Raw genomic sequence first — 56,627 nt, forward strand, 5'->3', positions numbered from 1 at the left:
GACCAGTTCGACGCCTATGTGATGACACTCAAGGAGCAGGAAACATGAGCTATCCCTTCAAGCCAGATCCCAGGCTGGACCTCGTGCTGGAGCGCGTGCTCGACGCGCCGCACCAACTGTTGTGGCGCGCCATGACGACGCCGGAGCATGTCAGGCAATGGTTCACACCAAAACCATGGGTGATCACCGACTGCGAGATCGACCTCAGGCCAGGCGGGTTGTTCCGGACACGCATGCAGTCGCGCGACGGTAACGAGGTCAGCGACCGCCATTGCTGCTATCTGGAAATCGTGCCGAACGAGCGGCTGGTGTGGACGGATGCGCTGCTGCCGGGCTATCGGCCGTCAGGCGAGCCGTTCATCACTGCTGTGATTTCGCTGCAGCCGGATGGCCGGGGCACGCGCTACACCGCCACCGCCATCCACCGCGACGAGGCGACCCGCGACAACCATGAAGAGATGGGTTTCTTCGACGGCTGGGGCACGGTAGCCGATCAGCTTGCGCAATATGTGAAGACGATTTGAGCTTCCTGGGTGGCGGCCAGGGCATCGCTGGCCGCCATGTTGATCTCCGCCTTCGCGGCGAAGAGCGCGGACTCCGGAAAGCCAGCTGTGTTTCCGACCTCAGTAGTAAAATCGCTCTTCGGCGATCTTGCCGTTCTTGACCGTGTACAGGCCAACCTCATCCATGGTGACACGCTCGCCGGTGGCCTTGGGCGTTACGTCAAACGTGAAGCGCACCGCGAACTGGTCGCCGTTGACATAGGGTCCTTCGACCGAGCCGCCATGCACTTCGTGGTTCTCTTGCCACCACTGGCTCTTTTGCTTGAGGGCCTCCTTGCCGCGGCTGACGGCCATCGGCCCCTCCATGGCTTCGTAGCTGACGATAGCGTCGGCATTGTATTTTTCGGCAGCGCCGTCGCTGTTGCCTTGTTTAAGAAGCTCGGTGAAGTCCTTGGCGATTTCCGTGATGGTCATTTGTGTTCCTCCTGTTTGGACGCATTGCAAGTAGGGAACAGCCCGCTGACATGCCATCAGCTGACGGGTCGATAGCTGACATGACCCTGTCAGGATAAGCGCCTGACCAGCCTATCGCGGACCGACTTCGGTTGCAGAGGCACGCCAATTCCGCGATGCTGGGTGCATGTGTAACCTCTACAACATCACCACGACACAAGAGGCGGTCCGCCAATGGACGCGCGCACTGCGCGATATCAGCGGCAACCTTGAACCATCCGTCGACATCTATCCCAATCAGCCCGGCCCCGTCGTCCGCAACACGGCAGACGGGAAGCGTGAGCTGGCCAGACTGCTTTGGGGGTTGCCAACGCCACCTGAGCGCATGAAGGGAAAGGCCGACTACGGCACGACCAACGTTCGCAATCCACAATATTCGCACTGGCAACAGTTTGTCGGGGTCGAGCATAGATGCGTCGTGCCGGTCACCAGTTTTGCCGAACCCAGCCCGACACCGAGTGACAAGGACCCAGAAACCGGCATCCAACGCAACTACTGGTTTGCCCGTGACGATAGCCGACCGCTGTTCTTCTTCGCCGGATTCTGGACCCGTTGGCAGGGTATTCGAAAGGTCAAGGACGGACCCGGCGACTTCGAGTTATTCGCCTTCATGACAACCAAGCCAAACGCCCTGATCGCGCCGATCCATGAGAAGGCTATGCCAGTAATCCTGACCACGTGGGAGGAGACCGAGGCCTGGCTTACAGCACCTTGGGCAGAAGCACGGCATTTGCAGCGAACGGCACCAGACAACGCGTTGGTGATCGTTGAGAAGCCAGCCACACAAATCAAGTTTCCGCAGCAGGCACCGGCGCAAGGATCTCTGTTCTAGGCTAAGGGATAGCCGCGTTCCTCATTCCTCGTCTCGCCATATTACACGGCGAACCATGCGGATTTCGACAAGGCGTCTCACACGAATTTTCAAGCGCTCCGCAGCACTCGGCAAAATTATGTCGGCATCAAGTTCGCGAAGCTTGCAGCGCTCGCACCGCATATGCCGTTCGACATCCCAAAAGGGAATGTCACCGACAAGCTTCGCGAGATCGCCAGGCAGATAATGCCGGGTGATGTTGCAGTGCCGGCATCGGACACGAATGAGTTGCCCGACTTCGTGCGCGAGGCATAGGGTTTGCACATTTCGGCGCGGTCGGGTGCTCAATTCCGGCATCAACTAATTTAGGAATGTCTTCCTACATTAGTCAATTCCTACTTAGTTTCCTTGGTCGTTCGTCCACATGTCGATCAGGCCAACCCCACGGCCGTGCGGGCGACCTTGCGCAGTTGAATGAGGCTAGCTGGGCAGCATGGGGCAGTTGGCGCCACGGCGCAGGCTGACGTGCGCCACGTCGCCGGCGCTGAATTGAAACCCCTCGGCCTGGCGGGGCGCGTCGATGACAACGGGCATGCCTTGCCCCAGTTCGGCATGCAGGCGCAACGTGCGGCCATGGAAGACGATGCTGTTGACCCGCGCCGGCGCCGTGCCGGGCGCAGCCTCGGCCGCCGCCAGCAAATCCTCCGGGCGCACGCCGATGGTGCGGACCTCGCCTTCGCCGGGCCACTGGCCGGTTTCGGAAATGGCCTCCAGCGGCAAGGTGCCGGCGGTGAAACGCAGGCGGTGGCCATCCCGGCCGACAAAACGTGATTGCAGGAGATTCATGGTGCCGATGAAGCTCGCCACGAACTTCGTGGCCGGCCGGTCATAGAGGGTCGCCGGCGGCGCGATCTGCTCGATGCGGCCGTTGTTCATGACGACGATACGATCGGAGATCGACAGCGCCTCGGTCTGGTCGTGAGTGACCATGACGAAGGTGGTGCCAAGCCGCGATTGCAGCCGCTTCAATTCGACCTGCATCTGTTCGCGCAGATGCGCGTCGAGCGCCGACAGCGGCTCGTCGAGCAAGAGCACGCGCGGCTCGCAGACAATGGCGCGGGCAAGCGCGACGCGCTGGCGCTGGCCGCCCGACAGTTCCAGGACGCGAGCGCGAAGCTTGTCGGCGAGACCGACCATCTCCAGGGCTTCGCCGACGCGCTTTGCCTGCTCGGCACTGGTGAGTTTTCGCAGGGACAAGCCGAAGCCGACATTTTCGGCGACGTTCATGTGCGGAAACAGCGCGTAGTCCTGAAACACGGTGTTGACCGGCCGCTCGAACGGCCGAAGGGCCGTGATGTCATGACCGTCGAGCAAGACCTCGCCGCTCGACGGGCTTTCGAAGCCGGCAATCACACGCAGGCTGGTGGTCTTGCCACAGCCGGACGGCCCGAGGAGCGTGATGAATTCGCCGCTGACAATGTCGAGATCGACGGTATCGAGTCCGACGATGCCACCTGGAAAAACCTTGGAAACCGCCTGCAGCCGGACGAGTGGATCAGGCGCCATCGCGAACCTCGGACGGCTTCGTGGTGTTGACCCAGAGGATCTGGCACTGCTCCGCGCCGGGATTGCGGAAGGCGTGCAAAAGCGTACTCTTGAAGGCAAAACTGTCGCCGGTCTTCAGCCCGTATTTTGTCGAATCCACCACCAGTTCGACCTCGCCCGAAAGCACGAAGCCGAATTCATGGCCGGCATGGGCGTAGGCTTCCGCCGTGCCGCCACCGGCTTCCACCGTCACCAGCATGCCGGTCAGCGTCGCGCCGGGCGGCGACAGCAGCGCCTTGGCGATGCCTTCGGATTTCACCGGGATCTGACGCCTTTTGTCGGCGCGCACGCAATAGAGATCATTGACCGCATCGTTGCCGTCGGCGATCAGCGCCGACGGCTCGATGTCGAGCGCCGCGGCGAGCGGCCAGATCACCTTGACGCGCAGCGAGGACATGCCGCGCTCGATCTGGCTCAGCGCGCCGATCGACATGCCGGCTTTTGCCGAGAGATCGGCCAATGACAGGCGGCGCTCGAGCCTGAGCGCCCGCACGCGCCGGCCGACGCGAACGTCGGCATCGTCCTTCGGTTTTTCGGCGGCCTCGTCAAGCATGTCCATGTGCAAGTCCTCGTTTGCTTCTTCCTTCTCCCCTTGTGGGAGAAGGTGGATCGGCGCGTAGCGCCGAGACGGTTGAGGGGTGAGTGACAGATCGCCGCCGGCGCCAAGCTGGAGCACCCCTCATCCGTCGCCTTCGGCGACACCTTCTCCCACAAGGGGAGAAGGGAAGGCCGTAGCTTACCCGCCAGCCTTCACCTTCTCGAACATCTTCGCCATATCGTCGTTCTGTTTCATCGGCCCGGTGAAGATCGTGCTCTTCAGCATCACCTCGGGGTCGGACGGCAGTTGCAGCTTCTCCAATTCGTCCTTCGGCACGCCGGCGAAAGCGGTGCCGAGCGAGCTGCCATAGCCGTAGGACTGGATCAGGAATTTGCCGGAGTCAGCGTCGAGCCGGCTGTTGATGAAGTCATAGGCGAGATCGACGTTCTTGGCGTCCTTCAGCATGACGAAACCGCAGGCCCAGGTCAGCATACCCTCCTTCGGCTTCATGAACTCGACCGGCACGCCTTGCTTCTTGAGCGACGTGGCCGATGCATTCCAGGTCATGGCGGCGACCAACTGGCCACTGGCCAGGGCCTGCTCGACCGAGGTCATGTCGGTGGTGTAGCTCGACAGCAGCGGGCGCTGTTCGCGCAGCTTTGCCGCGACCTTGTCCATCTGCTCCGGTGTCATGTCGAAGGGGTTCACGCCTGCCAGAAGAGCCGCGACAATCGGGGTGTCATGCACGGCGTCGATGGTCGCCATACGGCCGGCATATTGCTTGTCCCACAGAAGGTTCCAGCTCGCTTCGGGGTTCTTCACCAGATCGGTGCGGTAGAGGATCGAGGTGTTACCCCAGTCCCATGGCACCATCCAGACCTTGCCGTCGCCAGCCTGCAGGTCGGGCAGGTTCTTGAACACCGGGAAGATCGAATCCCAGTTCTTGATGCGCTTGGTGTCGATCGGCTGCAGCAGGCCTTCCTTGTTCCAGCGCGCCACCTTGTCATAGCAGGGGTGCGCGATGTCGGGCCGGAAGCCGGCCTTGACCTTGGTGAAGGCATCATCGTCGTCGCCGAAGATCGAGGCCTCGACGCCATCGGGGTGCGCGGCAAGGAAGCTCTTGTTGAAATCGGGCAACTCATAGCCCGACCAGGTGAAGTATTGCAGCTTTTCGGCGGCCAGCGTCACGGTCGAAGACAGTGCGAGCGCCAATGCCGCGAGGCCGGCCCGGGCCTTGTGTCCGGTTATAGATCTCAGGTGGAATGCCATTTTCGTTCTCCTCTTCGTTGTTATGGTCAGGCTGGATTGCGGCGCGCGGCGCCGAGCCCGCGATGGCGCAGGATCTCGGCGGTGCCGGCGATGATGAACGATATGGCCAGGATCACCGTCCCGAGCGCCATGACGGTCGGCAGCGATCGGGGGAAGCGCAGCTGGCTCCAGATGTAGAGCGGCAATGTCGGCTCGGTGCCGGCCAGGAAGAAGACGACGATGAATTCGTCGAAGGAGATCAGGAAAGCAAGCATGAAGGCCGACAGCACGGCCGGCAGGCTGAGCGGCAGCATGACGCGCCGGAACGTCGTCCAGTCGGAAGCGCCAAGGTCGAGGGCTGCCTCGCGAACGGTCCTGGGGATGGCGGCGAACCGGCTGCGCATGATGACCACGGTGGTCGGCAACGCGACCAGGATATGGCCGAGAACGATGGCGATGCGCGATGGCCCGAGGCCGATCAGGTTGACAAGGATCAGCAACGATATGCCGACGATGACGCCGGGGATGAGGATCGGAAGCCGTGCGATGGCGCTGATGGTGGCGGCCAAAGGAGAGCGGCCATAGAGATCCATATAGGACACGGTGATGCCGCACAGCGTGGCGCCCGAGGCCGCGATGGCGCCGATGACGAGACTGTTGACGAGCGCACCCGACAGTGCCGGATTGCCGTAGAGCGTGGCATACCATTGCAGCGTGAAGCCCTGCAGCGGAAACGCGGCCTGGATGGAATCGTTGAAGGAAAACAGCGGGATCAGCAGGACCGGCAGATAAAGGAAGATCAGATAGGCAAGCACATAGAGGCCGAGCCAGCGGCCATCCCGTTTCATGCTGGCGCGCCCTGTTTTCATGTGCGGCTGCCAAACCGGCGGTCCGCGCCGCGCGCGACCAGTACCACGAGCAGGATGACCAGCATGACGCAGACCGAAAGGGCTGCGCCGAACGGCCAGTCATTGGCCTTGCCAAACTGCGACTGGATCAGCGAGCCGATCATGGTGCTGGCCGGACCGCCCACCATGGCCGGCGTGACATAGTCGCCGACCGTCGGCACGAAGACGACAAGCGCGGCGGCCAGCACGCCCGGCATCGAATTGGGCAACACGACCCGACGGAAGGAAGTGAACGGCCTCGCGCCCAGATCGGAAGCGGCCTCGATCAACGATTTCGGGATCGTGTCCAGCGCCACATAGATCGGCAGGATGGCGAACGGCGCATAGGCGTGCGCGAGCGTGACGACGACAGCGGCGGGCGTGTTGAGGAAGGTCAGTGTCGGCTCGGACCAGATGCCACTTTCGATCAGCGCCGAATTCAACACCCCATTGTAGGCCAGCACGATCTTCCAGGCGAAGACACGCAGGAGATAGCTGGTCCAGAACGGCAGCGTGACCAGGAACAGCAGCAGGCCGCGCCGCCGGCCGGCGTGAAAGGCAAGATAGTAAGCGACGGGGTAGGCGGTGACGACCGTGGCCAGCGTGACCAGCGCGGCGATGATCAGCGAGCGCAGCGTGACCGTCCAGTACAGCGGATCGGAAACCACGGTGATGAAGTTGGCCAGGCTGAAGCCGGCGCCAAGCAGCGACCCGTCATTGCCGCGGAAGGCGAGGAAAAGCACCAGGCCAAGCGCAAACAGGATCAGCAGGAAAGTGACCAGCGCGCCGGGCAGCAACATGGCGAACCGGAAGCCCGATGAAGCCCGGGTCTCTGGCACATGTGCTGCAACTAGGGTCGACATCGACCTGCCCGTCCCAGGATTTTGAAATTGACTAAGGATTTTTCATATTTGTGAAACTGTCAAGCGGATTCAGAGTACTGCGCTGCTGTGAACGGCGATCTCGCATTTGAGGTACAGTTGCCGTCGGCAATAAAACCCGACGCGGATTTCACATTTCTGAAGGGACGGCTTCAATGAAGAACCGGTTATGGCAGCTCGAATTTGCCCCCGGACGGGATAGACCTTTGAGTGGAATCCGGTGAAAGTGCCGCGCCGATCCGGCCAGAATTTTCGATCCATTCGAGGAACCCAACTCATGACCAATCCGACACATCTGCCCTCCGAAGGCCTGTTTGTCGGGCGCGCCAGGAGCGGCGATGTCTCCCATCCCATGGTGGTCACCGTGCGTGACGGCACCGTCTTCGACATCACCTCGAGCGCGGCGCCTACCGTCCGTGACGTCTGCGAGTTGGCGGATCCGGCCGGCCATGTGGGCTCGGCCAAGGGCACTCCCATCGGTTCTGTCAGCGACATCGCGGCCAACAGTTTGGAAGCCACGCGCGATCCGGCAAAACCCTTTCTGCTGTCCCCGGTCGACCTGCAGGCGATCAAGGCATCCGGCGTCACTTTCGTGGTCAGCCTGCTCGAACGGGTGATCGAGGAACAGGCCCGCGGCTCGGCAGAAAAGGCCGACGCCATACGCGCCGACATTGCCGGCCTGATCGGCCATGACCTTTCCAAGCTCAAGCCCGGTTCGCCCGAGGCGATGGAGATCAAGGCCAAGCTGATTTCGCGCGGCGCCTGGTCGCAATATCTGGAAGTGGGCATCGGCCCGGATGCCGAGATCTTCACCAAGTGCCAGCCTATGGCCTCGGTCGGCTTCGGCGCCGATGTCGGCCTCCACCCGGTGTCGACCTGGAACAATCCGGAGCCGGAGATCGCCATGATCGCCGCCTCGAGCGGCAGGATCGTCGGCGCCACCATCGGCAACGACGTCAATCTTCGCGATGTCGAGGGGCGCTCTGCGCTGCTGCTCGGCAAGGCCAAGGACAACAACGCCTCGGCCTCGCTTGGCCCCTTCATCCGGCTGTTCGACGACACATTTTCTCTCGACGACGTGAAGCAGGCCGTCGTGCGCCTGAAGGTCGAGGGGGAGGACGGATTTTCGCTGGAGGGGGCGAGCTCGATGGCCGAGATCAGCCGCTCGCCGGAGGAGCTGGTTGCCGCGGCCATGGGGCCGCACCACCAGTATCCGGACGGGCTGGCGCTGTATCTCGGCACGATGTTCGTGCCATCGAAGGATCGCGGCGAAAAGGGTAAGGGATTCACGCATAAGGTCGGCGACATCGTCACCATCTCGTCGGAAAAATTCGGCGCGCTGGTCAACCGCGTGCGGCTGTCGCCCGATTGCCCGCACTGGACCTATGGCGCCAGCCATTTGATGCGCGACCTCGCCAAAGCCGGCCTGCTCTAAGTGGTTCTTCAGGGCTTTCGCCCCAAGAGACCGCCCAAACATGATCGGGACAGTCCGCCGGGCTGCGCCTCGGCGACAATCATCCGACTGCCTGGAAAAAATCATCCCAACTGATGCGATCTGATGGGGTCGTTGATGGCGCCGTGTCAGGCGCCAACTACATCTGCAGATGGAGGCTTGCCATCCGCCGAAAAAGGGAATGCTCTTAGGCATCCGAGCGGCGCTGGCAAAAGACGCAATCCGGCCGAAGCCGGAACAAGGGACGGATCATCTTCAACCGGGAGGAAATCACATGCTGACGAGACTAAGACTTGTGCTCTACGGCCTGCTGGTCGCGCTGACGGTCATTCCGGCAGCCGCGCAGGCCAAGACGTTCTACTGGATCTCACATGGCGGGCCGGCCGACCCGGTCTGGACCTACTTCCTCGCCGGCGCCAAGCAATGGGCCAAGGACACCGGCAACACCGTCAACACCTCTTTCCACAATGGCGACGTCGCCTCGCAGCAGGAAGCGGTCCGCGCCGCCCTCTCCGCCAAGGCCGACGGTATCGTCACCACCAGCCCCGATCCGGGCAGCCTGGTCGAGATCGTCAAGGAAGCGCGCGCGGCCAACGTCCCGATCATCAACTTCAACACGCCCGATCCCAAGGCCAATTTCAACGCCTATGTCGGCGGCGACAACGTCACCTTCGGCAAGCATTGGGCCCAATATCTGGTCGACAAGGGTCTTGTGAAGAAGGGCGACTTCGTCTGGATGCCGGTCGAGATCCCCGGCGCCACCTACGGCGTGCAGGAAGAGGAAGGCATCAAGAGCGTCTTCGGCCCGCTCGGCATCACCTATGAAGTGACCGAAGCAACGCTCGACCAGGCCGAGGTGATCAACCGCATGGTCGACTACCTCACCGCCCACAAGGGCAAGGTCAACGCCATCATCGGCCTGGGCGACCTCGTCACCGGTTCGATCAAGCGCGTGTTCGACCAGGTCGGCGTCAAGCCGGGCGAAATCCCGGTCGTCGGCTGGGGCAACTCGCTCGACACGACCCAGGAAGTGCTGAACGGCTACGTCAATGCCGGCCAGTGGCAGGACCCGCAGGCGACCAGCTACGTCGCGCTGTCGCTCGCCAACATGGCGGCCAGCGGCATTCCCCCCGGCTTCAACGTCATCACCGGCGCGCTCTACGAGAAGGACACCGCGGCGGTCTACGACAAGATCCTGTCCGGCAAATAATCCGCGATCCCTGGCGCCGCGCATCTCGCGCGGCGCCAGCTATCTTCCTGCGCCGCGGCATGTCCACCCGATGCGGTGGAGGTCGCGGCCCGTTCCAACCATGTCGCGGGTTCCCAGTGGAAAATCATTCGCTCATCCAACGCCTGATCGCGCGGCCGGAATTCGGACCCTTCGTTCTGCTCATCGCCGAGATCGCCGTTTTCTGGGGTTTCAACCACGACTTCCTGTCGCCGCAGAACATCTCCAACACGCTGGCCTTCACCGTCGAGCTCGGCCTGATCGCGCTGGCGATGACGCTGTTGATGACGTCGGGCGAATTCGACCTTTCCGTCGGGTCCCTGTTCGGTTTCTCGCCGGTGCTGATGTGGACGCTGTTCAATGCCGGCGTCACCTCGCTGGAGATGGGCTTCGTCGTCGCGCTGGTGGTTGCCGCCTTGATCGGCCTGGTCAATGGCTGGTTCGTCACGCGGCTCAAGATCCCGTCCTTCCTGGTGACGCTCGGCATGCTGCTGGTGGTGCGCGGCAGCGCGCTTTTCATCACCGACGGGTTTCCGCAGCGCACCTGGAGCGCCGAGGGCAGCTGGCTGGCGGAGGCGCTGGTCGGCGATTTCTTCATCGGCCCGTTCCGCATCTACATGTCGCTGTTCTGGTTCATCGCCGCCGCGATCGCCCTCGGCTATGTCCTGACGCAAAGCCGGACCGGCAACTGGATCCAGGCGGCCGGCGGCAATCCCAACGCGGCGCGCGCCCGTGGCGTCAATGTCAACCGCGTCAAGGTCGGCCTGTTCGTGCTGTCTTCGCTCATGGCGTCGCTTGCCGGCGTCATTTCCTCACTGCGCACATCCGCCGCCAACCCCAACAGCGGCACCGGCTACGAACTGGAGGTGATCGCCATGGTGGTGATCGGCGGCACGGCGCTGACCGGCGGGCGCGGCACCATCATCGGCACCGTGCTCGGCATCCTGATCCTGCGCGTCATGCGCAACGGCATCGTGCTGATCGGCGTGCCCGGGCTTGCCTACAACATCTTCATCGGCGCGATCATCCTTGGCATGATGGCGTTGCATTCATGGCTGGAACGCCGGCACCAGGCGGGGACTTGAACCATGGCCGAGCCATTGATCCGCATGCAGAACATCCGCAAGTCCTATGGCCGCGTGCAGGCGCTGGTGGACGCCAATTTCCATGTCAACGAGCGTGAGATCGTCGGCCTGCTGGGCGACAATGGCGCCGGCAAATCGACGCTGATCAAGGTTCTCTCCGGCGCGGTGCCGCTGACCAGCGGCGACATCTTCATCCGCGGCAAGAAGGTCACCTTGCGCAGCACCAGCGATGCCATCGCCCACGGCATCGAGACCATTTATCAGGACTCCGCCCTGGTCACGCAACTGTCGATCGCGCGCAACCTGTTCCTGGGACGTGAGCCGATCAAGCCGCCGCGCTTCCTCAACCGCATGGACCAGGAGGCGATGAACACGGTCGCCCGCGATCTGCTCAAACAGGTCGGCATCTCCAAGAACATCCCGCCGACGACGCCGATCGGCTCGCTCTCCGGCGGCGAGCGCCAGGCGGTCGCGATCGCGCGCGCCATGCATTTCGACAGCGACCTGATCATCCTCGACGAGCCGACCAACAATCTCGGCGTCGCCGAAACACAAGGCGTGCTGAGCTTCGTGCGCAACGCGCGTGATTCTGGCCACTCCTGCATCTTCATCGCGCACAACATCCACCATGTCTTCCAGGTGGTCGACCGCATCGTCGTCATGCGCAGGGGCAAGGTGGTCGCCGACGACATCGATCCGAAGACGACGACCGTGACGGAAGTCGAACGCATCATCACCGGCATGTCGGAAAAGGACATCCGCGACGCCCTCGCCGATGGCAAGCCGGGGCACTGAGGGAGCATCGGCATATAGGGTCGCGGCATGAAGGCCACCGTCTCCGACATCGCCAGGAACTGCGGGCTGTCGACCGCCACGGTCGACAGGGTGCTCAACAATCGGCCCGGAGCGAGTGCCGCCAACCGGCAACGCGTCATGGAGGCCGCCAAGCAGCTCGGCTATCTGCCTGTCGCCGACCAGGTGACGCTTCCCTCGAAGCCCGCAAACCTCGAATTCTTCCTGCCGATCGGCAGCAACGCCTTCATGCAGGATCTGGCAAAGCATATCGAGGACTACGCCTCACGCCTGCCGCTGGTGGCATCCTGCCGGATCCACAATGTTGCCGGCATCTCGCCCAATGCCCTGCAGACAGCGGTCGAAAAATTGTCGCTGCGCGCCAACGGCGTCGGTGTCATCGCGGTCGATCATCCCAGGACACGCAACATCCTGCGCGACATCGTCGAGGCCGGCATCCGCCTGGTGACGCTGGTATCCGATATTCCGGCCGCACCGCGCTCGGCCTATGTCGGCATCGACAACCGCGTGGCGGGACGGACGGCAGCCCTTTTGATGGGACGTTTCCTTGGCGGCCGCGAGGGGCGGCTGGCGATGGTCGTCGGCTCGCGTTCCTATCGCGGCCATGAGGAGCGCGAGATGGGCTTTCGCTCCGTACTCGGCGAGGAATTTCCCAATCTCACCGTCAGCAGCGCCGTCGAGATCAATGACGAACCCGATGCCAGCTATGCGGAAACCATGAAGGCGTTGCGCAACGAACCGGAACTGCTCGGCATCTATTGCGTCGGCGCCGGGCGCTCCGGCATTGCCAAGGCGATCCGGGAAGCCAGGCCCAACCGCAAGCCGGTGTTCATCTGCCACGACCTGACGAGGGAGACGCGCGGCTATCTCGTCGACGACCTCACCGACGTCGTCATCGACCAGAACGCCAGGTTGATCGCGGAGCAGTCGGTCATCCAACTGCTCGGCTCGATCGCCTCATCGGCGCCCTATCTCACACGCAAATTCATCGAGCCGCGACTGATTTTCCGGGAAAACGTGCCGGTGCAGTGAGGCCCACTTTCCCGAATTCGCGCGGCGCCACGGCGAATCTGCACAGCAGCTATGCACAATTCATTGTTGCCGAATCATTGGGCAATCCGTAGTTTCTGGTTGTCGGCCATCTACTCCTCCCAGATGCGATGCCGACGCTGAATGGGACGCACCTCCTCCCGCGCCACATTCGAAATCGAGCCCGCTGCCACCTCCTCCCGGCAGCGGGCTTTTTTCGTTCCGATCGGCAGCAATCGCGACGCCGCCACGCCACCCGGTCCTTCCCGGTCACGGAATCGCATGGATCGTTGGCAGTCCGGCAGGTGTCAGTTTGCTGCAGTTCCCCTGAAGGAAACGATCAGCCCTTCCGCCATACGCACGAACTGCGTGCTGGGGCCTTCGGCGCCGACGGTCTGCACGCTGACACGCGCGCCTTCAAACAGCAGCGACAGCGTATCGGCGAGAAGTTCGGCCTGGCCGATACCGGCATCCCGGCAGAGCCCGACCAGGCGTCCGCGCTGAGCTTCCTTGAGCTCCTTGATCACGCGCCTTGCCGGATGATCAGGCTCGGTCAGTTCGGCGGCGGCATTGGCCATGTCGCAGCCGCGGCCATCGGCGTTGAGCATGGCGGCGGCCTTGCGAACCCAGGCATGAAGCTGGGCGAGTTTGTCGCCCGGATGCTCGGCCTCGAACGTTTCCCACATCGCGCCGGCTTTCAAGGCGTTGGCGCGCAGGCATTCGACGATCAGTTCGTCCTTGGACTCGAAGTGACGATAGAGCGTCATCTTGTTCGTGCCGGCAGCCTCGGTGATGGCGTCGACGCCGACGCCCTTGATGCCGTGCTTATGGAACATGTCACGCGCCGTCTCCAGAATCCGATCCCGGGGACGAGAGCGCTCCACGACGCCGTCTGTCATCATGATCTCCTTTCGTTTCCAAAAAACCCTCGGCCACCTCTTGACTAGGGTGTTACCGGTCTGTAACTTCCAGCATGTTACTTACTGGTAACACCTATAGCGTCCGTCGTCAATAACAAGGTCGTGAACTGGTCCTACCAGATCGAGATGGACGAAAAGATTGCCAATCATGCGGCTTCGGCCGGTGAAGAGATGAAAAACGGTTCGTGAGCATGGGCTGCGAATCGACAGACAAGGAGCCGGCCAATGCCACAGCGCCGCGATCTTACCATAGATGAGGCCGTCCGGGATCCGATGATCCGGCTGGTCATGAAAGCAGATGGGGTCGACCCCCGCGCCTTCGAGAACATGTTGCGCTCGCTTGCCGATGGGCAGCGTCGCGGGGTGCCGTTGCTGCGTTCACGGGAAATGTCCCGTGACGGGCATGGCCAGTTGTCCAGGGTCGCCAACGCCTTCGGGCGGGTAAGAGCGGCTGGAGAGGCGTGCGTGTCGTGGTAAACTTCTTCATCCATCGTCCGATCTTCGCCTCTGCGATCGCCATCATCATGGTGCTCGCCGGGACGATTTGTTATTTCTTGCTGCCCGTCTCGCAGTTTCCCGACATCACGCCGCCGCAGGTCGTGGTCAGTGCCCACTATCCGGGCGCCAGCGCGCAAGTGGTGGCAGACACCGTGACGACGCCGCTGGAGCAGCAGATCAACGGCGTGCAAGGCATGACCTACATGTCGTCGACGAGTTCCAATGACGGCTCGTCGACCATCACCATCACCTTCGATGTCGGCTATTCCTTGAGCACCGCCGCTGTCGACGTCCAGAACCGCGTCTCGCAGGCGGCATCCTCGCTGCCGGCGATCGTCAACCAGGGCGGCGTGACGATCAAGAAGCAGAACCCGAACTTCGTGCTGATCGTCAACCTGACCTCGCCCGACCATTCCGTCGACCCGGTGGCGCTCTCCAACCTGGCCTATCTGCAGGTGGTGGATCCGCTGAAGCGGCTGCCTGGCGTCGGCGACGTGCAGATCTTCGGCGAACGGCGCTATTCGATGCGCGTCTGGCTCGACCCGGACAAGCTCGCCAATCTCGGCATCACCGCGGTCGACGTCCAGAACGCCATCGCCGAACAAAACGTGCAGGTGGCGGCCGGCAAGATCGGCCAATCGCCGGCGCCAGCCGGCACCGCTTTCGAGATGCAGGTCAACGCCGTCGGCCGGTTGAGCGATCCGAAGGAATTCGGCGACATCGTCGTGCGTGCCAACACGGATACGGGTTCGCTGGTGCGGCTGCGCGACGTCGCCCGTATCGAGCTTGGCGCCCTGCAATATTCGTCCTCGGCCTTCTTCGGCAAGGACCCGACCGTGGTGCTCGCCGTCTATCAGATGCCCGGCTCCAACGCGCTCGATCTGCAGCAGCGCGTCAAGGACAAGATGCAGGAACTGTCGGCGCGTTTTCCCAAGGGCGTCGACTATGCCATGCATTACGACACGACGCGCTTCGTCTCGGCCTCGATGCATGACGTGCTGATCACGCTCGGCGAAGCCCTGGTGCTCGTCGTGGCGGTGGTGTTCATCTTCCTGCAGAGCTGGCGCACGACCATCATTCCGACCATCGCCATTCCAGTGTCGCTGGTGGCGACGCTCGTCATCATGGAGATGATGGGTTTCTCGCTCAACATGCTCTCGCTGCTCGGCATGGTGCTGGCGATCGGTCTGGTCGTCGACGACGCCATCGTCGTGGTCGAGAATGTGGAGCGACAGTTGGAAGCCGGGCTGAAACCACTGGCGGCGACAAAAGCCGCCATGGCCGAGGTGACAGGTCCGATCATTGCGACCACCGCCGTGCTCATGGCCGTGTTCGTGCCGGTCGCCTTCATTCCCGGTGTCTCCGGAAAGCTCTACAACCAGTTCGCGCTGACGGTGGCGATCTCCGTCGGTATCTCCGCATTCAACTCGCTGACGCTCAGTCCCGCGCTCAGCGCTGCCTTCCTGCGCCATCGCGGGGAGACGCAATTCTTCCTGTTCCGCTGGTTCAACACAGGCTTCGACAGGCTGTCGCATGCCTATGCCCATGGCGTGCGCATCCTTATCCGGCTGCGCTGGATCATGCTTGGCCTGTTCGCGGCCGGCCTGGTCGCCACCTATTTCGTCTGGCAGAAGCTGCCCTCGACCTTCCTTCCGGTCGAGGACCAGGGCTATTTCTTCGTCGTCATCCAGCTGCCCGACGGCGCTTCGCTGGAGCGCACCGATGCGGTGGCACAGAAGGCGCGCGACATCCTGCAGGCGACTCCCGGCGTCGACATCGTCGGCTCGATCAGCGGCCTGAACTTCCTGACCAGCGCGGCGCAGTCGAATTCGGCCGTCGAGTTCGCCATCCTCAAGCCGTGGGAACAGCGTGGTCCCGACCAGAGCGCCTCCAAGTTGGTCGCCGACGTGCGCATGAAGCTGCTGCAGATCCCGGAGGCCTTCGCGCTCTCCTTCGATCCGCCGTCCATCCCCGGCATCGGTACGACAGGCGGCTTCGAATTCGTCGTCGAGGATCTCACCGGCCGCGGCAGCACGGCCCTCAACGACGCCACGCAAGCGGTGATCGCCGAGGCGCGCAAGCAACCGGAAATCAATCCGCAGCAGCTGTTCTCGCCGTTCTCGACCTCGACGCCGCAGTTCAACTACAATCTCGACCGCGCCAAGGCGAAACTGCTCGGCCTCAACCTGCCCGACGTCTTCAACACGCTGCAGATCTATCTCGGCTCGCTCTACGTGAACGACTTCAACCTGTTCGGCCGCACCTTCCGGGTGACCATCCAGGCCGACAAGGATTCTCGTGCGGGTGCCGCCGATATTTCACGGCTCTATGTGCGCAATGCCTCCGGCGGCATGGTGCCGCTCAGCACGCTGGGCAAGCTCGTGCCGTTCGTCGGCCCGGAAACCGTGCCGCACTACAACAACAACGCCTCGGCCACCATCAATGGCGGCGCCGCGCCCGGTTATTCGTCGGGCCAGGCGGTCGCCGCCATGGAGCGGGCAGCGGCGACCGCGCTGCCCAGGGATTTCGGTTTCGAATGGACCGGCATCACCTTCCAGGAACTCAAGGCTGGATCGATCGCGTCGGTTGTGTTTGCCCTCGCCATCGTCTTCGTCTTCCTGATCCTGGCGGCGCAGTACGAGAGCTGGGCGATGCCGTTCATGGTGCTGCTGGCCGTGCCTCTCGCCCTGTTCGGCGCGTTCGCCGCACTTTGGGTGCGTGGCATGCAGATCGACGTCTATTCACAGATCGGCTTCGTCATGCTGATCGGCCTGGCGGCCAAGAACGCCATTCTGATCGTCGAGTTCGCAAGACGGCGGCGCGAGGAAGGCCTCACCATCGTCGAGGCATCGATGGAGGCCGCCCGGCTGAGATTGCGGCCGATCCTGATGACCGCGTTTGCCTTCATCCTCGGCGTGGTGCCGCTGATGATCGCCACCGGCGCGGGTGCCGCAAGCCGCCAGTCGATCGGCACCACCGTGTTTGGCGGCATGGTCGCGGCGACCATCCTGTCGCTGGTGTTCGTGCCTGTCTTCTACGCGGTCATCGAACAGCTGCGCGAACGGCGCGGCGGCGACGAGCCCGCCTCTCAACACACTGAACCAACGGCCAAACCCGCCTTCCCTCCCCTGGCGGAAGCGGCCGAATAAGATTGGAGAATCATCATGCGTAAATGGAAAATCGCGTTGGGAACGGCTGTCGCGCTGGGTGCGATCTCGGTGGCCAGCGTCCACCTGCTGGACATGGGCAATCTCAGCCTGAATGCCGGCACGGCCGGGGCCGCGCCCGCTCCAGCCGCGTTCGTCATGCCGGTGCCGGTGGCGAGCGTCGTCAAGAAGACGATCCCGATCTACCTCGACTATGCCGCGCGGACCGAGCCGATCCGCAGCATCACGCTGCAGGCGCGCGTCCCCGGCTACCTGCAGGAACAGACGGCGCAAGACGGCGCCGATGTGCGGCAGGGCGACACGCTCTACAAGATCTCGCCCGACGACTTTCAGGCCGCGCTCGATCAGGCGAAGGCCCAGGTGCAGCGCGATACGGCGACGCTCGACTATGCGCGTTCCAATCTCGGCCGCGGTACCGAGCTTGCCAAGAGCGGTTACCTGGACAAGGACAGCTTCGACCAGCGCACCAGCACCTTGCGCGAGGCGCAGGCGTCGCTGGCGCTCAACCAGGCCGCCGTGCGCACGGCCGAGCTCAATTTGAGCTACGCTGAAATCCATGCGCCATTCCCCGGACGTCTGGGCCGCAACCAGGCCTCCGTGGGAACGCTGGTCAGCGTTGCCGGCACCGTGCTCAACACGCTGGTGCAGCTTGATCCGATCTACGTCACCTTCAATCCAAGCGAGACGGATCTGGCGCAGATCGAGGAAGCGCGTGCTGCCGGCCCGATCGAGGTCGAGGTCCTGCTTCCGGGTGAGACCGAAGCCCACCAGAAGGGCGAGCTCACCTTCATCGACAACACGATCGATCACTCGACCGGCACGATCACCACACGCGCCACCATCGGCAACGCCAAGTTCACGCTCTTGCCAGGCCAGTATGTTCGCGTGCGGCTGCACGTCAAACAACAGCCCGATGCGCTGATGGTGCCGCAGGTCGCGCTGGGATCAAGCCAGCTCGGCAAATATCTCTACGTCGTCGGCAAGGGCAATACGGTCGACCAGCGGCTGGTTTCGCTTGGGCCGACCAGCGGCGACATGGTCGCCATCCTCAGCGGCGTCGCCGAAGGCGACCAGGTGATCACAGGCAATCTGCAGAAGATCGGCCCCGGAATGCCGATTTCGCCCCTCCCACAGAAACCGGCTACCTGACTCCCCCGCAGGCCCGGTTTCCGCGCGGCGCCCTCGACCCTTTCTCAGGTCGCGGGCGCCGTTTTCACGAGCAGACCGACCAGAGCGGCGACGTCGGCGCGATCGGCCTTTGCCGGCGGCATGAAGGCGCAATAGGGGTGCCCCAGGCGCACCGAGACGGAAGAAAGCGCAATCAGCCGGCCCGCATCCAGATCGGCCTGGGCCATCACCCGCTGTCCAAGGGCAATGCCGAGGCCCAACCGAGCCGAGGCTATCGCCAGGCTTGAGAGGCCGACGCGGCGCCCCTGCGACGGGTCGGGCGACCGGTTGCCGCCGCATGCCGCGAACCAATCGGCCCAGCTCGGGTGCGAGGCATAGTTCGGCCCCCAATTGGTGTGGATGAACAGGCTCTCATGCAGATCGGTGAGGCCCGTATCGCCATTGCCGTGCCGCTGCCAGAAGTCCGGCGCGCAGACCGGCAGCACATCGTCATGGACCAGGCGGACCATCCGCAGGCCGGGATAGTGATAGTCGCCATAGCTGATGCGCAGGTCGACGTTCTGGCGCATCAGATCGATCGGATCATCCTCGGCACGCACGTCGATCGCCATGTGCGGGAAGGCCTCGAGGAGCACGGCCAGCCTCGGCGCCAGCCACAGTTCGGCCAGCGAGAATGGCACGCTGACGACAAGCCGTGTCCTCAGGCCGCCTTCGAGCATGCGCTGGCCGATGGCGGCAATGTCACCGAGCGCACGCGCCGTCTGCGGATAGATGGCGTGGCCGGCGTCGGTCAGCGCGATGCGATTGCCGGTGCGCACGAACAGTTGCTTGCCGAACCAGGTTTCGAGATTGCGGATCTGCTGGCTGACCGCCGCCGAGGAGACGCCAAGCTCGCTCGCGGCCAGTGTGAAGCTGCCGGCGCGGGCGGCGACCTCGAAGGCCTTGATCGCATTCAACGGCGGCAGCCGGTCCACATCAGCCTCCAGAAGTTTTTCTTGGCCAATCCTAATAATTTTCCACGTTGAGAGAAAGAATTTTTTGCCGTCTTCTGTGCCCAACCTTGGAGCTTCCCGATTGGAGCATACGACATGGAAGACATTCTCGACCTCGACCGCTATCCGCTCGATCGCGAAGGCAGCCCCGAATGGGATCGCCTCGTCGAGCAGTCGCTCGCCGCGCTCGCAGCCGACGGCATGTTCAATCTCGAGGGCTTTCTGCGGCCCGGTATCGCCGAACAAGCGGTGCGGGAAATCAAGCCGGTCATGGACGCGCGGTCCCATGTCCACAAGCGTTTGCACAACATCTACTTCAAGCCCAGCATTCCGGAATTGGCACCCGACCACCCGGCGCTGCGCAAGGTGGAAACCATCAGCCACACCGTCTGCGCCGACCAGATTCCCGGCAGCATGGTGATGGCGATCTACGAATACGAACCGCTGGTGCGTTTCCTCGCCGCGACGATGGGCAAGGCCAGACTGCATGTCATGCAGGATCCGTTGGCACGCGCCAATGTGATGGCCTATCGCGCCGGCGAAGCGCTGAACTGGCACTTCGACCGCTCGGAATTCACCACCACGCTGCTCCTGCAACAGGCGGAGCGCGGCGGTGACCTGGAATACCGCACCGATCTCAGATCGGATGAGGATCCAAACTATGACGGCGTTGCCAGACTGCTCGAAGGGCGCGATCCCGAAGCCAGGGTCCTGCGCATGAAGCCCGGTACGCTGAACGTGTTTCGCGGCAAGAACACCGCGCATCGCGTCACCACGGTCGAAGGCGACCGCGAACGGATGATCGCGGTGTTCTCCTACTATGAGAAGCCGGGCGTGATGTTCAGCGATGAGGAGCGTGTCGGTTTTTATGGCCGGGCGGCTTGATTCAGCCCAGCCGGCCGGGCTGCCAAGCAAAGCTCAGAAATTCGAGCATGGCCTCTTGTTAGATTGTCGACAATCTGATTGTCTTGCCTTCTGTTCTCGCTGGAGTGGGCCAAATGGTGAAGACGGAGTTCAGCCCGATTGCCGACACGACGCGCCGTGCCGAAATCGTGGCACTGCTGCGGCGCGCGATCCTGACCGGTCAGCTCGAGCCCGGTCAGAAGCTCAACGAGCTCCGTATCTCCGAACAGATGCGGGTCAGCCGCGCGCCGCTGCGCGAGGCGATGCGCGAGCTGGTGCAGGAAGGCATCCTGACCAGCATCCCCTATGCCGGCACCTTCGTCATCAATGTCACCGCCAAGGACATCGACGATGCCTATTCGCTCAACAAGGTGCTGGACGAGTTCGCCATCGAGCGGATGTGGAAGCAGCGTGACCAGCGTTTCCTGGACGAGCTTGACCGGCGCCACGAGGCGGTGAAGCAGGCGACGCGCGAGCGCGACACCACAAGGCAGATCGAAACCGCGCTGCAACTGCATGGCCTGATCCATGAATGGGCCGACAATTCGGTGCTCCTGGAAACCTGGCAAAGGCTGACCAGCCGTTTGCAGATGTACTTTGCCCTGCACCAGCAGGCGCGCAAGGAAGCGGTGCCGGCCGAAGATGTCCACGAGACCTATGTGGCGCTGCTCAAGGGCGACGACATGCGTGCCGCCCAGCGCCATGCCCGCGAGCATATCGACCTCGATTTCGAAGAGCTTCTTGCCTATGCGCGCGGCCTTGAACGGCGCCCGTCGAAAGGCGCCTGATCCCTCCCATCATCGCGGACAATGGATACCCACGTGCAGATTGAAACCATCAAAGCCTATCACGTCGTGCAGCCCTTCGTGGACGGCCCCTACCGCATGTCCAAGGGGCGCGTGGCTGACTGCTTCGACGCCGTGATCGTGTCCATCACCTCCGACAGCGGGTTGACCGGCTGGGGTGAGATGGCGCCGCTCGGCAATTTCTACTCGGCCGCCTTCCCGGCCGGCACGAGAGCCGGCGTGCCGGAGATCGCACCGCACCTCATCGGCCAGGACCCGTGCGGGCTGGCCAGCATCGGCCGGCTGATGGACACCGTGTTCAAGGGCCATCCCTACATCAAATCGGCGTTCGACATGGCCTGCTGGGATCTGGCGGCGCGCGCGGCCGGCGTGCCGCTGGTGACGCTGCTCGGCGGCAAGGAAAGCGACACGGCGGAACTCTACAAGGTCGTCACCCATGGCACGGTCGATCAAATGGCCGCACTTGCCAAGCGCATCGTCAAGGACGGTTTCCACCGGCTGCAGGTCAAGGTCGGCGGCAATGTCCATGACGACATCGAGCGCGTCACGGCGGTCGCCGCCTCGGTGCCGAAAGGCACGGTCATCTTCTGCGACGCCAATGCCGGCTGGACACCCTACCAGGCGCGGCAGTTCGCCGATGCCACGCGGGCGATCGACTACACGTTCGAGCAGCCCTGCACGACGATCGACGAGAACATGTCGGTGCGCCGCATGCTCGACAAGCCGATGGTGCTCGACGAATCCGTCACCTCGCTCGAGGCGATGCTGGAAATCCATCGCCTCGGCGCGGCCGACGGCCTGACGCTGAAGATTTCGCGGCTCGGCGGCGTCACCAAGACCCGGCTGATCCGTGACGTCGCCGTCGATCTCGGCTTCATGATCACGGTCGAGGACACCGGCGGCGCCGAGATCGACACATCCGCCATGGCGCATCTGTCGCTGTCGACGCCGGAGGAGCGGCGGCTGCATGCGATCGCCTTCCATGAATGGGTGACCGTGCGCACCGCGTCGAACGCGCCGCCGGTCACCGGCAGCCGCATGGGCATTCCCGACGGGCCGGGCCTCGGCATCGACGTCGTTCCCGACCTGCTCGGCAAGCCTTTCTTCGAGGTCAGCCGGTGAAGATCCGCAGCATCAAGGCGACGCCTATCAATCTTCGCCTCGAAGCGCCCTATGCCTGGGTGTTCGGCGAACTCGACGGTTTTTCGCCGACCATCGTCGAAGTCGAGACCGAGGACGGCCTTGTCGGGCTGGGCGAAGCGCCGACGCCGGCGGCGGCCGCCATCATCAACGATGGTCTCGCCAAACGGCTGGTCGGCCGCGACGCCTTCGACATCGCCGGCGCCGAGCATGTCAGCCTGCCCTTCTGGACCGGCGTGCAGTCGATCAACGACCGCGCCCGCATCATGGCCTTCGGCGCCATCGAGATGGCGCTTTGGGACTTACGCGGCAAGGCATGGAACCAGCCGCTCTACCAATTGCTTGGCGGCGCCGTGCGCAAGGACATCCCGTTCACCGACTACTTCTCGCTGCGCGGCAATGGGGCTGGTGTAAAGGGCGAGACGACGCCGGAAGCCGTCGCCGACTATTGCGTCGAACTGCACGAGACGCATGGAACGACGTTCTTCGAAGGCAAGTTCTCGACCGACGACCCGAAAGTCTCGCTGAGAATGGTCGAGCTGATCCGCAAGAAGCTCGGCGACGATGCGATGATCCGCATCGATTCCAACCAGGCTTATTCGCTGGCCACCGCCCGGCGGCTGGCGCGGCCGCTGGAAGATCTCGGCGTGCGCAACTGGGAGGATCCGGTGGCGACGATCGAGGAGATGCGCGAGCTTCGCCGCCATTGTTCGATCCCGTTCTCGACCCACAATATCGACATTGCGCGCGCCATGGACCTCAAGGTGCCGGATGCTTTCGTCGGCAACCCGACGGCGCATGGCGGCATCGGCCGGATGCTGCGGTTCGTCGGTGCCTGCGAGCACGCGGGCATCGATTTCTGGTGCTACAGCGGCGACAGCGGCATCGGCAGCGCGGCCTACCTGCACCTGTGCGCGGCGCTCGGCTGGATCCGGGAGCCGAACCAGTCGCTGTTTCGCATGCAACCGATTGACATCACCGAGCAAGGGCCGTTTTCGCCCGAGAACAATACGGTGCGTGTCCCGGAAGGCCCGGGTCTCGGTGTCACATTGTCGCGGAAAAATCTCGCGGCCTGCCATCGCGACTTCGCCGAGAACGGCCCGTGCAACAAATATCACGACCCGGCCAAGCCCGGGACATATCGCCGTTTGCCGCTGAACTAGGAGTACGAGACGGGAAAGGAGACGGAATAAGAGTCCGCCGCCGCGCGCGGATGGCGACGGCAGGACCGGACGGATGGAAGCATTGCCTCAAGAAAATCTGACCCGCACGCCGGAAGGATCGGATGGACCCAGAAAAACCGCATGCTACAGTCCCGGTCGACTGACATCGTTGATGGCCGGGACAGGAGAACTCCACGGACTTTCGTCAACTGAAAACACATTCATCAACCATAAGAAACAGGGGAAAGGGTTAAACCCATGATCAAGAACTACCGCATTCTCGACCTGATCCGGCGTAATCGCTCGCCGCTCGAAAATCACTTGATCGACGGGCTCGTCGATGGCCGTGTCAGCCGCCGCGACTTCATCCGCCATGGCAGCCTGCTCGGCCTGTCGCTGCCGCTGCTTGGAGGCATCACCACGGCCGCCGGCTTTGGCGGCATGCCGTCGCTGGCCCGCGCCCAGGGCGCACCCGGCGCCACCATCCGTGTCGCCAGCAGCGTGCCGGCAGCCGCCATCGATCCGGTCACCATTGCCGACGCCGGCGGCCTCCTGGTCATGCAGCAGGTAGCCGAATTCCTCTGCGTCGACGGCCCCGACCTCGTGCTCAAGCCGGCACTGGCCGAAAGCTGGAAGCCGAACGACAACGGCTCGGTGTGGACCTTCAAACTGCGCAAGGGCGTGAAGTTCCACAGCGGCGGCGAGATGAAGGCGGAGGACGTGGTGGCGAGCATCGACCGCCTCGCCGATCCGGCAAACTCGTCCAACGCGCTGTCGGTGTTCACCGGCATCCTGTCGAAGGGCGCCAGCAAGAAGGTCGACGACTACACGGTGGAATTCCACCTAGACGCGCCGAACGGCAACTTTCCCTACATGCTGTCGTCGGACAATTACAACGCCGTCATCGTCCCGGCGAGCTACAAGGGCGACTACGAAAAGAGCTTCGACGGCACCGGGCCGTTCAAGATCGAGAAATACACGCCGAAGGTCGGCGCCTCCTTCGTCCGCAACGAGGACTATTGGGGCGAGAAGGCGCTGCCGGAACGCACCGAATTCACCTTCTTCACCGATGTACAGCCGATGATCCTGGCGCTGCAGGGCGGGCAGGTCGACATCATCAACCAGATGCCGGTGCTGGCCGGCGTGGCCCTGCTCAGTGATCCAAGCGTCGACATCATCAGCCTGAAGTCTTCAGCGCATCAGCAGCTGCATCTGCGTTGCGACGACGGCCCGCTGAAGGACGCACGCGTGCGCCGCGCCATCGCGCTCAGCATGGATCGCGACAAATTGGTCGCAGGCCTGATGAAGGGGCGTGCCGTGGCCGGCAACGACAGCCCGTTCGCCGCGGTCTACCCCTCGACCGATACGAGCATACCGCAGCGCAAGCAGGACATCGCGCAGGCCAAGCAGCTCATGGAAGCAGCCGGTGCCGGCAAGGGCTTCAAAGTCACGCTGACCACCGAGCGCTACCTCGAAATCCCCGAATACGCCCAGCTCATCCAGAACTGGGTCAAGGAGATCGGCATCGAGCTCGAACTCAACATCCTCGACCAGGGGGCCTATTACGGCGACGCGGTGTTCGGCAAATCGAACTGGCTGGATTCGGTGATGGGCATCACCGACTATGGCCATCGCGGCGTGCCGAATGTCTATCTTGCCGCTCCCTTGAAGAGCGACGGCACCTGGAATGCAGCGCACTTCAAGAACAAGGACTACGACGCGCTGGCGACCAGCTATATCGCGGCACTCGATCTCGAAGCCCAGAAGGCCGACGCCGGCAAGATCCAGAAGCTTCTGCTCGAGGAAACCCCGGTCATCTTCGGCTATTTCTACGACTACCTGACGGCAACGGCGAAGGGCGTGGCCGGCGTGCAGCCGACAGCAATGTCGCAGCTGTTCCTCGATAAGGCGTCGAAGGCGTAAGCGAAAAGGGAAAGCCAGTCCTCTAATAGCCAGCTCCTCCGGGGAGCTGGCTTTGCAAGGAGTCTTAGCCATTCTCTCCTTCTTTGCGCGGCGTGTGTCCCTGTCGCTGATCACGCTGTTCCTGCTCAGCATCATGGTGTTCCTGGGCGGCCAGGTTCTGCCAGGCAATGTCGGGCGCGCGATCCTCGGCCCGTTCGCCGACCAGCGCGCGGTGGACGCGCTCAATCACACACTCGGCGTCGATCGCCCGCTGCTTGTCCAGTACTGGAGCTGGATCTCCAACTTCGTCCAGGGCGACATGGGCACCTCCTACATCTTCCGCTCGCCTGTGGCGCCGTTCGTCATCGATGCGCTCGGCAATTCGATGAAGCTGGCGGCCGTCGCCTTCGTGCTGGTGGTGCCGATCGGCATTCTGGGCGGCGTCATTGCGGCGCTCAACCTCAACCGTCCGCTCGACCGCATCATCAGCCTCGGCGGCCTGTCGGTGACGGTGCTGCCCGAGTTCGTCACCGGCATCATCCTGATCCTGATCTTCGGCGTATGGCTGCGCTGGCTGCCGATCTCGGCCGCTTGGCCCAGGAATGCCGGCTTCTTCACCCAGCTCTATTACCTGATCCTGCCATCGCTGCCGCTGTTCCTGGTGCTGTTCGGCTATATCGCGCGCATGGCGCGTTCGGGCATGATCGAGGCGCTCGATTCCGACTATACGCGGACCGCCGTGCTCAAGGGCCTGCCGTGGCGCACCGTGATCTGGCGGCATGTGCTGCGCAATGCGCTGCTGCCGACCATCACCGTCATCGCCACCCAGACCGGCTATCTTATCGGCGGGCTGGTGGTGATCGAGACGCTGTTCCGCTACCAGGGCATCGGCTCGCTGATCTTCACCGCGGCGCGCGGCAAGGATTTTCCGATGCTGGAATCCGGCATCCTCACCATCGGCATCGTCTATGCCGTGGCGACATTGGTCGCCGACTTCCTCTATTCCGTGCTCAATCCGCGCATCCGCCTGGGGTCAGACCAATGAGCGCCGTCCAGACCACCTCCCCCGCACAGGACGACACGCGCAAGCGCGGTCCGCTGGCCGAAGTCCTTTTCTCCCTGCTGCGCTCGCGAACCTTCCTTGTCGGTCTTGCCATCGTGCTGTTCTGGGTTGCCTGCGCACTGTTTGGCGAACACTTCGCGCCCTACGACCCGCTCGCCGACGACATCATCAACGCGCTGGCGCCGCCTTCGCGCGAACACTGGTTCGGCACCGACCAGATCGGCCGCGATGTGTTCTCGCGCGTCATCGTCGGCTCGCGCGATATCCTGACGGTCGCGCCGCTGGCGACCTTGCTGGCGACGGTCGCGGGTACCGCGCTCGGCCTGCTCACCGGCTATTTCCGAGGCATCGTCGACGATGTCGTCAGCCGCATCCTGGAAGCCTTCATGGCGATCCCCGTGGTGATCGTGGCACTGCTCGCCATCGTCGCGCTCGGCACCTCCAAGACCACCGTCATCATCGTCATCGGCCTGAGCTTCGCGCCGATCATCGCGCGCACCGTGCGCTCGGCGGTGCTGGCCGAGCGTGAACTCGACTATGTCGCGGCCGCACAGCTCAGGCATGAGAGCGCGCTGCATACGATGTTCGTCGAGATCCTGCCCAACGTCATCCCGCCGATCCTGGTCGAGACCACGGTGCGACTGGGCTATGCCATCTTCGCTGTCGCCACGCTCTCCTTCATGGGCTTCGGCATCCAGCCGCCGTCTCCCGACTGGGGCCTCTCGATCTCTAGCAATTACGGCATGATCGGCGGCGGCTTCTGGTGGACGGTGCTGTTCGACGCGCTCGCCATCGCCTCGCTGGTGATCGGCGTCAACCTGGCCGCCGACGGTGTGCATGGGGCCTTCAATGACTGAACCCGCCGTGGCAAAAAACGCGCTCGAACTCAGAGACCTGTCGGTTGCCTACCGGGTCGGCGGCCGCAATCGCGCGGTGCTGCGCAATCTCAGCCTCACCATCGCCCAGGGCGAGGCCTACGGGCTGGTCGGAGAATCCGGCTGCGGCAAGTCGACGGTGGCGCTCACCGTGGTGCGCTACCTCCCGCGCAACGGCTCGATATCGGGCGGCGCCATCTCGCTCGACGGCCAGGATGTCATGAAGCTCGACGCCGAGGCGCTGCGGCGCGCGCGGGCCGAAAGCGTCTCGATGGTCTATCAGGATCCGGGCAAGGCGCTGAACCCGTCGATCCGCATCGGCCGGCAACTGACCGAGATTTTCGAGCTTGGCGGCATAACCGGCCATGCGGCCACCGATCGCGCCATCGCCATGTTGAACCGAGTGCGCATCTCCGATCCGCCAAGCGTCATGCAGCGCTATCCGCACCAGCTGTCGGGTGGCATGCAGCAGCGCGTGGCGATCGCCATGGCGCTGGCCAACGACCCCTCGATGCTGATCCTCGACGAGCCGACGACTGGGCTGGATGCCACAGTCGAGGCCGAGGTGCTCGACCTCATCGCGCAGCTCAGGCGGGAACTCTCAGCCTCGATCCTGTTCATCAGCCACAACCTCGCCGTCGTCTCCAACATGTGCGACCGGGTCGGCGTGCTCTATGCCGGCATGCTGGTCGAGGAAGGACCAACGGAGGTCGTCTTCAACGATCCGCGCCATCCTTACACTGTCGCGCTGCTGCGCTGCCTGCCGCTCGGCGGCCAGCGCAAGGACCAGGGCCGGCTCGATACCATTCCGGGCTTCCTGCCGGGCATCGGCGCCATCATCAAGGGCTGCGCTTTCGCCGACCGCTGCGCACTTGCAGATGACCGCTGCCGCACCGAATTGCCACCGCTCTATAAACTGAGCGACGAGCGCGGGACCCGGCTGTCGCGCTGCTTCCATCACGACAAGGCGCAGGCCCTGCCCCGCGCGACGCCCGCCGACGTGGCGCCAGCGCCAAAGCCCGCAACGGATCCGGTGCTGCGGGTCGCCGGGCTGAACAAGACCTATGCCAGCCATGGTCATCCCCTGCGCGCCGTCAAGGACGTGTCGCTTGATCTCAGGCCCGGCGAGACGCTCGGGCTGGTCGGCGAATCCGGTTCGGGCAAGACCACCTTCGCCAGGCTGCTGCTCGGGCTGGTGCCACCCGATGAAGGCGGCACCATCGAGTTCGAAGGCAAGGCGCTGGCGCCTAAGCTGGAGAACCGCAACGACGATCAGGTCAAGGCGATGCAGATCGTCTTCCAGAACCCGGATTCGGCGCTCAACCGCTCGCATTCGATCCGCCATCTCATCGGCCGGGCGCTGAAGCGGCTGGCGGGGCTCAAGGGTGCCGCCCTCGAGGCGCGCCTCAACGATCTCGTCCGCTCGGTGCGGCTCACCGACCGGCATCTGGCCGTCAAACCGCGCCAGCTCTCGGGCGGGCTGAAGCAGCGCGTCGCCATTGCGCGTGCCTTCGCCGGCGATCCGCGCATCGTCGTCTGCGACGAGCCGACCTCGGCACTCGATGTCTCCGTCCAGGCGGCGATCCTCAATCTGCTTGCCGACCTGCAGTCGAAGGAAGACGTCAGCTACATCTTCATTTCGCATGACCTCGGCGTGGTGCGTTATCTCTCCGACAAGATCGCCGTGCTCTATCTCGGACGCATCATGGAACTCGGGCCATCGGAGGACGTCTTCTCCGGTCCGCATCATCCCTATACCGAGGCGCTGCTCTCGGCGGTGCCCAAGCTCGACCAGACCGAGACGGCGCGCATTCGGCTCGACGGCGAAATCCCCAGCGCCACCAACCCGCCCTCGGGCTGCGTCTTCCACACGCGCTGTCCGCGCAAGATCGGCCCCATCTGCGAACAGCAGGAGCCGCCATTGGCCGAGGCGCAGCCGGGACACTCGATCCGCTGCCACATCCCCTATGCGGAACTGAGGCGGCTGCAGAAGACAACGGTGGCCGAACCGGCATAGCGAGACATCGTATGGGGCATTTGCCTGGCCGGTTACACCTGGCCGGCGATGCCCAGGGAACGGTCGCCTTCCGAAAACCCCTGACCTTCGGTCCAATCCCTGGCCAGCGTGCGCAGCCCGGTCAACGCGACGTCGAGCGTGTCGGACGAGGCGGGATTGCTGGGATAGGCGAGATAGATCGGCCGTTGAAATACCGGCGTGTTGTCGATGCGGCGCATTTCGCCGCGCTCGATATGGCCGCTGACGGCGCTGAGCGGCAGATAGGCGGCGGCGTGCTGCGACAGGACATGCTGGAGCCCGATGAAGACCAGCCCCGCCGAGATAGCCGGTTTGACCATGCCGGCGAACGCCCGGTCATGCTCGATGCGGAATTCGAGCCCCCAGTCCATCAGTATGTAGTTTTCGGTCCACGGCTGCGTCTGGGCGGCATGCTGGACGAGCACCACCTGGTCGACGGCGAGCGTCTCGTAGACGATGCCGGGATGCGGTCGCGGCAGATAGAGGATGCAGATGTCGAGCAGGCCTTCGGCCAACTGGTCGATTGCCTGGTCGGGAAAGCTTCCTTCCAGCCGTAGCGCCACGTTCGGCCTTCTGGCGCGCATCCACTCGACCCATGGCGAGGTGATGCGCTCCCACAGATAGGCTGGCGCGGTGAAGCGCAACAGCGTCTCGTAGCCATCGGGAACGGCGATATCCTGCCTGGATTGCTCCCAGGTGCGAGTGATGGAGGAGGCATGCGGCAGGAACTGCCGGCCGGCTGGCGTCAACGTGACGCCGTCGCGGTCACGGACAAAGAGCCGGCGCCCCAACTGCTCCTCAAGCCCCCTTATCCGCGCACTGACGGTGGATTGCGCGAGATTGAGCCGGTTGGCGGCGACAGTGAAGCTGCCATGTTCGGCGACTTCGAGGAAGCTGCGCAGGTTTTCGGTATCCATGCCATCACTCGTCCATCGAAAATTTCGATGGACCCTATCAAAAAATATCGCTTTCCGGTCGCGGTCAACAATGCCCTAAATGGCCGATCTCCCAAGGGCAAGCGAGGAATGCAGCCATGCCAAGGCATTTCATGACGATTGACGCCGCCCGCAAAAACCTGACCGCAATCGAAAATTCCGCTGTCGACGAATTGCTGGCCGGCAGGCTCGACCGGCGCGATTTTCTGCGCCACGGCAGCGTGCTTGGCCTGTCGCTGCCGTTGCTTGGTGGCATTCTGGGAGCGGCGGGTTTCGGGACGCAAAAGGCCCGCGCCGAGGGCAAGCAGGGCGGTACGGTGCGCGCCGGTGTGGCGACGCCGGGCGGCGCCATCGACCCCGTCACCTTCTATGACAGCGGCAGCTACCAGCTGGTTTTCCAGACCGCCGAATTCCTCTGCATCACCCAGCCGGACCTGACCCTGAAACCGGTTCTGGCGGAAAGCTGGTCGCCCAACGAAGACGGCAGCGTGTGGACCTTCAAGCTGCGCAAGGGCGTGAAATTCCACAATGGCGAGGACTTCAAGGCCGAGGACGTGGTGGCGACATTCGATCGGCTGGCCGATCCCAATGGCGCTTCCAACGCGCTGTCGGTGTTCAAGGGCCTGCTTTCTAAAGGTGGCACCCAGAAGGTCGACGACCACACCGTCGCCTTCCATCTCGACGCGCCGAACGGCAGTTTTCCCTACTCGGTGTCGATCGACAATTACAACGCCGTCATCCTGCCGGCGAGCTACAAGGGCGACTACGAAAAGACCTTTGAAGGCACCGGGCCGTTCCGGATGGAGACCTATACGCCCAAGGTCGGTGCGACCTTCGTCCGCAACCCCGACTATTGGGGCGAAAAAGCGTTGCCTGACCGACTCGAATTCAAGTTCTACGGTGATGTGCAACCGCGCATCCTGGCGCTGCAGGCCGGCGAGGTCGACATTCTCGACGCGGTTCCGCTCGATGTCAGCCAGGTGGTGCTGAACAGCCCCGACATCACGGTGCTGCGCGTCGCCTCGACGGCGCACCGCCAGCTTCACATGCGCTGCGACATGGCGCCTTTCACTGACAAGCGCGTGCGCCAGGCGCTTGCGCTCGGCATCGATCGGTCCAAGCTGGTCGACGGCTTGTGCCGCGGCATGGCGGCCACCGGCAATGACAGCCCGTTCGCGCCGGCCTTCCCCGCCACCGACAAGTCGGTGCCGCAGCGCACCCAGGATATCGCCAAGGCCAAGCAACTCATGGATGCGGCGGGCCTCGCCAGCGGCTTCGACATCACGCTGACGACGCTGCGCTATTCCGACATTCCGGGCTATGCGCAACTGTTCCAGAATTTCGCCAAGGAGATCGGCGCCCGCATTTCGCTCAACATCGAGGATCAGGACAAATATTACGGCAAGGCGGTGTTTGGCCAATCAGATTGGCTGGACAGCCCGCTCGGCATCACCGACTACGCGCATCGCAGCGTGCCGAATGTCTTTTTGAAGAGCCCGCTGGTCAGCGACGGCCCGTGGAACGCCGCGCATTTCAAGAGCCCTGCCTATGACGGCATGGTCGCCAGCTACCTCAAGGCGCTCGACATCGGCGCGCAGCGCGCGGCTGCATCCGACATCCAGAAACTGCTGCTCGACGAGACGCCTGTGATCTTCAGCTACTTCCCGGACCTTCTGGTGCCGGTGCGCAAGAATGTCAGCGGCCTGCCGCCGATCGCCGCCGGGCTGCTGCTCGATCGTGTGTCGCTGGGGTAGAGGCTGCCGAGATCATGCTCGAACAGGCAGAGGCCAGATCGGACCGCTCCGGGTTTCGGGCGGTGGGGCTATCCGGCAGCAGGGCCGCGACGAACGATGGGGGGCCATCGTTCCAGCGATTCGACACCGGCAACGCCCGCCGCCCGGAAGCCCTCGCCGGCCATCGGCTCGGCCTCATATCGCCCTAGCCATGCGCCCTCGTCCGGCCACGACAGACAAGAAACGGGAGACTACCATTCGCAAGCCTCATCTGCGCGGTCGCGGACCGCATTTCCCCGTGCTCGACACTATCGTGCAGTACGATTTCGAGCCCGGCTATGTCGCCTTCACCATGCCCTCGCTGAAGCGGCTGCGGGTCCAGGTCGGTTCGATGACCGTTGCCGACACCACCAGGGCACTGGTTTTGTACGAATCGGACCATCTGCCGGTCTACTATTTTCCGATCGAAGACGTGCGCGAGGAATTCCTGCTGCCCTCAAAGACGACGACGGAAGACCCATACAAGGGCGTCGCCACGCACTACTCGCTCAATACAGGCATCACCCTGGTCGAGGATGGCGCATGGCGCTATCTCGATCCCGTCAAGGGTTGCCCGCCGATCTCAGGCTACATGTCGTTCGTGTGGAGCAAGATGGGCCACTGGTTCGAGGAGGACGAGGAGATCTTCGTCCATGCCCGCGATCCGTTCCGCCGCGTCGACTGCCTGCCCTCCTCGCGGCGCGTACAGGTTATCCTCGATGGCGAGCAGGTCGCAGATTCGCGGCGCGGCGTGTTCCTGTTCGAGACCGGGCATCCAGTGCGCCATTATCTGCCCATTTCGGACACACGGCTCGATATGTTTGCGCCCAGCCGCTACATCTCACGCTGCCCCTACAAGGGCATCTCCAACTACTACCACGTGACGACGCCGAAGAAGCGGCACGAGAACCTGGTCTGGTACTATCCAGAGCCGGTCCATGAAGCAGATCGCATCAAGGGACTGGTCTGCTTCCACCATGAACTGGTCGACAAGATCCTGGTCGACGGCGTCGAAATCCCTAAGGAGGCCACGGCCGCGTCCGACGGATATTTCTGAGCCTTCACGCTCGACTGGTCGGGCCTGGTTCAGCCTTGCGTTTCGCATTTGCGTCCGCCGGCAGCGGTGCTATTTTTGTGCCGCGCGGCGGACACCTGCTTATGAGGAAAGCACTCCATCATGCGATTTGGCCCTGGCTTGTCGCCCTGGCGGCGACGCCGATGCCGGTGCTTGCCAAGAACGCTCCCGCCTTCGAGTTGAAGCTCGACATCGATCGGGACGGCAAGAGCGACCGGGCGGTCGTCCAGCAAGAGGCCGGCGGCCCCGCCGATCTCTACATCTATCTGGACTCGGAAAAGCCCGGTCCCTCACGCCAAGCGGATTTCGTCAGGAAAGGGCTGACGGAAGACCGGGTCATCGATCTCGAAAGCAAGGACAAGGGATCGCTGTCGGTTACGTCCTGCTTCGGCTGCGGCGCCAGCAAATCGACGGAAGAGACGCTGACGATCGTGCATCGCCAGGGCAAGTTCCTGGTCGGCGGCTATAGCCGCAATTGGGACTGGAACCAGCAGACGTCGAGCGGCGTCGAGACGACGCTTGGCGAATGCGACATCAACTATCTCACCGGCAAGGGTACCGTCTCCAAGGATTTGGAGGCGGGCAAACCCATCAAGGGCAAGTTCAAACCGGTACCGCTGAAGGACTGGTCCTCTGAAATGCGCCCGAAGGCCTGTGATTTCTGAAGAGGTTGATCGAGAGACGGCATAGCGAATACCCTCACCGCACAGGGAGGCTAGCAATGGATCTTTTCAAACTGAATGGTGACGTCGCACTGGTCACCGGTGCCGGCAGCGGCATCGGCCAGGCAATCGCCATCGGGCTGGCCGAAGCCGGCGCCGATGTCGCCTGTTTTGGCCATGCATCAAAGGGCGGGCTGGACGAAACCGCCCACCGGATCACGGCACTCGGCCGCCGGGCGCTGGTGCTGACAGGCACGGTGACGTCGGAGAGCGACCTGGCCACGGCCATCGATCGCATCGAAGCCGAACTCGGTGCGTTGACGGTCGCTGTCAACAATGCCGGCATTGCCGGCTCGGAACCGGCGGAGACACTGCCGCTGGAAAAATGGCGGACAGTGCACGAAGTCAATGTCGCCGGCGTGTTCCTGTCCTGCCAGGCCGAAGCGCGCAAGATGCTGGCGCGCGGCAAGGGCTCGATCATCAACATCGCCTCGATGTCGGGCACCATCGTCAATCGCGGGCTGACGCAGGCGCACTACAATTCCTCGAAGGCCGCCGTCATCCATATGTCGAAGAGCCTGGCCATGGAGTGGGCCGATCGCGGGCTGCGCGTCAACGTCGTCAGTCCCGGCTACACGCTGACGCCGATGAACAAGCGGCCGGAGGTTGCGGAAGAGGTCAAGATCTTCAAACGCGACACGCCGATGGGACGAATGGCGGCGCCCGAGGAAATGGTCGGGCCGACGGTGTTCCTGGCCAGCCGGGCGTCGAGCTTCGTCACCGGCCTCGACCTGATCGTCGACGGCGGCTACGTCTGCTGGTAACAGGGCATGCGAGCCCTGTCCCGTCGGCGTCGGCCGACTTGGCCTGCAGCCTGAAATACGCCGCGAACGTAGCGTTAGTCGTTGCGCGGCATGAACGTTGGTATATATAATTTCATCCTATGAAACGCGCTGGCGAGACGGGGCTTGCCGGCCAACAGCCGAGATCATGACCTTGATGGCTCGCACCTTGCAGGGCGCCGCAGGACTGGCAAGTGATCCGCGGATTGCTATCGCGGCGATCGATCGGCCATGAGACTGGCCGCCCCGGCAGCATCCGTCATCATCGAAATCGAGCATCGCCGCGCCGGCCTTGCGCCGCTGGCGACAACAGCCTTGCGCAACAGCCAGCCTTTCCAACACAATCAAGAAAAGACGCAAGAAGGGAACGACCAATAAACGTCACAGCTTGAAGGAGAACCAAGCAATGCCAGTTCGCAGTTTGATTTCGAAATTCTCAATGGGAGCTTTTGCACTTGCCGCGGCAAGTGTCATGACGCCGATAGCGCAGGCAGCGGCACCGGAGTCCAACGACCCGATCAAGATTGCCTTGTTCGACTGGACCAGCGTCAACCTCAACGCCAAGATCCTCGGCGGCATCCTGGAAAAGCTCGGCTATACCGTCGAATATCCGACCGCCGACTATCTCTCCAGCCTGACCACCGGCCTCACCAATGGCGACATCGATGTCGGCCTGGAGTTCTGGGACACCACCGCCGGCGAGGCCATGAAGGCCTCCGACGCCACTGGCCAGACCGAACGGCTCGGCAAGCTCGGCCCAAAAGCCAAGGAAGAGTGGTGGTTTCCCGAATACATGAAGGAAAAGTGCCCGACCTTGCCGGACTGGCACGCGCTGCTCGACGCCACCTGCGCGGCATCGTTCTCGACCGCCGAGACGGCACCGAAAGGGCGCTATCTCGGTGGCCCTGTGACCTGGGAAGGTTTTGACGACGAACGTGTCGCGGCGCTGAAACTGCCCTTCACCGTCATCCATGCCGGCACCGATGCGGCGATGTTCGCCGAACTCGATTCCGCCTATCAGCGCAAGGCGCCGATCATGCTGTGGATCTACTCACCGCATTGGGCGCCTGCAAAATACAAGGGCGAATGGGTGCAATTCCCCGAATACACACCCGAGTGCTACAACGACCCGAAATGGGGCGTGAACCCGGACGCCAAATTCGACTGCGGCAAGCCGCATGGCGAGATCTGGAAATATTCCTGGAACGGCATGAAGGACAAATGGCCGGTCGCCTACAAGGTGGCCAAAGCCTACACGATCGACACCGACGAGTTGAACAAGATGAGCGGCGAGATCGATCTCGACGGCAAGACGCCGGAGGATGTCGCCGCTGCCTGGATCGCCGCCCACGAAGCCGACTGGAAAGCCTGGGCGCAGTGATCGCTCCGACTGGAAAAGGGAGACCCGGCTGGTACCAGCCGGGTCTCAATTCCTGGTGTTCCAGAAGGACGACTGAATGACGAAAGCTATTGAACAGGCATCGAACGCGACGGGGAAAGATCCCCGGCCGATAAAACTTGCCTGCCGCAATGTCTGGAAACTGTTTGGGACGAACGCCGCCAATTTCATCCGCGAGCGCGACGGCAAGGCCAGCGCAGCCGACATAGCCGGAGCGGGGCTGGTCGGCGCGGTGCGCGCCGTCGATCTCGAAATCCGACAGGGCGAGATCTTCATCATCATGGGCCTGTCAGGGTCTGGCAAGTCGACGCTGGTGCGCTGCATGTCGCGGCTGGTCGAACCGACACATGGCAAGGTCGAATTCGAAGGCAAGGACCTGCTCGAGATTTCCGATGCCGCGCTGATCGAACTCAGGCGCCACCGCATGGGCATGGTGTTCCAGAATTTTGCGCTGCTGCCGCATCTGAACGTGCTCGACAACATCGCCTTCCCGCTCAGCATCCAGGGACAGGATCGTTCGACACGCGAGGCTCGCGCCCGGGAAGTCATCGAACTCGTCGGCCTGCGCGGGCGCGAGCATTTCTATCCGCGCGAATTGTCGGGCGGCCAGCAGCAGCGTGTCGGCATCGCCCGCAGTCTCGCCACCAAGCCGGAAATCTGGTTTCTCGACGAGCCGTTCTCGGCGCTCGATCCATTGATCCGCCGCGAGATGCAGGATGAGCTGATGCGGCTGCAGACCATGCTGCACAAGACCATCGTGTTCATCACCCATGATTTCGACGAGGCGATAAGGCTGGCCGACCGCATCGCCATCATGAAGGACGGCGAAGTCATCCAGATCGGCACGCCGGAGCAACTGGTGGTCAATCCGGCGACCGACTACGTCGCCGAGTTCACCCGTGACGTCGACCGCGCCAAGGTGATTTCGGCACGCAGCCTGATGCGCCCTTGCGATGGCGCCGAACATGGCGGCACGGTGGCGCCGGAGGCCAAGATCGCCAGCTTCTCGGCCAGCATCGTTGCCGCCGGTAAACCGTTCGCCGTGGTCAACGGCACCGGCAAGCCGATCGGCGAGGTGACGCCGCAAGCGGTGATCGATCTTCTGGCCGGCATCGAGCGAGCCGGCGCATGACTGTAACGGCAAGCAGCAGCCAGGCAAGGCCGCCTATTCAACGGTGGCTGGTGATCTGGGTGCTGGCGCTTGCCGCCGTGCTGGTGGTGTTCCTGCTGCAGGACGTCGTCCCTTGGGCTGTCGACTATCCGGCGAGCGCCGTCGTGCCCGTTGCCGACTGGGTCAGCGCGCTGATGGACTGGATCAAGTCGAACCTGTCCTGGCTGACCCGCTCGGTCACCGCGATGCTCGGCGTGCCGCTCGACTTCGCGCTCAACCTCTTGGCCAAGAATTTCAAGATCGGTCACGGCGCCGAAGCTTTCGTGCTGCCGCGTTTGTCCTGGGTTGGCGTCTGTGGAGCGGCGTTCCTTGCCGGCTATGCGGCCGGCGGCAGAAAACTTGGCATGCTGGTTGGCGGCTGTTTCCTCTACATCGCGCTGTTCGGCCAGTGGACCAGCGCCATGCTGACCCTGGCGCTCATCTCGATCGCGGTGCCGTTCTGCATTCTCACCGGGCTATTCGCCGGCATCTGGGCGTGGCGCAAGCCGTGGGCGGAGAGGCTCATCGTCTCCCCTGCCCTCGACCTCATGCAGACGATCCCGACCTTTGCCTACCTGATCCCGATGCTGCTCCTGTTCGGCAACAGCCCGGTCTCGGCGATGATCGCCACCGCCATCTTCGCCACGCCGCCGATGGTGCGGGCAACCATGCTCGGCCTCACGCGGGTGCCCTTGGAGATCGGCGAGTTCAGCGACATGGCCGGCTGCACCGCGCGGCAGAAATTGTGGCGGGTGCTGTTGCCCTCGGCGCGGCCGACGCTGATGGTCGGCGTCAACCAGGTGATCATGCTGGCGCTGAACATGGTGATCATCGCCTCGATGATCGGCGCCGGCGGGCTAGGCTACGACGTGCTGCTCGCTCTGCGCGCGCTGAAGGTCGGCGAGGCGATGGAAGCCGGGCTGGCCATCGTCGCGCTCGCCATCGCGCTCGACCGGCTGAGCCAGGCCATCGCCCACAAGCAGGCAACAGGCAATGACCGCCGGTCGGCCACCAGCCCGGGTTTCTGGCGCCGCTACCCCAATCTGACGCTGGCCATTGCGATCCTTGCCGTCACCACGCTGCTCGGCCTGTTCGTGCCGGCTTTCGCGGCCGTGCCGAAGGCGATCACCTTCACCACCGCGCCATTGTGGAAAGCGGCGGTGAACTGGGTGACGATCAACTTCTTCGACATCATCGAAGCGTTTCGGGTGGCGCTTATCCTCAACGTGCTCAATCCGGTGCGCGCCTTCTGCGAAGGATTTCCGTGGCTGGGCGCGGTGTTCCTGCTCGGCCTTGCCGGCTACCAGCTCTCAGGCTTGCGGCTGGCCGCACTTGTCGCGGCACTCACCGCCTTCTGCGCCATCACAGGCCTTTGGGAAAAGACCATGGCGACGGTCTATCTCTGCGGCATCTCGGCCTTCATAGCCTGCCTGATCGGCATTCCGATCGGGCTTGCGGCGGCGCGAAGCGACCGCTTCGAAAAGATCGTCACGCCCGTCATCGACACGCTGCAGGTGTTGCCGTCGTTCTGCTTCATCATTCCGGTGGTGATGCTGTTTCGTGTCGGCGATGTCACCGCAATGATCGCGACGATAGCCTTCGCCGTGGTGCCGGCGATCCGCTACACCAGTCATGGCATCAGGCAGGTGCCGCCGGCACTGATCGAGGCGGCGAAGGTTTCCGGCTGCACGCCGCGCCAGACTTTTTTCCGTGTGCAATTGCCGCTGGCGCTTCCCGAAATCATGCTCGGCGTCAACCAGACGATCCTGATGGCGCTGGCGATGATCATCATCTGCGCCATGGTCGGCACCCGCGACCTCGGCCAGGAAGTGTTCATCGCGCTGTCGAAGGCCGATTCCGGCCGCGGCATTGTCGCCGGCCTCGCCATCGCCTTCATCGGCATCGTCGCCGACCGGGTGTTCAACGCCTGGACGGCGAAGGCGCGGGCAAGATTGGGATAGTCAGCAAGGTGCGCGGCGGCTACTCCGCCGCGACGCCCTTCACTTCGAGATAGCTCTCCATCGAATCGTCCAGCGCCTGCAGCCACGGTGTGTGGTGCAGCGGCGCCATGGTGCCAGTCATCAGCGAGCGATAGGAATGGTCGCGGAAGCTCATAATGTCTTCCGCCTTGTGATGCTCCCACTCCATGAAGGTCTGGTTGACCGCCTCGACGTCGAAGCCGGGATAGTCGGTCTGGTCCATCAATTCCTTGGTGTAGTCGCCCTGGAACCAGATCATCTGCTCGGCGTCCTCAAGCGTCTCCTCGCGGGCGCGCCATTTGGCGCCATGCGCCGCCATCGCCTCGGCCGAGGGCAGCTTGATGCGGCCCATGATGACGTCGCGGGCGAACCAGGCCTGCGCGTCGAACATGTTGAAGGTGTAGAACTGGTCCTGCATGCCGATATAGGACAGCTTCGGGTTCTTCTCCCAGACCACGCCCTCGTAGAGGTCGAGCGGCCACATGCGATTGGCTGTCTTGAGCTTGAGGTCATCGGTCAGGAAGGGGAAGGAATGGAGATAGCCGGTGCACAGGATGATGGCATCGACATCCTTGGTCGTGCCGTCCTTGAAATGCGCCGTCTTGCCGACGACCTTCTGCAGCAGCGGCACCTCTTTCCAATTCTCCGGCCATTTGAAACCCATCGGCTTGGAGCGATAGCTGGAGGTGATCGATTTAGCGCCGTATTTGTAGCATTGCGAACCGATGTCCTCGGCCGAATAGGAACGCCCGATGATCAGGATGTCCTTGCCCTTGAACTCCATCGCGTCGCGGAAATCGTGGCTGTGCAGGATGCGGCCGTTGAAGGTCGAGAAGCCCTCGAAATAAGGCACGTTGGGCACGGAGAAGTGCCCGGAGGCAACAACGACGTTGTCGAACTCTTCGGAGTAAGTCACGTCGTTGGTCCGGTCATGCGCGGTGACGGTGAATTTCTTCGTCTCGTCGGAAAAGGTCACCATGCGCACCGGGCTGTTGAAGCGCACCCATTTGCGCAGGCCCGACTTCTCGACGCGGCCCTTGATGTAGTCCCACAGCACGGCGCGTGGCGGGTAGGAGCCGATCGGCCGGCCGAAATGCTCCTCGAATGTGTAGTCGGCGAATTCCAGGCATTCCTTCGGCCCGTTCGACCAGAGGTAGCGGTACATCGAGCCGTGCACGGGATCGCCATGTTCGTCGAGCCCGGTGCGCCAGGTGTAGTTCCACAGGCCGCCCCAGTCGGACTGCTTTTCGAAGCAGACGATCTCGGGAATCTCGGCGCCCTTGTCGGCAGCCGACTTGAAGGCCCTGAGCTGAGCCAGACCGGACGGCCCGGCTCCAATGACGGCAACACGAGTTTTCATTTCCGGGCCTCCTCTTTTTTGATTTCCCCAGCGAAACAAATTTCACTGACAGGACAGTAATTGGCCCTTCCGTGCTGTCAACAGCGATCTGCGGAAACGGCATTTGCGCACAATCGATTCCTGGCGAAAAACCCGCGACGTTCGCACTCAAAGGACCGGCGCATGCACCACAAGACGGCTTGCCGTTGCGGTTGCGCTGCTGTATCGCCACCTGACATGTTCACCTTGAGTGAAATAAATCCGCGAAGTCCGGGGGCGACATGGCGAAAGACAGTACCAAGGCCGGGCTTGCCGGCGCCAAACCAAAGCCGCAGCCAAAGGTCTCGGCGGACGGCAAGACTATCCGAGCGCCGCTGACGCAGAACCCGCACGCCATCCGTGATACCCGCGAGAAGGTGCTGGAGGTGGCGATCGGCCGCGAGGTGCGGGCGTTCCGCAAGAAACTCGGCATCACCGTCGCCGATCTCGCCGTCGCCACCGACATTTCGCTGGGCATGCTGTCCAAGATCGAGAACGGCATCACTTCGCCGTCGCTGACCACGCTGCAGGCGCTGTCGCGGGCGCTCGGCGTTCCCGTCACCGCCTTCTTCCGCCGTTTCGAGGAAGAACGCAGCGCTGTCTTCGTCAAGGCCGGCCAAGGCCTTGACGTCGAACGCCGCGGCACGCGCGCCGGCCACCAGTACAATCTGCTCGGTCATATCGGTTCCAACACCAGCGGCGTCGTGGTCGAGCCCTATCTGATCACGCTGACCGAGGATTCCGACGTGTTCCCGACCTTCCAGCACGAAGGCATGGAGTTCCTCTACATGCTCGAGGGCGAGGTCGTTTACCGGCATGGCAGCAACCTCTATCCGATGAAGCCCGGCGACAGCCTGTTCTTCGACGCCGACGCGCCGCACGGGCCGGAAGAACTGACGCGGCTGCCGATGCGGTACCTTTCGATTATCTGCTATCCGCAGAACAGCGCTGGTTAGGCACTTGGTTCCTCGCCCCTGTAGTGGGGAGAGGTGGCTCGGCGAAGCCGAGACGGAGAGGGGAGCGCCCTACGAAGGCCCCCTCTCCGTCCGCTTCGCGGACACCTCTCCCCCGCCTCTGGCGGGGGCGAGGAACCCAAGTCTTTGGAGGTCAATCCGGCCCAAACCCCGGTGATGTCGCGCTCCCATCATCCAGCTTCGACAGCCACTCGACCAATGTCGACCGATAGCGGGTCAAGCCCTTATAGGTGGCGAGTTCCTCCGGCAGGTCGCGTATGACGCGATGCAGGCGCCGCGCCCATTTCGGCTGCGTCACCAGTTCGTCCATCTTGATCAGGTAGCAGCGGATCGGGAAGACGATGCCGTTGGAGCGCGGCAGCCGCCAGAAGCTCTGCAACTCGACCCGCAGATGCACCTTGTCGCCGACGTTCTCGGGCGTCACCGTTGCCCGGTCCGGACCCCATTTGTGGTAGTTTTCGGGGCTGGTATCGAGGCGCGGATTGATGGTCATCGTCCAGTTCAGTCGCCTGGCCGGCTTGCCCTGCTGGATATTGGTGAGGAATTTCAGCGCCCTGACGAAAATCCCCTTCTCATGCGCCAGCGGCACCGGCGCGTGCCACTCGAAGAAATTCATGCCGATGTCGAAATCGAGCGACCAGTCGGCCTGGGTGGTGACCATGCCGGCATCCATCCACAGATTGCCGTCGCGCTGGTCGAGGATGCAGAAATCGCCCTGGCTCTGGCGGGTGATGTATTCCATCGGCCCGTAAGGCAAAGTCGAGGTGTCGCCGAAGGTGAAGGTGTCATCGATGCCGAGCGGCCGGTTGATCCAGCGCCAGCGATCGCCGTCGCGCATCAGTGTGAAATGCTCGGGGTAACCCAGTGCCTGCTGCTCCATCAAAAGTTCCAGCAGATCCCAGCCGGCGAGCGTCATGTGCGGCAGCGACTGGCAGCGCAGCGGATCCTCTGCCAGCACCATCGCGCGGTCCTGCATCTCGGCGACATAGTGTTCGTCGACGTCGATCAGGTTCTCCAGCACCGAGCCCTTCGGGCCGACGACATGCGGCTCGATATTGACTGCATACATGTAGCTGTCTTCGTGGAACGGGAACGGAAATCGTCTGATGTGCTCAGGGCTGTTCCTGAAGGTGAAGTCGTCGCGGAACGTTTCCTTGCGAAAGGTGATGCCCATGATTTCCTCCTAGAGCGGGATGCCCGCTCTATCTCTTTGTTTTAGCCGCATTTCTGCGACGCCAAGTATCCACTTGGCTGCAAAATGCTCTACCGTTCCAGCACCAGCGACCGGCCTTCGAAGCGCGACACGCACGGCATGATCTTCCTGCCGGAACGGTGTTCTTCCTCGCTCAGCCAATGGTCGTTGTGGATGAATTTGCCGTCGCACGAGATGACGTTGGTCTCGCATTGGCCGCAGACGCCGCCACGGCAGAGATAGGGTGGATCGACGCCGGCCGCCTCGATGGCTTCGAGCAGGCTCTGCTGCGAGCCGACGCGGATCGTCTTGCCGCTGACGGCGAGCGTCACGTCGAATGGCAGGCCGGGCTGGGGCGCCGCGAAATGCTCGTAGTGCACGGTCTCCGGCGGCCAGCCGAGCGCGGCGGCGCGGTCGCGCACCCAGTTGATCATGCCGGCGGGGCCGCAGACATAGAGATGCGTGCCGAGCGGTTGCGAGGACAACAGCCGGTCGAGATCGATGCGCTCCTCAAGGTCATCGTGATAGAGTCGGACCCGACGGCCGTAGCGTTCCCGGAGCAGGTCGGCATAGGTACCAAGCGAGGCGGTGCGGCAGGTGTAGTGCAGTTCGAAATTGCCGCCTTCGCCAGCCAGTTGCGCGGTCTGCGCCATGAACGGCGTGATGCCGATGCCGCCGGCCAGCATCAGGTGTTTTTTCGCCCTGAGATCAAGCGAGAACAGGTTGACCGGATAGCTTACCACCATCTCCAGCCCCGGCCGGACCTGGTTGTGCATGAACAGCGAGCCGCCACGACCGACATCGTCGCGGCGCACCGAGATGGTGTATTCGCGCGTGTCGAGCGGCGAGCCCATCAGCGAATAGGGATTGAGCCTTGTGCGCTCGCCATCGCGCATCTCGACCACGACATGGGCGCCGCCAGAAAAGGTGGGCAACAACCCGCCGTCACGCCGGCGGAAATGGAAGCGGGTGACCAGGTCATTGACCGGGACAACGTCGCTGACGACGACATCGAGCTTGGTGGTGCCGGTGCTCATGGGAAGGCCTCCTCGGTCGGAGGAATCTCGGAGCGGTCCTCGGCGTTGATGCAGACGCCCTGGAAGGCGGCGAGCCGTCGCGAATAGTGGTCGCGCACCAGAAGCAGCAGGCCGCAATGCGAACAGGTCGCGGGCTGCGTCGTCACATTTTCGGTTATGCCCTTGCAGTGCACGCACTGCATGCGCCGCGCCAGCGAGCCGCGATGCTCGGTCTGCATGGAGGTGTGGTCGATGCCGGCTTCGAGCGCCACCTGCATGGCCTGGCCGATCAGCCCTTCGGTGCCGGCAAGATAAAGGCGCAAGCCCATATGCGCGTTGGTCAGGGTCTGCTTCAGACGCGGCAGCAGGCTAGCGAAGGACGGCGCAATGTGCAGTTGCGCCGGCTTCAAGGCTTCGAGAGCGGCAACGTATTTGCCGTCTGGACCGGCAATGAAGACGATTTCGGCTCCGTCGAAGAATCCGGCCGGAGCCCTGGCGGCCATGTCTTTTATCGCGAGCGCGCCTTCGGCATCCGCCACGAAAAGATGATGCTTGCCCGGCTGCGGAGACAGGGTCCCGTAAATGGGCCGGCTGATGATGGTCTTGGCTGCCATTCTGTCTTTGTGCCTCGAAACCCTCGCTGTCGATTATGCCTCAGCCTTTCGCCGTGCGCTTGGTCTTCTTGGGATCGTCGAACGGCAAGGGCTGCGCCGTCGCCTTGATCGATCCGCTCTTGTTGCGGATTTCGAGCTTGGTGTCCTTGACCGCGCAGTCGACGTCGAGCCGGGCGATGCCCATCGATTTCTTGACCAGCGGCGAATACATGGCGCAGGTCACCACGCCGACCTTTTTACCGTCGCGATAGACCGGCGCGCCTTCATCGGCTGGCTCCTTGCCGTCGAGCAGGACGCCGTAGATCTTGAAGCGCTCCTTGCCTTTCAGGCGATAGTGCTCCTCGGCACCGCGAAAACCGGTCTTGCCGGGGCTGACGGTGAAGTCGAGGCCGAGTTCCCACAGCGTGTCGCCGGGGCCTTCATTGTCGAACGGGTATTTCTGCGAATTGTCATAGGGGTAAAAGAGCAGATAGCTCTCGACTCGCAGCATATCGAGCGTGGTGAAGCGGCAGGGAATGATGCCGAGACTTTTGCCCTCGTCGAGGATCCTGTCCCAGATCGTGCCGGCATCCTGGCCACGGCAGAAAATCTCGTAGCCGCGCTCGCCGGTGTAGCCGGTGCGCGAGATCATGACGGGGAAGCCGAAGAGCTGCGTCTGCATGTGATGGAAGTAGTTGAGGTCGCGAATGCCCGGCACGTGCTTGGCCAGATAGTCGACCGCCGTCGGCCCCTGCAGCGACAAATCGTGCAGATTGTCGTCGAAGCGCAGCGACACGTCCCGGCCCATGGCCGCTCGCTGCAATTCCTCATGGCCGGTGCCCGAGCCGTGCACCACCATCCAGGAATTCGGCCCGGTACGGTAGAGGATACAATCGTCGGTGAATTTTCCCGCTTCGTTCAGCATGCAGGCGTAAGCCGACTTGCCGGGATAGATTTTCTCCACGTCGCGCGTGGTGGCGAGGTCGATCAGGTGCGAGGCGTGCGGCCCTGTGATGTGAACCTTCTTCAGGCCGGAAACATCCATAAGTCCGGCCTTGGTGCGGATGGCGACATATTCCTCATCGGCATCCTTGTCATAGGTCCAGGCGGTGCCCATTCCGCTCCAGTCTTCGAGTTTCGACCCCAGAGCGCGATGGCGATCCGCCAGGGTTGAAAATCTCCAGGATGCCGTCATCCGCTCGTCCTCCGTTCGAAAATCATGCTGTTCCCTGCTCCTTTGCCCGAGACCGGAGCTTTGGATGGAATATTGACCGCAAACGCGGGAAGCCTGCAATCCCCTTGAAGCAAATAATTTCATTGTCAGGCAAAATTGTTCACTCGAAGCGAGCGGTTAACTCTACGTAAATTCGTCTTGACAAGTCGGGGATTCGAGCGGAACTTATGAAAAAAATTTCACTCTCTTGAAAGAGGGCGGCGGGCGGTGGATTCGGAACCGGGCGTCGGCAAAGAAGGGGAAAACCGATGTCAGACCTGCAGCAGCGCATCGAAGCGCTGTACCGCTCCGATTTGCGCGGATCCGCGCTTCTGATCGTCTGCCTGTGGGCGACGATCCTCTTCGTCCTCCTCATGACTTGGCCATACATTCCGCAGGGCGGCATCAAGGCCGTCGTAGCCATGGCCGCCGCCGCGGTGCTCATCTTCAACACGGCGGCCATCCTGGCGATGGTCAAACACTACAAGGAAGACAAGGAGTTCATCTACGGGCTCGACATCAAGAACGCCGACGCGTCCCGCAACCGCAAGTCCTGAGGGGAGAAACAATGTCCCGCTACACGCCGCCGGAGCAGAGCAAGGCCGCGCAAGTCTTCGACATCGCCGTTGTCGTGGTCGCCATCTTCGTGGCGCTGTGGCTACCGCTGAAGCTTGGTCTTGCCGGGGCCGCAAAATCCATCGATGCACTCGATGCCAAGACCTGGGAAGCGCTCGGGCAGAATCCGACCATGGCCTCGATCTGGGAAAAGCTCGGCTATACGCCGGAGACCGCGCACGACATCATCCAGAACCGGTTCCACTACATCATCGACTGGCCGACACTGATCATCATGGCGGCCGTCCTGATCGGTTATTTCGTGTTCCTGTTCCGGGCATCCGACCGCGAATATCGCGATGTCATCAACGAGAAGTTCGACGACAAATAGAGTTTGGCGACGAAGAATTTGGGGACACGATCATGTGGGTGGCACTCTCTTACGCATGCTGGGGCATCTCGATCGTGCTCGCGCTGTGGATGCTCTACGACTGGTTCAAGATCGATACAAACTACTCCGAGGACGTTCTGACCTCGTCGCGTGAAGGCGAGCTTGAAGCCGCTTCCGAAAAACACCGGATCTGAGTGGGGATTGATCGATGACGGTCGCGCTTGAAAACAACATCACCACCACAATTCACGGCGACCGGGTATCGCTGCTTCGGGTGCTCGGCCCGGCCCATGTCTGGGCGCTCGGTGTCGGCATCGTTCTGGTCGGCGAGTTCACCGGCTGGAATTTCTCGGCCGACAAGGGCGGCGCGCTGGCGGCCCTGATCGTGTGCTGGGTCGTCGGACTGCTCTACACCTCGGTGGCCATGATCGATTCCGAGGTGACGTCGACTGTCGCCGCCGCCGGCGGCCAGTACGCCCAGGCCAAGCACATCGTGGGCCCGCTGATGGCGTTCAACGTCGCGCTGTTCCTGGTCTTTGCCTACACGATGCTGGAAGTGTCTGACGCCATCCTGCTCGGCGACACGATCGTCGCCAAGGCCGGAGTCGAAGGGCTAACCCACAATTCCTTCATCGCCGCGACCATCGTGGTGCTGGCCTGGCTCAACTATCGCGGCGTGCTGATGACGCTCAACGTCAATTTCGTCATCACGGCAATCGCCTATGTCTCGATCGTCGTCCTGTTCTTCTCGGTCAGCCCGTGGACGCAAGGCGCGGTGCTGAAGCTCAACGAACTGGTCACTCCAGGCAACGCGCTGCCCTATGGCTGGATCGGGGTCATTGCCGCCTTCCAGTTCGGCATCTGGTATTATCTCGGCATCGAAGGCACCACGCAGGCGGCCGAAGAGGTGCGCTCGCCCGCACGCTCGCTGCCCTACGGCACGATGGCCGGCATGATCACGCTTCTGATCGCCGCCGCCATGACCTGGTATGTCTGCGCCTCGCTGATGCCCTGGGAATATCTCGGCATCACCTATTATCCGCTGTGGGATGCCGGCAAGCTGACCGGAAGCCCGCTGCTCGAGAACCTTCTGTTCATAGCGACGCTGCTCGCCGCGCTTGCCTCGGCAAACGGCTGCATCAACGACGCGGCGCGCGCCTGGTTCTCGCTCGGCCGCGACCGCTATCTGCCGAGCTGGTTCTCGGCGGTGCATCCGAAATACCGCACGCCCTACCGCTCGATCCTGTTCCTGCTGCCGATCGCGCTGGCCTTCGCCTTCATCGCCGATCTCAACCAGGCGATCACCTTCTCGATCCTGTCGGGGGTCCTGCAGTACACTTTCATGAGCATCAACATCATGATGTTCCGCAAGAAGTGGCCGCTGGGGTCGATCCGCCGCGGCTACACGCACCCCTTCCATCCGCTGCCGGCAATCGTGCTGTTCTGCCTGTGCGTGGTGACCTTCTTCGCCATCTTCCTCGGCTTCGGCTCGCAGTTGATCGCCATGGTCGCTTTCTATTTCCTGATCTCGCTGTGGTTCCACTTCTACCGCTACAAATTCGTGCGGCGTGGCGACCAGTTCACCATGCCGTGGCCGAAACCGCAGGGCTATTGATGGGAGTAGGCCCGCCCAGGATCTGGACGGGCCTTGCACGATAAAATGTCCGAGGTGACATCAGCACTGCTTGCCGGGGCAATTGTCCTGGCTCTCGTCCTTCACTTTGCGTGGCTGGCACGCCGCAGCCGCGACAGGGCCTCGGCCGCGCTCGCCGCCGACGAGGCCAGCATTCGCACCGTCGTCGCGGACGTGGCCAATGTCTCGGAGGGCACGGCCGGCGTCATCACCTGGGAAGGATCGTGGAACGGCCATCATGTCCAGTTGCGCACCATCGTCGACACGCTTGCGACACGAAAGCTGCCGGCGCGCTGGCTGTCGGTGTCCCTTACCGAAAAGGTCGCGGTGCCGGCGGTGTTCGACATGATGATGCGGCCGGGCTCGCCGACGACATTCTCCAATTTCGACCATCTGGACCATACGCTGCCGAAAGCTCCGGGATTTCCGGCCGAAGCGGTGCTGCGGACGGACCGCAGAGGCACGCGTTTTCCGCAAGGCATCATCGCCGGCCATCTCGAACCCTTTGCGGATGGCCGCGCCAAGGAGCTGCTGATCACGCCAAACGGAGTGCGCATCGTGTGGTTGCTGGCCGAGGCCGAGCGGGCACGCTACGGGGTCTTCAGGCAGGCCGCGTTCGGTGACACGCGTATCGATGCGACGCTGATCGAACGGCTGCTCGTATCTCTCTCGAAGCTGCGCGACGCCATCAACCGAAGCGAACGGCAGGCCGCATGAGCACTTCAAACACTTCGCCGGCGCCAGTGAGCCCTTATCTCGTCCTGGGCGCCGCAATCGTGCTGCCGGCAAGCGGGCATGTCATTCTTGGCGTACCGGTGCGCGGACTGCAGTTCCTTTTCTTCATGGTCATTCTGGCCTGGGTGACCGCCAAGATTTCGCCGCCGGATGCCAACTTCGTCGGCCGTCACGCCGGCGGCTTCCTGATCTATGCGCTGTCGATCCTCGACGCCTATAAGATCGCCCGTATCCGCGCCGCCAAATGGGCTCATAATGCCCAGCGCGAGGGCGATGTTACGCAGAGTGGCATTGAGCCGCATACGTAACCAGAGGAAAATTTTTTTCATCCCATTGAATTCAAGGATTTCATTCGGTACATCATCTCTAGTCACAAACGTCGGGAGGCTGACATGTGCGGAATCGTTGGACTTTTCCTGAAGGACAAGGCGCTGGAGCCGAAGCTCGGCGCGATGCTGTCGGAGATGCTGGTATCGCTCAGCGATCGTGGCCCCGACAGCGCCGGCATCGCCATCTATGGCGCGACATCGGGCAACGAGGCCAAGATCACCATCCAGTCGCCGAAGCCTGACCGCGATTTCCGCGGGCTGGACGCCGAACTCGCCAAGGCTCTCGGAGCGCCGGTGAGCATTGCGGTGAAATCGACACACGCGGTGGTCAGGACCACGCCCGACAAGGTCGACGCGGCGCGTGAAGCCCTTCAGTCGCTCAGGCCCGATGTCCGCATCATGGGCGCCGGCGAAGCGGTTGAAATCTACAAGGAAGTCGGCCTGCCGGAGGCCGTCGTCGATCGCTTCGATGTCCGCAAGATGACCGGCACGCATGGCATCGGCCACACCCGCATGGCGACGGAATCGGCCGTGACGACGATGGGCGCGCATCCCTTCTCGACCGGCGCCGACCAGTGCCTGGTGCACAATGGTTCGCTGTCCAACCACAACAATGTCCGCCGCGAGCTGGTGCGCGAAGGCATGAAATTCGAGACCGAGAACGATACCGAGGTCGCCGCTGCCTACCTTTCCTCGCAGATGGCGCACGGCAAGAATCTCGGCGAGGCGCTGGAAGGCACGCTCTCCGACCTCGACGGCTTCTTCACCTTCGTCGTCGGCACCAAGAATGGTTTTGGCGTGGTGCGCGATCCGATCGCCTGCAAGCCCGCCGTGATGGCCGAGACCGACCAGTATGTCGCCTTCGGCTCGGAATATCGGGCACTGACCAAACTGCCCGGCATCGACAATGCGAGGGTCTGGGAACCGGAGCCCGCAACCGTTTATTTCTGGGAGCATTGAGTTCATGCCGGCAACCTCCAAGGCAACGCGCGAAAGCCATGCGCGCGTCTTCGACCTCGACGTCCAGTCGTTGCGGGAACTCAACCAGGCGCTCCATAAGCTGACCGCCGGCTCGAATGAGACGGCATGGGAAGTGCTCAACCCGAAAGGCAACCACTCGGTCGCCGTCGGTGTCGACCAGCCCGTCAGCATCGATGTGCGCGGCAGCGTCGGCTATTATTGCGGCGGCATGAATTCGGGCAGCGCCATCACCGTGCACGGCTCTGCGGGCCCCGGCGTCGGTGAAAACATGATGGCGGGCTCGATAACGGTGAAAGGCGACGCCAGCCAGTATGCCGGCGCCACCGGCAGGGGCGGGCTGCTGGTCATCGAGGGCAATGCCTCGTCGCGCTGCGGCATCTCGATGAAGGGCATCGACATCGTCGTGCACGGCAATATCGGCCACATGTCGGCCTTCATGGCGCAGTCCGGCAATCTCGTGGTTTTGGGCGATGCCGGTGATGCGCTGGGCGATTCCATCTACGAGGCACGGCTTTTCGTGCGCGGCAAGGTCGATAGTCTGGGCGCCGACTGCATCGCCAAGGAGATGCGGCCCGAACATCTGGAATTGCTGCAGGGCCTGCTCGACCGCGCCGGCGTGACTGGGGTAAAGCCGTCGGAGTTCAAGCGCTACGGTTCGGCGCGCACGCTCTACAATTTCAATATCGACAACGCCGACGCGTATTGAGGCAAGATGACGTACCGCAACCCGCCGACGACACCGCGCAAATCCGCGACCTTCGACGACTACACGCTTTCCGAAATCCGCCGCGCCGCGGCGACCGGCATCTACGATATCAGAGGTGCCGGCGCCAAACGCAAGCTGCCGCATTTCGATGACCTCCTGTTCCTCGGCGCCTCGATCTCGCGCTATCCGCTGGAAGGCTATCGCGAGCGTTGCGACACATCCGTGGTGCTGGGGTCGCGGCATGCGAAGAAGCCGATCGAACTGAAAATTCCGATCACCATCGCCGGCATGAGCTTCGGCTCGCTGTCCGGCCCGGCGAAGGAAGCGCTCGGGCGCGGCGCGACGCTGTCCGGCACCTCGACCACGACCGGCGATGGCGGCATGACCGAGGAAGAGCGCGGCCATTCCAAGCAACTGGTCTATCAATACCTGCCGTCGCGCTACGGCATGAACCTGCGCGACCTGCGCCGCGCCGATGCCATCGAGGTGGTCGTCGGCCAGGGCGCCAAGCCGGGTGGCGGCGGCATGCTGCTCGGCCAGAAGATTTCCGACCGTGTCGCCGAAATGCGCACGCTGCCGAAAGGCATCGACCAGCGCTCGGCCTCGCGCCACCCCGACTGGACCGGCCCGGACGATCTCGAGATCAAGATCCTCGAACTGCGCGAAATCACCGACTGGGAAAAACCGATCTACGTCAAGGTCGGCGGCGCCCGCCCCTACTATGACACAGCGCTCGCGGTGAAGGCCGGCGCCGACGTCGTCGTGGTCGACGGCATGCAGGGCGGCACGGCGGCGACGCAGGAAGTGTTCATCGAAAATGTTGGGCAGCCGACGCTCGCCTGCATCAGGCCGGCGGTGCAGGCGCTGCAGGACCTCGGCATGCACCGCAAGGTGCAGCTGATCGTCTCCGGCGGCATCCGCAACGGCGCCGATGTCGCCAAGGCGCTGGCGCTCGGCGTCGACGCGGTGTCGATCGGCACCGCGGCGCTCGTCGCGCTCGGCGACAATGATCCCCGCTGGGAGGCGGAGTACAACGAACTCGGCACCACATCAGGCGCCTATGACGACTGGCACGAGGGCAAGGACCCTGCCGGCATCACCACGCAGGACCCGGAACTGATGAAGCGGGTCGACCCCGTGGCCGCCGGCCGCCGGTTGGCGAACTATCTCAAGGTGATGACGCTGGAGGCGCAGACCATCGCCCGCGCCTGCGGTAAGAACAGCCTGCACAATCTCGAACCCGAGGACCTCGTCGCATTGACGATCGAGGCAGCCGCCATGGCCGGCGTGCCGCTGGCCGGCACCAACTGGATACCGGGGAAGAACGGCTTCTAACACACACCCGAAATACCATAAGCGAGGAACTATAATGGGGAACGATCTCGCCGCTTTCGCCAAAAAGAACGGCGTCAAATATTTCATGATTTCCTACACTGACCTGTTCAGTGGCCAGCGTGCCAAGCTGGTGCCGGCGCAGGCGATCGCCGATATGCAGAAGGATGGTGCCGGCTTTGCCGGGTTCGCCACCTGGCTCGATCTGACGCCGGCGCATCCCGACATGCTGGCGGTGCCGGATCCGGACTCCGTCATCCAGTTGCCGTGGAAACCGGAAGTCGCCTGGGTCGCGGCCAACTGCATCATGGACGACAAGGAGGTCGACCAGGCGCCGCGCAACACGCTGAAGCGGCTGATCGCCGAGGCAGCCGCCGACGGCATGCATGTCAAGACCGGCGTCGAAGCCGAGTTTTTCCTGATCTCGCCTGACGGCAAGGCGATCTCCGACGAATACGACACGGCATCGAAGCCTTGCTACGACCAGCAAGCCGTGATGCGCCGTTACGATGTCATCGCCGAGATCTGCGACCACATGCTGGCGCTCGGCTGGGGCGCCTACCAGAACGACCACGAGGACGCCAACGGCCAGTTCGAGATGAACTGGGCTTTCGACGACGCGCTGCCGACCGCCGACAAGCATTCGTTCTTCAAGTTCATGGTCAAGTCGATCGCGGAAAAGCATGGCCTGCGCGCCACCTTCATGCCCAAGCCCTTCCAGGGTCTGACCGGCAATGGCTGCCATGCCCACATCTCGGTCTGGGACAAATCAGGCAAGACCAATGTCTTCGCCGACAATTCAATGGAGCTTGGCCTGTCGGACAAGGGCAAGAACTTCCTCGGCGGCATCATGAAGCACGCCTCCGCACTCGCCGCGATCACCAACCCGACGGTCAATTCCTATAAGCGCATCAACGCGCCGCGCACCATTTCGGGTGCGACCTGGGCGCCGAACACGGTGACCTGGACCGGCAACAACCGCACCCACATGGTGCGCGTGCCCGGCCCTGGACGTTTCGAATTGCGCCTGCCGGATGGCGCGGCCAACCCCTATCTCCTGCAGGCGGTCATCATCGCCGCCGGTCTCGACGGCATCCGTTCGAAGGCCGATCCGGGCAAGCGCTACGACATCGACATGTACCAGCACGGCCACACGGTGAAGGGCGCGCCGAAACTGCCGCTCAACCTGCTCGACGCCTTGCGCGAGTTCGACAAGGACAAATCGCTCAAGGCGGCGCTGGGTGAGGAATTCTCGTCGGCATATCTAAAGCTGAAGCACCAGGAATGGAATTCCTATGCTTCGCACTTCACGCAATGGGAGCGCGACCACACGCTGGACATTTGATCGTCCTGGCGGTGCGAGCGACCTCGGAATGAACTGATGAAATACTCGATCTTCTCGCTCGCGCGCGCCGCTCTTTCCGGCCACAAAAACTGGCAACGCACCTGGCGCGACGCCGCGCCGAAGGACCGCTACGACGTGGTGATCATCGGCGGCGGCGGCCATGGGCTCGCCACCGCCTGGTTCCTGGCCAGCGAGTTCGGCATCAAGAATGTCGCGGTGCTGGAAAAGGGCTGGATCGGCTCCGGCAATGCCGGTCGCAACACGACCATCATCCGCTCCAATTACGGCCTGCCCGGCAACACCGGCTTCTACGAATTGTCGATGAAGCTGTGGGAGCGGATGGAGCAGGACCTCAACTACAACGCGATGGTCAGCCAGCGCGGCGTTCTCAATCTCTATCATTCCGACGCACAGCGCGATGCCTATGCGCGGCGCGGCAACACCATGCGCATCAACGGCATCGATGCCGAACTGCTCGACCAGCCGGCGCTGAAGAAGATGCTGCCGTTCCTGAACTTCGACCATGCGCGCTTCCCGGTGCAAGGCGGGCTGCTGCAACGGCGCGGCGGCACGGCGCGCCACGATGCGGTGGCCTGGGGCTACGCCCACGCTGCCAGTGAACTTGGCGTCGACATCATCCAGAATTGCGAAGTCACCGGCTTTGTCAGGGACGCGAACGGCAAGGTGACCGGCGTCGAGACCTCGCGCGGCAGGATCGGCGCCGGCAAGGTCGGCATGGCGGTTGCCGGCTCTTCCTCGCGCGTCGCTGATATGGCGGGCCTGCGCCTGCCTATCGAAAGCCATGTGCTGCAGGCCTTCGTCTCCGAGGCGATCAAGCCGCTCATCCCCGGCGTCATGACGTTTGGCGCCGGACATTTCTATGTCAGCCAGTCCGACAAGGGCGGCCTCGTCTTCGGCGGCGACATCGACGGCTACAATTCCTACGCCCAGCGCGGCAATCTGCCTGTGATGGAGGATGTGTGCGAGGGCGGCATGGCGATCATCCCGATGATCGGCCGCGTGCGGCTGTTGCGCCAGTGGGGCGGCATCATGGACATGTCGATGGACGGCTCGCCGATCATCGACAAGACACCGGTCGAGGGGCTCTATCTCAATGCCGGCTGGTGCTATGGCGGCTTCAAGGCGACACCCGGCTCGGGCCTTGTCTTCGCCCATCTGATCGCGCGCGATGAATCGCACAAGGAGGCCGCGCGCTTCCGCCTCGACCGGTTCCGGACCGGCGCTGTGATCGACGAAAAGGGCCAGGGCGCCCAACCGAACCTGCACTGAAGGCGGCTGGAACCATGCGCATTACCTGTCCCTTCTGCGGCGAACGCGAACTCGGCGAATTCACCTATCTCGGCGACGCCAAGCCGGTGCGGCCGGCGGCCGACGCCGGCGAGGACGCCGTCTATGACTATGTCTATCTGCGCGACAATATCGCCGGCGTGATGGACGAGAACTGGTATCACGGCGGCGGCTGCCGGGCCTGGCTGAAGGTCACCCGCAACACGCTGACGCACGAGATTTCCGGGGTAGAGGCTGCTGCCGGCGCTGGCGCGAGCCAGGTGGCGAAATGAGCAATTTTGCTAACGTCGGCGCCGCCCCTCACCTGCCTGCCGGCATCCTCTCCCCGTATAGAGACGGGGAGAAGGGGCTTGTCGCCGGCGTTGCGGCCAGCCTCTCTCTCCCCGTCACTATACGGGGAGAGATGTCCGGCAGGACAGTGAGGGGCAGCACCGCCCTTCGCCATGAAACGAGAGGCCGGACACCATGACCTCTCATCGCCTCTCTTCCGGCGGTCTCGTCGATCGTTCGGCGCCGCTGAATTTCAGTTTCGACGGCAAGAGCTACTCCGGCTTCAAAGGCGACACGCTTGCCTCGGCACTGGTTGCCAACGGCGTCAAGCTGGTCGGCCGCTCGTTCAAGTATCACCGGCCGCGCGGCATCCTGACGGCGGGGTCGGAAGAGCCCAACGCGTTGGTCGAACTGCGCAGCGGCGCGCGGCGCGAGCCGAACACCAAGGCGACGACGGCCGAACTTTATGAAGGTCTTGAGGCCGCCAGCCAGAACCGCTGGCCGTCGCTCAATTTCGACGTCATGTCGGTCAACCAGCTGTTCGCGCCGATCTTCGTCGCCGGCTTCTACTACAAGACCTTCATGTGGCCGGCGAAGTTCTGGGAAGCGATCTACGAGCCGGCAATCCGACGCGCCGCCGGCCTTGGCCGCGCGGCGGGCATCGCCGATCCCGACCATTACGACAAGGCGTGGGCGCATTGCGATGTGCTGATCGCCGGCTCGGGCCCGACCGGCCTCGCGGCCGCATTGGCCGCAGGCCGCACGGGTGCGCGCGTCATCCTGTGCGAGGAGGATTTTACCCCCGGCGGCCGCCTGCTTGCCGATGGCGGCACGATCGACGGCATGCCGGCGGCCGAATGGCTTTCACGGACGCTGGCTGAACTTGGATCCCTGCCCGACGTGCGCATAATGACGCGCACGACGCTGTTCGGCGTCTATGACGGCGGCACCTATGGCGCCATCGAGCGCGTCAACGACCACGTGCCCTCGCCGCCCGAGCATCAGGTGCGGCAGCGTCTGTGGCGGATCGTGGCCAAGCGCTGCGTCGTCGCCGCAGGCGCGCTCGAACGGCCGATCGTCTTTGCCGGCAACGACGCGCCGGGCGTGATGATGGCGTCCGCCATGCGCAGCTATATCACACGTTACGCGGCGGCCCCGGCCAAGCGCATGGCGCTGTTCACCAACAACGAGGATGGCTGGCGCACGGTGGAGACCGCACTCGGTGCCGGCTTGCAAGTGGCGGCCGTGATCGACGCGCGCGCGGAGATTTCGCCGGCGCATCGCTCGCTTGCAAGCAAGGGCGGCTTTCCCGTTCTGCATGGCTCCGTCAGCGGCATCGATGGCGGCAAAACCGGCGTGCGCAAGATTTCGGTCTCGCTCACAGGCGGCGCGCGCGCCGAAGTTGAAGCCGACGGGCTTGCCGTTTCCGGCGGATGGAACCCGACCGTCGGGCTCACCTCCTACCATCGCGGCCGGCCGATATGGCGCGACGACATCGCCGCCTTCGTGCCTGACGGCGCACCGCCCGGCATGGTCGCAGCGGGCGCCGCAAACGGTGCCTTCGGACTTGGCGCCTGCCTGCGCGAAGGTTTTGCGGCGGGCGTGACGGCGGCACGCGATGCCGGACATGGCAATGGTTCAGGCTCCACGCCGGTGGCCGATGACGAGGCCTTTTC

The 56,627-nt window shown here is 63.1% G+C and carries 55 protein-coding genes (2 of these 55 running past the window's edge); 41 read left to right on the forward strand and 14 right to left on the reverse strand.

Annotated features, from left to right (window positions below; genetic code table 11):
* Nucleotides 1–48 carry the 3' portion of a metalloregulator ArsR/SmtB family transcription factor gene (locus EN804_RS24595; RefSeq protein WP_127278564.1) on the forward strand. The gene continues 309 nt to the left of window position 1, outside the view, so the window shows 48 of its 357 coding nt (coding positions 310–357); the start codon falls outside the window, past its left edge; its stop codon occupies nucleotides 46–48.
* On the forward strand, nucleotides 45–524 hold the full coding sequence (locus EN804_RS24600; protein WP_127278565.1) for an SRPBCC family protein: 480 nt from the start codon (nucleotides 45–47) through the stop codon (nucleotides 522–524). Before EN804_RS24595 ends, EN804_RS24600 begins: the two co-directional genes overlap by 4 nt.
* 99 nt (nucleotides 525–623) lie before the next feature.
* On the opposite strand, the gene EN804_RS24605 is transcribed toward EN804_RS24600, so the two are convergent.
* On the reverse strand, nucleotides 624–977 hold the full coding sequence (locus EN804_RS24605; RefSeq protein ID WP_127278566.1) for a nuclear transport factor 2 family protein: 354 nt from the start codon (nucleotides 975–977) through the stop codon (nucleotides 624–626).
* A gap of 166 nt (nucleotides 978–1,143) precedes the next feature.
* Here EN804_RS24605 and EN804_RS24610 point away from each other — a divergent pair, with 166 nt between their 5' ends.
* On the forward strand, nucleotides 1,144–1,848 hold the full coding sequence (locus EN804_RS24610) for an SOS response-associated peptidase (RefSeq protein ID WP_127278567.1): 705 nt from the start codon (nucleotides 1,144–1,146) through the stop codon (nucleotides 1,846–1,848).
* 162 nt (nucleotides 1,849–2,010) lie between these two features.
* Entirely contained in the window at nucleotides 2,011–2,142 is a 132-nt protein-coding gene (locus EN804_RS38695) for a hypothetical protein (protein WP_272483024.1), read from the forward strand.
* Nucleotides 2,143–2,307: 165 nt separating this feature from the next.
* On the opposite strand, the gene EN804_RS24620 is transcribed toward EN804_RS38695, so the two are convergent.
* From EN804_RS24620 to EN804_RS24640, 5 genes are all read right to left on the reverse strand, one after another.
* A complete protein-coding gene (locus tag EN804_RS24620; RefSeq protein WP_135881560.1) occupies nucleotides 2,308–3,393 on the reverse strand; it encodes an ABC transporter ATP-binding protein in 1,086 nt (361 codons plus the stop codon).
* Nucleotides 3,383–3,991, reverse strand: coding sequence for a cupin domain-containing protein (locus tag EN804_RS24625; RefSeq protein ID WP_127278569.1), 609 nt, complete (start codon nucleotides 3,989–3,991; stop codon nucleotides 3,383–3,385). The genes EN804_RS24620 and EN804_RS24625 overlap by 11 nt, the downstream gene beginning before the upstream one ends.
* Before the next feature lie 177 nt (nucleotides 3,992–4,168).
* Nucleotides 4,169–5,239, reverse strand: a complete 1,071-nt coding sequence (locus EN804_RS24630) for an ABC transporter substrate-binding protein (protein ID WP_127278570.1) — start codon at nucleotides 5,237–5,239, stop codon at nucleotides 4,169–4,171.
* Nucleotides 5,240–5,265: 26 nt separating this feature from the next.
* Nucleotides 5,266–6,087, reverse strand: coding sequence for an ABC transporter permease (locus EN804_RS24635; protein WP_167531504.1), 822 nt, complete (start codon nucleotides 6,085–6,087; stop codon nucleotides 5,266–5,268).
* On the reverse strand, nucleotides 6,084–6,968 hold the full coding sequence (locus EN804_RS24640) for an ABC transporter permease (protein ID WP_135881561.1): 885 nt from the start codon (nucleotides 6,966–6,968) through the stop codon (nucleotides 6,084–6,086). The genes EN804_RS24635 and EN804_RS24640 overlap by 4 nt, the downstream gene beginning before the upstream one ends.
* Nucleotides 6,969–7,263: 295 nt before the next feature.
* Here EN804_RS24640 and EN804_RS24645 point away from each other — a divergent pair, with 295 nt between their 5' ends.
* The 5 genes from EN804_RS24645 to EN804_RS24665 all read left to right on the forward strand — a co-directional run bounded on the left by EN804_RS24645 (nucleotide 7,264) and on the right by EN804_RS24665 (nucleotide 12,597).
* Entirely contained in the window at nucleotides 7,264–8,421 is a 1,158-nt protein-coding gene (locus EN804_RS24645; protein WP_135881562.1) for a fumarylacetoacetate hydrolase family protein, read from the forward strand.
* 292 nt (nucleotides 8,422–8,713) lie between these two features.
* On the forward strand, nucleotides 8,714–9,649 hold the full coding sequence (locus tag EN804_RS24650; RefSeq protein WP_127278978.1) for a substrate-binding domain-containing protein: 936 nt from the start codon (nucleotides 8,714–8,716) through the stop codon (nucleotides 9,647–9,649).
* Nucleotides 9,650–9,765: 116 nt separating this feature from the next.
* On the forward strand, nucleotides 9,766–10,752 hold the full coding sequence (locus EN804_RS24655) for an ABC transporter permease (protein ID WP_135881563.1): 987 nt from the start codon (nucleotides 9,766–9,768) through the stop codon (nucleotides 10,750–10,752).
* Nucleotides 10,753–10,755: 3 nt separating this feature from the next.
* Complete coding sequence (locus EN804_RS24660; RefSeq protein WP_127278976.1) at nucleotides 10,756–11,547, forward strand: ATP-binding cassette domain-containing protein; 792 nt, start codon at nucleotides 10,756–10,758, stop codon at nucleotides 11,545–11,547.
* Between the two features lie 27 nt (nucleotides 11,548–11,574).
* Nucleotides 11,575–12,597 carry a LacI family DNA-binding transcriptional regulator gene (locus EN804_RS24665; protein ID WP_135881564.1) on the forward strand — a complete coding sequence of 341 codons (1,023 nt, stop codon included), beginning with the start codon at nucleotides 11,575–11,577 and terminating at the stop codon, nucleotides 12,595–12,597.
* 305 nt (nucleotides 12,598–12,902) lie between these two features.
* Here EN804_RS24665 and EN804_RS24670 read toward each other — a convergent pair whose 3' ends face one another.
* Nucleotides 12,903–13,493: a TetR/AcrR family transcriptional regulator gene (locus EN804_RS24670; RefSeq protein ID WP_135881565.1), complete on the reverse strand. Its 591-nt coding sequence runs from the start codon at nucleotides 13,491–13,493 to the stop codon at nucleotides 12,903–12,905.
* A gap of 491 nt (nucleotides 13,494–13,984) precedes the next feature.
* On the opposite strand from EN804_RS24670, the gene EN804_RS24680 reads away from it, so the two are divergent.
* Entirely contained in the window at nucleotides 13,985–17,161 is a 3,177-nt protein-coding gene (locus tag EN804_RS24680; protein WP_135865418.1) for a multidrug efflux RND transporter permease subunit, read from the forward strand.
* Nucleotides 17,162–17,176: 15 nt separating this feature from the next.
* Complete coding sequence (locus EN804_RS24685) at nucleotides 17,177–18,328, forward strand: efflux RND transporter periplasmic adaptor subunit (protein WP_127279204.1); 1,152 nt, start codon at nucleotides 17,177–17,179, stop codon at nucleotides 18,326–18,328.
* A 44-nt stretch (nucleotides 18,329–18,372) separates the two neighbouring features.
* Here EN804_RS24685 and EN804_RS24690 read toward each other — a convergent pair whose 3' ends face one another.
* The gene (locus EN804_RS24690; RefSeq protein ID WP_127873053.1) at nucleotides 18,373–19,281 is read right to left on the reverse strand and encodes a LysR substrate-binding domain-containing protein; all 909 of its coding nucleotides are present in this window, start codon (nucleotides 19,279–19,281) and stop codon (nucleotides 18,373–18,375) included.
* A 114-nt stretch (nucleotides 19,282–19,395) separates the two neighbouring features.
* Between EN804_RS24690 and EN804_RS24695 the strand changes: the two genes are divergently transcribed.
* The 8 genes from EN804_RS24695 (at nucleotide 19,396) to EN804_RS24730 (ending at nucleotide 29,168) form a co-directional block, all read left to right on the forward strand.
* Complete coding sequence (locus tag EN804_RS24695) at nucleotides 19,396–20,184, forward strand: 2OG-Fe(II) oxygenase (RefSeq protein WP_135921571.1); 789 nt, start codon at nucleotides 19,396–19,398, stop codon at nucleotides 20,182–20,184.
* 113 nt (nucleotides 20,185–20,297) lie between these two features.
* Complete coding sequence (locus EN804_RS24700; protein ID WP_135921572.1) at nucleotides 20,298–20,990, forward strand: GntR family transcriptional regulator; 693 nt, start codon at nucleotides 20,298–20,300, stop codon at nucleotides 20,988–20,990.
* 33 nt (nucleotides 20,991–21,023) lie between these two features.
* Nucleotides 21,024–22,130 carry a mandelate racemase/muconate lactonizing enzyme family protein gene (locus tag EN804_RS24705; protein ID WP_135921573.1) on the forward strand — a complete coding sequence of 369 codons (1,107 nt, stop codon included), beginning with the start codon at nucleotides 21,024–21,026 and terminating at the stop codon, nucleotides 22,128–22,130.
* The gene (locus EN804_RS24710) at nucleotides 22,127–23,311 is read left to right on the forward strand and encodes a mandelate racemase/muconate lactonizing enzyme family protein (RefSeq protein WP_135921574.1); all 1,185 of its coding nucleotides are present in this window, start codon (nucleotides 22,127–22,129) and stop codon (nucleotides 23,309–23,311) included. The genes EN804_RS24705 and EN804_RS24710 overlap by 4 nt, the downstream gene beginning before the upstream one ends.
* Nucleotides 23,312–23,569: 258 nt before the next feature.
* Nucleotides 23,570–25,234, forward strand: coding sequence for an ABC transporter substrate-binding protein (locus EN804_RS24715; protein WP_127873048.1), 1,665 nt, complete (start codon nucleotides 23,570–23,572; stop codon nucleotides 25,232–25,234).
* Nucleotides 25,235–25,304: 70 nt separating this feature from the next.
* Nucleotides 25,305–26,258, forward strand: coding sequence for an ABC transporter permease (locus EN804_RS24720; protein ID WP_135921593.1), 954 nt, complete (start codon nucleotides 25,305–25,307; stop codon nucleotides 26,256–26,258).
* The gene (locus EN804_RS24725) at nucleotides 26,255–27,133 is read left to right on the forward strand and encodes an ABC transporter permease (RefSeq protein ID WP_135921575.1); all 879 of its coding nucleotides are present in this window, start codon (nucleotides 26,255–26,257) and stop codon (nucleotides 27,131–27,133) included. The genes EN804_RS24720 and EN804_RS24725 overlap by 4 nt, the downstream gene beginning before the upstream one ends.
* Nucleotides 27,126–29,168 carry an ABC transporter ATP-binding protein gene (locus EN804_RS24730; protein WP_135921576.1) on the forward strand — a complete coding sequence of 681 codons (2,043 nt, stop codon included), beginning with the start codon at nucleotides 27,126–27,128 and terminating at the stop codon, nucleotides 29,166–29,168. The genes EN804_RS24725 and EN804_RS24730 overlap by 8 nt, the downstream gene beginning before the upstream one ends.
* 32 nt (nucleotides 29,169–29,200) lie before the next feature.
* Here the strand turns inward: EN804_RS24730 and EN804_RS24735 are convergent, their stop codons facing one another.
* A complete protein-coding gene (locus tag EN804_RS24735) occupies nucleotides 29,201–30,103 on the reverse strand; it encodes a LysR family transcriptional regulator (RefSeq protein WP_135921577.1) in 903 nt (300 codons plus the stop codon).
* A gap of 116 nt (nucleotides 30,104–30,219) precedes the next feature.
* Here EN804_RS24735 and EN804_RS24740 point away from each other — a divergent pair, with 116 nt between their 5' ends.
* The 8 genes from EN804_RS24740 (at nucleotide 30,220) to EN804_RS24770 (ending at nucleotide 38,982) form a co-directional block, all read left to right on the forward strand.
* The gene (locus EN804_RS24740; RefSeq protein WP_135921578.1) at nucleotides 30,220–31,875 is read left to right on the forward strand and encodes an ABC transporter substrate-binding protein; all 1,656 of its coding nucleotides are present in this window, start codon (nucleotides 30,220–30,222) and stop codon (nucleotides 31,873–31,875) included.
* A gap of 277 nt (nucleotides 31,876–32,152) precedes the next feature.
* Nucleotides 32,153–32,950 carry a DUF427 domain-containing protein gene (locus EN804_RS24745; RefSeq protein ID WP_246693481.1) on the forward strand — a complete coding sequence of 266 codons (798 nt, stop codon included), beginning with the start codon at nucleotides 32,153–32,155 and terminating at the stop codon, nucleotides 32,948–32,950.
* A 101-nt stretch (nucleotides 32,951–33,051) separates the two neighbouring features.
* Entirely contained in the window at nucleotides 33,052–33,633 is a 582-nt protein-coding gene (locus EN804_RS24750) for a hypothetical protein (protein ID WP_135921580.1), read from the forward strand.
* A 56-nt stretch (nucleotides 33,634–33,689) separates the two neighbouring features.
* Nucleotides 33,690–34,454, forward strand: coding sequence for an SDR family oxidoreductase (locus tag EN804_RS24755; protein WP_135921581.1), 765 nt, complete (start codon nucleotides 33,690–33,692; stop codon nucleotides 34,452–34,454).
* A gap of 249 nt (nucleotides 34,455–34,703) precedes the next feature.
* On the forward strand, nucleotides 34,704–34,850 hold the full coding sequence (locus EN804_RS37325; RefSeq protein ID WP_189524564.1) for a hypothetical protein: 147 nt from the start codon (nucleotides 34,704–34,706) through the stop codon (nucleotides 34,848–34,850).
* A gap of 28 nt (nucleotides 34,851–34,878) precedes the next feature.
* On the forward strand, nucleotides 34,879–35,853 hold the full coding sequence (locus tag EN804_RS24760) for an ABC transporter substrate-binding protein (RefSeq protein WP_135921582.1): 975 nt from the start codon (nucleotides 34,879–34,881) through the stop codon (nucleotides 35,851–35,853).
* A gap of 76 nt (nucleotides 35,854–35,929) precedes the next feature.
* Nucleotides 35,930–37,003 carry a glycine betaine/L-proline ABC transporter ATP-binding protein gene (locus EN804_RS24765; protein ID WP_127278418.1) on the forward strand — a complete coding sequence of 358 codons (1,074 nt, stop codon included), beginning with the start codon at nucleotides 35,930–35,932 and terminating at the stop codon, nucleotides 37,001–37,003.
* Nucleotides 37,000–38,982, forward strand: coding sequence for an ABC transporter permease subunit (locus EN804_RS24770; protein ID WP_127873043.1), 1,983 nt, complete (start codon nucleotides 37,000–37,002; stop codon nucleotides 38,980–38,982). The genes EN804_RS24765 and EN804_RS24770 overlap by 4 nt, the downstream gene beginning before the upstream one ends.
* 19 nt (nucleotides 38,983–39,001) lie before the next feature.
* On the opposite strand, the gene EN804_RS24775 is transcribed toward EN804_RS24770, so the two are convergent.
* Entirely contained in the window at nucleotides 39,002–40,360 is a 1,359-nt protein-coding gene (locus EN804_RS24775; protein WP_127873042.1) for an NAD(P)/FAD-dependent oxidoreductase, read from the reverse strand.
* A gap of 260 nt (nucleotides 40,361–40,620) precedes the next feature.
* On the opposite strand from EN804_RS24775, the gene EN804_RS24780 reads away from it, so the two are divergent.
* Complete coding sequence (locus EN804_RS24780; protein ID WP_127278422.1) at nucleotides 40,621–41,334, forward strand: XRE family transcriptional regulator; 714 nt, start codon at nucleotides 40,621–40,623, stop codon at nucleotides 41,332–41,334.
* Nucleotides 41,335–41,485: 151 nt separating this feature from the next.
* Here EN804_RS24780 and EN804_RS24785 read toward each other — a convergent pair whose 3' ends face one another.
* From EN804_RS24785 to EN804_RS24800, 4 genes are all read right to left on the reverse strand, one after another.
* A complete protein-coding gene (locus EN804_RS24785) occupies nucleotides 41,486–42,526 on the reverse strand; it encodes a DUF3445 domain-containing protein (protein WP_127870656.1) in 1,041 nt (346 codons plus the stop codon).
* Between the two features lie 89 nt (nucleotides 42,527–42,615).
* Nucleotides 42,616–43,581, reverse strand: a complete 966-nt coding sequence (locus EN804_RS24790) for a PDR/VanB family oxidoreductase (RefSeq protein WP_135916236.1) — start codon at nucleotides 43,579–43,581, stop codon at nucleotides 42,616–42,618.
* Nucleotides 43,578–44,174, reverse strand: a complete 597-nt coding sequence (locus EN804_RS24795; protein ID WP_127870654.1) for a dimethylamine monooxygenase subunit DmmA family protein — start codon at nucleotides 44,172–44,174, stop codon at nucleotides 43,578–43,580. The genes EN804_RS24790 and EN804_RS24795 overlap by 4 nt, the downstream gene beginning before the upstream one ends.
* 40 nt (nucleotides 44,175–44,214) lie before the next feature.
* Nucleotides 44,215–45,348, reverse strand: a complete 1,134-nt coding sequence (locus EN804_RS24800; protein WP_127870653.1) for an aminomethyltransferase family protein — start codon at nucleotides 45,346–45,348, stop codon at nucleotides 44,215–44,217.
* A gap of 287 nt (nucleotides 45,349–45,635) precedes the next feature.
* Here EN804_RS24800 and EN804_RS24805 point away from each other — a divergent pair, with 287 nt between their 5' ends.
* From EN804_RS24805 to EN804_RS24870, 13 genes are all read left to right on the forward strand, one after another.
* Nucleotides 45,636–45,923, forward strand: a complete 288-nt coding sequence (locus EN804_RS24805; protein WP_127870652.1) for a hypothetical protein — start codon at nucleotides 45,636–45,638, stop codon at nucleotides 45,921–45,923.
* An 11-nt stretch (nucleotides 45,924–45,934) separates the two neighbouring features.
* On the forward strand, nucleotides 45,935–46,312 hold the full coding sequence (locus EN804_RS24810; RefSeq protein WP_127870651.1) for a hypothetical protein: 378 nt from the start codon (nucleotides 45,935–45,937) through the stop codon (nucleotides 46,310–46,312).
* Nucleotides 46,313–46,344: 32 nt separating this feature from the next.
* Nucleotides 46,345–46,506 carry a hypothetical protein gene (locus EN804_RS24815; protein WP_127280937.1) on the forward strand — a complete coding sequence of 54 codons (162 nt, stop codon included), beginning with the start codon at nucleotides 46,345–46,347 and terminating at the stop codon, nucleotides 46,504–46,506.
* Between the two features lie 14 nt (nucleotides 46,507–46,520).
* Nucleotides 46,521–47,927: an APC family permease gene (locus EN804_RS24820; RefSeq protein ID WP_127280936.1), complete on the forward strand. Its 1,407-nt coding sequence runs from the start codon at nucleotides 46,521–46,523 to the stop codon at nucleotides 47,925–47,927.
* A 45-nt stretch (nucleotides 47,928–47,972) separates the two neighbouring features.
* Nucleotides 47,973–48,662 (forward strand): hypothetical protein, encoded by a 690-nt coding sequence (locus EN804_RS24825; protein ID WP_167531348.1) that lies wholly within the window; start codon nucleotides 47,973–47,975, stop codon nucleotides 48,660–48,662.
* Nucleotides 48,659–48,988 (forward strand): hypothetical protein, encoded by a 330-nt coding sequence (locus EN804_RS24830; protein ID WP_127870650.1) that lies wholly within the window; start codon nucleotides 48,659–48,661, stop codon nucleotides 48,986–48,988. The genes EN804_RS24825 and EN804_RS24830 overlap by 4 nt, the downstream gene beginning before the upstream one ends.
* Before the next feature lie 84 nt (nucleotides 48,989–49,072).
* Nucleotides 49,073–49,969 carry a glutamine amidotransferase family protein gene (locus tag EN804_RS24835; protein WP_127870649.1) on the forward strand — a complete coding sequence of 299 codons (897 nt, stop codon included), beginning with the start codon at nucleotides 49,073–49,075 and terminating at the stop codon, nucleotides 49,967–49,969.
* A gap of 4 nt (nucleotides 49,970–49,973) precedes the next feature.
* The gene (locus EN804_RS24840; protein WP_135916235.1) at nucleotides 49,974–50,696 is read left to right on the forward strand and encodes a GXGXG domain-containing protein; all 723 of its coding nucleotides are present in this window, start codon (nucleotides 49,974–49,976) and stop codon (nucleotides 50,694–50,696) included.
* Nucleotides 50,697–50,702: 6 nt separating this feature from the next.
* Complete coding sequence (locus EN804_RS24845; protein WP_015318914.1) at nucleotides 50,703–52,031, forward strand: FMN-binding glutamate synthase family protein; 1,329 nt, start codon at nucleotides 50,703–50,705, stop codon at nucleotides 52,029–52,031.
* 34 nt (nucleotides 52,032–52,065) lie between these two features.
* Nucleotides 52,066–53,373 (forward strand): type III glutamate--ammonia ligase, encoded by a 1,308-nt coding sequence (gene glnT / locus EN804_RS24850; RefSeq protein ID WP_135921583.1) that lies wholly within the window; start codon nucleotides 52,066–52,068, stop codon nucleotides 53,371–53,373.
* A gap of 36 nt (nucleotides 53,374–53,409) precedes the next feature.
* Nucleotides 53,410–54,663 carry a sarcosine oxidase subunit beta family protein gene (locus EN804_RS24855; RefSeq protein WP_135921584.1) on the forward strand — a complete coding sequence of 418 codons (1,254 nt, stop codon included), beginning with the start codon at nucleotides 53,410–53,412 and terminating at the stop codon, nucleotides 54,661–54,663.
* Nucleotides 54,664–54,677: 14 nt separating this feature from the next.
* Nucleotides 54,678–54,953 carry a sarcosine oxidase subunit delta gene (locus tag EN804_RS24860; RefSeq protein ID WP_135921585.1) on the forward strand — a complete coding sequence of 92 codons (276 nt, stop codon included), beginning with the start codon at nucleotides 54,678–54,680 and terminating at the stop codon, nucleotides 54,951–54,953.
* Nucleotides 54,954–55,146: 193 nt separating this feature from the next.
* Nucleotides 55,147–56,627, forward strand: the 5' end (the start) of a protein-coding gene (locus tag EN804_RS24870; protein ID WP_135921587.1) for a sarcosine oxidase subunit alpha. 1,492 nt of this gene lie beyond the right edge of the window; the window shows 1,481 of its 2,973 coding nt (coding positions 1–1,481); it begins with the start codon at nucleotides 55,147–55,149; the stop codon falls past the right edge of the window.

Origin of the sequence: Mesorhizobium sp. M8A.F.Ca.ET.161.01.1.1, assembly GCF_004792105.1 — a bacterium.
Lineage (GTDB): Bacteria > Pseudomonadota > Alphaproteobacteria > Rhizobiales > Rhizobiaceae > Mesorhizobium.

Excerpts from the sequence above, each read along its gene's own strand:
- EN804_RS24825 (WP_167531348.1), top strand. The coding sequence starts at position 47,973 with ATGTCCGAGGTGACATCAGCACTGCTTGCCGGGGCAATTGTCCTGGCT.
- EN804_RS38695 (WP_272483024.1), top strand. The coding sequence starts at position 2,011 with ATGCCGTTCGACATCCCAAAAGGGAATGTCACCGACAAGCTTCGCGAG.
- EN804_RS24650 (WP_127278978.1), top strand. The coding sequence starts at position 8,714 with ATGCTGACGAGACTAAGACTTGTGCTCTACGGCCTGCTGGTCGCGCTG.
- EN804_RS24765 (WP_127278418.1), top strand. The coding sequence starts at position 35,930 with ATGACGAAAGCTATTGAACAGGCATCGAACGCGACGGGGAAAGATCCC.
- EN804_RS24795 (WP_127870654.1), bottom strand. The coding sequence starts at position 44,174 with ATGGCAGCCAAGACCATCATCAGCCGGCCCATTTACGGGACCCTGTCT.
- EN804_RS24855 (WP_135921584.1), top strand. The coding sequence starts at position 53,410 with ATGAAATACTCGATCTTCTCGCTCGCGCGCGCCGCTCTTTCCGGCCAC.
- EN804_RS24665 (WP_135881564.1), top strand. The coding sequence starts at position 11,575 with ATGAAGGCCACCGTCTCCGACATCGCCAGGAACTGCGGGCTGTCGACC.
- EN804_RS24610 (WP_127278567.1), top strand. The coding sequence starts at position 1,144 with ATGTGTAACCTCTACAACATCACCACGACACAAGAGGCGGTCCGCCAA.
- EN804_RS24685 (WP_127279204.1), top strand. The coding sequence starts at position 17,177 with ATGCGTAAATGGAAAATCGCGTTGGGAACGGCTGTCGCGCTGGGTGCG.
- EN804_RS24860 (WP_135921585.1), top strand. The coding sequence starts at position 54,678 with ATGCGCATTACCTGTCCCTTCTGCGGCGAACGCGAACTCGGCGAATTC.
- EN804_RS24740 (WP_135921578.1), top strand. The coding sequence starts at position 30,220 with ATGCCAAGGCATTTCATGACGATTGACGCCGCCCGCAAAAACCTGACC.
- EN804_RS37325 (WP_189524564.1), top strand. The coding sequence starts at position 34,704 with ATGAGACTGGCCGCCCCGGCAGCATCCGTCATCATCGAAATCGAGCAT.
- EN804_RS24735 (WP_135921577.1), bottom strand. The coding sequence starts at position 30,103 with ATGGATACCGAAAACCTGCGCAGCTTCCTCGAAGTCGCCGAACATGGC.
- EN804_RS24640 (WP_135881561.1), bottom strand. The coding sequence starts at position 6,968 with ATGTCGACCCTAGTTGCAGCACATGTGCCAGAGACCCGGGCTTCATCG.
- EN804_RS24660 (WP_127278976.1), top strand. The coding sequence starts at position 10,756 with ATGGCCGAGCCATTGATCCGCATGCAGAACATCCGCAAGTCCTATGGC.
- EN804_RS24730 (WP_135921576.1), top strand. The coding sequence starts at position 27,126 with ATGACTGAACCCGCCGTGGCAAAAAACGCGCTCGAACTCAGAGACCTG.
- EN804_RS24620 (WP_135881560.1), bottom strand. The coding sequence starts at position 3,393 with ATGGCGCCTGATCCACTCGTCCGGCTGCAGGCGGTTTCCAAGGTTTTT.
- EN804_RS24760 (WP_135921582.1), top strand. The coding sequence starts at position 34,879 with ATGCCAGTTCGCAGTTTGATTTCGAAATTCTCAATGGGAGCTTTTGCA.
- glnT (WP_135921583.1), top strand. The coding sequence starts at position 52,066 with ATGGGGAACGATCTCGCCGCTTTCGCCAAAAAGAACGGCGTCAAATAT.
- EN804_RS24785 (WP_127870656.1), bottom strand. The coding sequence starts at position 42,526 with ATGGGCATCACCTTTCGCAAGGAAACGTTCCGCGACGACTTCACCTTC.
- EN804_RS24840 (WP_135916235.1), top strand. The coding sequence starts at position 49,974 with ATGCCGGCAACCTCCAAGGCAACGCGCGAAAGCCATGCGCGCGTCTTC.
- EN804_RS24635 (WP_167531504.1), bottom strand. The coding sequence starts at position 6,087 with ATGAAAACAGGGCGCGCCAGCATGAAACGGGATGGCCGCTGGCTCGGC.
- EN804_RS24800 (WP_127870653.1), bottom strand. The coding sequence starts at position 45,348 with ATGACGGCATCCTGGAGATTTTCAACCCTGGCGGATCGCCATCGCGCT.
- EN804_RS24670 (WP_135881565.1), bottom strand. The coding sequence starts at position 13,493 with ATGACAGACGGCGTCGTGGAGCGCTCTCGTCCCCGGGATCGGATTCTG.
- EN804_RS24775 (WP_127873042.1), bottom strand. The coding sequence starts at position 40,360 with ATGAAAACTCGTGTTGCCGTCATTGGAGCCGGGCCGTCCGGTCTGGCT.
- EN804_RS24820 (WP_127280936.1), top strand. The coding sequence starts at position 46,521 with ATGACGGTCGCGCTTGAAAACAACATCACCACCACAATTCACGGCGAC.
- EN804_RS24700 (WP_135921572.1), top strand. The coding sequence starts at position 20,298 with ATGGTGAAGACGGAGTTCAGCCCGATTGCCGACACGACGCGCCGTGCC.
- EN804_RS24790 (WP_135916236.1), bottom strand. The coding sequence starts at position 43,581 with ATGAGCACCGGCACCACCAAGCTCGATGTCGTCGTCAGCGACGTTGTC.
- EN804_RS24835 (WP_127870649.1), top strand. The coding sequence starts at position 49,073 with ATGTGCGGAATCGTTGGACTTTTCCTGAAGGACAAGGCGCTGGAGCCG.
- EN804_RS24695 (WP_135921571.1), top strand. The coding sequence starts at position 19,396 with ATGGAAGACATTCTCGACCTCGACCGCTATCCGCTCGATCGCGAAGGC.
- EN804_RS24630 (WP_127278570.1), bottom strand. The coding sequence starts at position 5,239 with ATGGCATTCCACCTGAGATCTATAACCGGACACAAGGCCCGGGCCGGC.
- EN804_RS24750 (WP_135921580.1), top strand. The coding sequence starts at position 33,052 with ATGAGGAAAGCACTCCATCATGCGATTTGGCCCTGGCTTGTCGCCCTG.
- EN804_RS24755 (WP_135921581.1), top strand. The coding sequence starts at position 33,690 with ATGGATCTTTTCAAACTGAATGGTGACGTCGCACTGGTCACCGGTGCC.
- EN804_RS24810 (WP_127870651.1), top strand. The coding sequence starts at position 45,935 with ATGTCCCGCTACACGCCGCCGGAGCAGAGCAAGGCCGCGCAAGTCTTC.
- EN804_RS24715 (WP_127873048.1), top strand. The coding sequence starts at position 23,570 with ATGATCAAGAACTACCGCATTCTCGACCTGATCCGGCGTAATCGCTCG.
- EN804_RS24770 (WP_127873043.1), top strand. The coding sequence starts at position 37,000 with ATGACTGTAACGGCAAGCAGCAGCCAGGCAAGGCCGCCTATTCAACGG.
- EN804_RS24845 (WP_015318914.1), top strand. The coding sequence starts at position 50,703 with ATGACGTACCGCAACCCGCCGACGACACCGCGCAAATCCGCGACCTTC.
- EN804_RS24600 (WP_127278565.1), top strand. The coding sequence starts at position 45 with ATGAGCTATCCCTTCAAGCCAGATCCCAGGCTGGACCTCGTGCTGGAG.
- EN804_RS24780 (WP_127278422.1), top strand. The coding sequence starts at position 40,621 with ATGGCGAAAGACAGTACCAAGGCCGGGCTTGCCGGCGCCAAACCAAAG.
- EN804_RS24625 (WP_127278569.1), bottom strand. The coding sequence starts at position 3,991 with ATGGACATGCTTGACGAGGCCGCCGAAAAACCGAAGGACGATGCCGAC.
- EN804_RS24725 (WP_135921575.1), top strand. The coding sequence starts at position 26,255 with ATGAGCGCCGTCCAGACCACCTCCCCCGCACAGGACGACACGCGCAAG.
- EN804_RS24830 (WP_127870650.1), top strand. The coding sequence starts at position 48,659 with ATGAGCACTTCAAACACTTCGCCGGCGCCAGTGAGCCCTTATCTCGTC.
- EN804_RS24805 (WP_127870652.1), top strand. The coding sequence starts at position 45,636 with ATGTCAGACCTGCAGCAGCGCATCGAAGCGCTGTACCGCTCCGATTTG.
- EN804_RS24815 (WP_127280937.1), top strand. The coding sequence starts at position 46,345 with ATGTGGGTGGCACTCTCTTACGCATGCTGGGGCATCTCGATCGTGCTC.
- EN804_RS24605 (WP_127278566.1), bottom strand. The coding sequence starts at position 977 with ATGACCATCACGGAAATCGCCAAGGACTTCACCGAGCTTCTTAAACAA.
- EN804_RS24645 (WP_135881562.1), top strand. The coding sequence starts at position 7,264 with ATGACCAATCCGACACATCTGCCCTCCGAAGGCCTGTTTGTCGGGCGC.